The sequence below is a fragment of the Ensifer sp. R-19 genome (assembly GCF_049905105.1).
Taxonomy (GTDB): domain Bacteria; phylum Pseudomonadota; class Alphaproteobacteria; order Rhizobiales; family Rhizobiaceae; genus Ensifer.
This window is the reverse complement of record NZ_CP184569.1, coordinates 2,963,180-3,019,143: the sequence shown is the minus strand read 5'-3', so window position 1 is coordinate 3,019,143 and position 55,964 is coordinate 2,963,180. Positions and strand designations below refer to the sequence as shown.

The following is a 55,964-nucleotide window of genomic DNA, read 5'->3' as shown; positions in this document are numbered from 1 at the left end:
GGCTTCCGATGTGAGCGATGCGCAGGCAGCGATCGTCCCGACGTCGATTTCCGGGCCGGCCGTCAAGCCGCGCGGCACGACGATACTGGCGCCTGTGACTTCGCCTTTCTCCCGCGACACAGTCGCCTCGACGAGGCCCGCTTTTTCCTCGAAGCGCAGGATATTGCCGGGTACACGGCCGAAGATTTCCTTCTGTCGGCCGAGCACGAAGGCGGTGCCGACGTTCGGGTGACCTGCAAAGGGGATCTCCATCGTTGGCGTGAAGATCCGGACCTCGGCGGTGTTGGCGGGGTCGCGCGGCGGCAGCACGAAGGTGACCTCCGAATAGCCGAACTCGGTCGCGATCGCCTGCATCTGCTGGTCGCTCAGGCCCCGGGCATCCGGGATGACCGCGAGCTGGTTGCCGGCGAAACGCTCAGTGGTAAAGACGTCGACAGTGACGTAGGCGATGGATTGTGGCGAGGCGGCTGAGGTCATGACACCGGCTTTCACTGGAGTTGGCTGCGAGGCCAAGACTTAAGCCAGCGTTCGCACGCGTCAAAGGCGCCAACTTGTTCCGGTGACAAGTTCCATCCGGCACGGGCAGCCGGGTTCTGGCTGGCCCCGCTGTCCAGGCGCTCCGCGATGTTGACGACGCATTCCTGCTGCGGATGTAGCCGAAACAAAGAGGGGCCGACTTGCAGCCCCTCGGTTCTCATCTCTCGACCATGCCTTATGCGACCTTCTCGAGATCCTTCTTCCATGTGCCCTTGGCCGCAAGGCTGCACATCTCAGCGCGATGCGAGAAGGCACGCTGGCCGGCACCGATGTTGTCGGCCTTGCCGTGCCAGGCGTTGAGCGCCTCCTGCTGCAGCGCGCGGCCATAGGAGAAGGTGAGCTTCCACGGCAGGTCGTGGGTGGCGTTCATCGCCGAAAGATGGGCCGTCGCCTCTTCGGTCGACTGACCGCCGGAAAGGAAAGCGATGCCAGGCACGGCCGAAGGCACCGTCCGTTTCAGCACCCTTATCGTGCGCTCGGCCACCTCGGCGACGGAAGCCTTGCGGGCCTTCTTGCCGTCGATGACCATGCTCGGTTTCAGGATCATGCCTTCGAGCCTGACGCGCATGGCGGCCAGTTCCTCGAAAGTGGTGCGCAGCGCCCACTCCGTCACTTCCTCCGCGCGGTCGATCGAATGGTCGCCTGGCGCTCCATCCATCAGCACCTCCGGCTCGACGATCGGCACGATGCCGGCTTCCTGGCAAAGGGCGGCATAGCGGGCGAGCGCATGGGCGTTGGCACGAACGGCGCCTGCGCTCGGCAGCGTGTCGGAGACAGAGATCACGCCGCGCCACTTTGCAAAGCGCGCACCCGCCTCGTAATATTTCGCCAGCCGCTGCGCGAGGCCATCGAGGCCTTCGGTGATCGTCTCTGCCGGGAAATTGGTCATCGGCTTGGCGCCGGCGTCGACCTTGATGCCGGGGATCGCGCCGGCGGCACGGATGATTTCGACCAGCGGCGTGCCGTCGACGGCATGCTGAAACAGGGTTTCCTCATAGAGGATGACACCGGAGATGTACTTGCGCATCGCCTTGTCGGCGCGCAGCAGCATTTCGCGGTAATCGCGCCTGGAGGTCTCGGTGGATTCGAGGCCGATCGTATCGAAACGCTTCTTGATCGTGGCCGTAGACTCGTCGGCGGCGAGCAGCCCCCGGCCGTTGGCGACCATGGCAATTGCGATGTCTTCCAGTCTTTCGCTCATGTTTTTCTCCCTAGACAGCGCTGATCACCAGGGACCAGGCAGGTACTGAAACAAACAGTTTCGGACCGACGGCGCACAGGGCAGCCGCCACGCTCCAAACGAGGGCGCGAGTAACAGGCGAAATTGTCCAGGAAAATGGCGAGAAAAGCGACTAAAACGATTTAAAATTTTTTAATCGATTGAACAATCAAGATTTTTTCTTGGTTGACCGGCGCGCGGCGGTTGTGTCCGCGCGCCGATTGGATGCGTTACTTCTGCTTGAGGATGTCGACGCCCGGGAGCGGCTTACCTTCCATCCACTCGAGGAATGCGCCGCCGGCGGTCGAGACATAGCTGAAATCGTCGGCGACTTCGGCATGGTTCAGTGCTGCGACGGTATCACCACCGCCGGCAACCGAGACCAGCGATCCCTGGCGGGTGCGGGCGGCCGCGTGCTTGGCAACGGCAACCGTCGCCCTGTCAAAGGGGGCGATCTCGAAGGCGCCGAGCGGACCGTTCCAGACGAGCGTTTCGGCCTTGGAGATCCAGTCGTTGACGGCGGCGATCGACTTCGGACCGACGTCGAGAACCATGGCATCGGCGGGAATGGCGTTGATATCGACCACTTCGTTGTCGGCGCCGGCCTTGAACTCGCGGGCGATGACGCCGTCGTCCGGCAGAACGATGGCGCAGCCGGCCTTGTCGGCGGCAGCAATGATCGCCTTGGCGGTGTCGGCGAGGTCATGCTCGCAGAGCGACTTGCCGACATTGATGCCCTTGGCGGCGATGAAGGTGTTGGCCATGCCGCCGCCGATGACGAGCGCGTCGACCTTGGTCACGAGGTTCTGGAGGAGGTCGATCTTGGTCGAGACCTTGGCGCCGCCGACGATCGCGACGACCGGCCGTTTCGGCTGGCCGAGGCCCTGTTCGAGTGCTTCGAGTTCGGCCTGCATGGTGCGGCCGGCATAGGCGGGCAGGTGATGGGCAAGGCCCTCGGTCGAGGCATGGGCGCGGTGGGCGGCGGAGAAGGCATCGTTGACGTAGATGTCGCCGTTGGCGGCAAGCGCTTCGACGAAGGCCGGCTCGTTCTTTTCCTCGCCCTTGTGGAAGCGGGTGTTTTCAAGCAGCAGCACATCGCCGTCGCTCATTTCGGCAATGGCGTTCTTCGCCTTGTCGCCGATGCAGTCGGCGGCGAAGTGGACGCGCTGGTCGAGCACGTCCTCGACCGCCGGCGCAATCGTCTTCAGCGACATGTCGGCGACCGGTTCACCCTTCGGGCGACCGAAATGGGCGAGCAGGATGACCTTGGCGCCCTTTTCGGCCAGTTCGCGGATGGTCGGCGCCACACGCTCGATGCGGGTCGCGTCCGTCACCACGCCGTCCTTGACCGGCACGTTGAGATCGACGCGCACCAGCACGCGCTTGCCGGCGATGTCGGTCAGATCGTCGAGGGTCTTGAAAGTCATCAGATAGTCTCCGGTGATAGTCTTTGGAAAAGGGTGGGATAGTCGATGACGAGGCCGTCCTCGTCCACGGGCAGCTCCGCAGCAAAGCTGCGATCCTCGGCCTCGTAGCGATAGAGCCTGAAATCATCGAGGCAGGTGTAGTGCTGGCCGTCCACAACGGGCTCGAACGTGTCGAACGGCACGTAGAGCATCTTGAGCTTTACAGTGCCGGACTGGCGATCGAGGCCGAGCCGGCGGATCGGCAGCGTGTTGGTGAAGGGTGTACCGGCGAGGTCGATATCGATGCAACCATCGAACTCGGGGAGGGGAGCGCCTCGCGCCGTCATCCATTGGCCCGGGACGTCCGAGCGCAGATGAAGGCTCCGGCCGTCCGTCGTGTCGACCATGAGCTTGCGAACGTGCCAGGTGTCGTCGCAATCGATCCGGTAGCGCACGCCATAGGGCGTGCCGCCGCGGTTGCCGATGAGAACGCCGACGGCGCGGATGACCGCGCCGTCGGTTGTTTCGGTTTGCGTCAGCGTCAGGTGTTCGAGCCCTTCCCCTTCCAGCGGACGCCAGCGGACCGTCTTTGGAGAAAGGGCGCGAAACATCTGACTTAGATGAGCTTGGCGAAGGCGACTGCCGTGTCGGCCATGCGGTTCGAGAAGCCCCACTCGTTGTCGTACCAGGTGAGGATACGCACGAAGTTGCCTTCGACGACCTTGGTCTGGTCGATCGCGAAGATCGAGGAGTGGCTGTCGTGGTTGAAGTCGCGCGAAACGAGCGGCTCTTCCGTGTAGCCGAGAACGCCCTTCAGCGCGCCGTTCGACGCAGCCTTGATGGCGTTGGTGATTTCCTCGACCGAGGTGTTGCGCTTGGCGACGAACTTGAAGTCGACGACCGAGACGTTCGGGGTCGGAACGCGGATCGACGTGCCGTCGAGCTTGCCCTTCAGTTCCGGCAGAACCAGGCCAACGGCCTTGGCAGCACCGGTCGAGGTCGGGATCATCGACAGAGCGGCAGCGCGGGCGCGGTAGAGGTCCTTGTGCATCTGGTCGAGCGACGGCTGGTCGTTCGTGTAGGAGTGGATCGTGGTCATGAAGCCGTGGTTGATGCCGATGGCATCGTTCAGGACCTTGACGACCGGAACCAGGCAGTTCGTGGTGCACGATGCGTTGGAGATGACCAGGTGGTCCTTGGTCAGCTGGTCGTGGTTGACGCCGTAGACGACCGTCAGGTCAGCGCCGTCGGCCGGAGCCGAAACGATGACGCGCTTGGCGCCGGCGGTCAGGTGCGCTGCAGCCTTGTCGCGGGCGGTGAAGATGCCGGTGCACTCCATCGCGATGTCGACGCCGAGTTCCTTGTGCGGAAGCGTTGCCGGATCCTTGATCGCCGTGACCTTGATCGGCTTGCGGCCGCCGACGGTGATCGTATCGCCTTCGACCTTCACCTCGGCCGGGAAACGACCGTGGATGGAGTCATAGCGCAGCAGGTGGGCGTTGGTTTCAACGGGGCCGAGATCGTTGATGGCAACGACTTCGATGTCGGTGCGGCCGGATTCGACGATCGCGCGGAGCACGTTGCGGCCGATGCGGCCAAAACCGTTGATGGCGACTTTTACTGTCATATCGGGTCTCTCCCTGTCTGGATGACGTAGTACGAAAAAATCGGGGCGCGCCTTTCGGCGCGCCCCGCAACTTGATCAGGAAAGCTTTGCTTCCGCAGCGGCGACCACCGCCTCGGGCGTGATGCCGAAGTGCTTGTAAAGGTCCTTGTAGGGACCGGAGGCACCGAAGGACGACATGCCGATGAAGGCGCCGTCGCTGCCGATGAAATGATCCCAGCCCTGGCGGATGCCGGCTTCGACGGCGATCTTGACCGGCGAGTTGCCGATGATCGCCTGCTGGTAGTCTTCGCTCTGTTCGGCAAAGAGCTCGAAGCAGGGAACGGAGACGACGCGCGTCGAGATGCCCTTGGCGGTCAGTGCCTGGCAGGCCTTGACGGCGATTTCGATTTCCGAGCCGGTGGCGAAGATCGTCACCGTGGCGTCGGCGGCCGAGATCAGGTCATAGGCGCCGCGAGCGCAGAGGTTTTCTTCCTCATACTCGATGCGAACGGCCATCAGGTTCTGGCGGGTGAGCGCAATGCCGGACGGCCGGTTGTGGCTTTCGAGCGCCAGCTGCCAGCATTCCGCCGTTTCCGTGGCGTCCGCCGGGCGGAACATCAGGAGGTTCGGAATGGCGCGAAGTGCTGCCATGTGCTCGACCGGCTGGTGCGTCGGGCCGTCTTCGCCGAGGCCGATGGAATCGTGCGTCAGCACGTGGATGACGCGGATGCCCATCAGCGCGGCGAGGCGGATCGACGGACGGCAATAGTCCGAGAAGATCAGGAAGCCGCCGGAATAGGGAATGACGCCGCCATGCAGCGCCATGCCGTTCATGGCAGCGGCCATGCCGTGCTCGCGCACACCCCAGTGGATGTAGCGGCCGGAGAAATCGTCAGGCGTGATCGACTTGGTCTGGCTCGTCTTGGTGTTGTTCGAGCCGGTCAGGTCGGCCGAGCCGCCAATGGTTTCGGCGAGAACGCCGTTGATGACTTCGAGCGCGTCTTCGGAAGCCTTGCGGGTTGCCGGCGACGGCTTGGTTTCAGCGAGCTTCTTCTTGTAGTCGTCGATGGCGGAGGACAGACGGCCTTCGAGCTCGCCGGAGAAGCGGCGAACGAACTGGGCCTTCTTCTCGGCATCGCTCTTTTCGAGGCGCTCTTCCCATTCCTTGCGCGTCTTGGTCGAGCGCAGGCCGGCCAGACGCCAGGCGTCGAGCACGTCGGAGGGAACGACGAAGGCTTCGGCTTCCCAGCCGAGTGCCTTGCGGGTGGCGGCGATTTCCTCGGCGCCGAGCGGCGAGCCGTGGACCTTGTGGGTGCCGGCCTTGTTCGGCGCACCGAAGCCGATCGTCGTCTTGCAGGCGATCATCGTCGGCTTGTCGGACTTCTGGGCCTCATCGATCGCGGCGGCGATCGCTTCCGGGTCATGGCCGTCGACGGCGATGGTGTTCCAGTGGCAGGCGCGGAAGCGGGCGTGCTGGTCGGTCGAGTCGGCGATCGAGATCGGGCCGTCGATCGAGATGTTGTTGTCGTCCCAGAAGACGATCAGCTTGTTGAGCTTCAGGTGGCCGGCGAGCGAAATCGCTTCCTGGCTGATGCCTTCCATCAGGCAGCCGTCACCGGCGAGCACATAGGTATAGTGCTCCATCAGGTCGGAACCGAATTCGTCGCGCAGCTTGCGCTCGGCGATCGCCATGCCGACGGAATTGGCAAGGCCCTGGCCGAGCGGACCGGTGGTCGTCTCGATGCCGGCGGCGTGGCCGTATTCCGGGTGGCCGGCGGTGCGGGCGCCAAGCTGGCGGAAGTTCTTGATCTCGTCGATGGTGATGTCTTCGTAGCCGGTCAAATAGAGCAGCGAATAGAGCAGCATCGAGCCATGGCCGGCCGACAGCACGAAGCGGTCGCGGTTCGGCCAGGAGGGGTTCTTGGGGTCAAAGCTCAGATAGCGCGTGAAGAGGACTGTCGCTATGTCGGCTGCACCCATGGGCAGGCCTGGGTGGCCGGAATTTGCCTTCTCGACGGCATCCATGGAAAGGAAACGGATCGCATTTGCCATCCGGTCGTGTTTTTCGCGAGAGATCATGACTGTTCCGTTTTGCGTTCGGTGGTCAGGGAACGGTCTCTATCCTCCAAAGACCGCGCAAGAAGCGGCTGACACATAGCAGGTGCGCCGTGCGAGTCAATAAATACGGGCCTTCCGCGGCCATTTGACGGCAGGCCGTTCCGGTCCTTGTCTCGCAATGCAACAGAGCTTTCGCACTGCCGTTGAAGAAAGCCGGCTACGCAATCCATCCACAGCTTCCGTAGTTGTTTGCGGAGCTTGGCATTGTTGAGACTTACGTAATAGGTTTAAAAAAGATCGAGCCGAAGCGGCGGACGGGATTCGGGCGATTCGGCCTCACGGGCGAGGTATTCGGAACACATGCCGGCAAAGACTGTCAAAGCGGCGATCGATGAACTGCGGAACGCAGTGCAATCCCTGGAGAATGCGATCGACGGTCGGTTTGACAGGGAACGGGATTTCGGCGAGTTCGAAGGCGAGGTTCGGCGTGTCAACACCGACCGGTCGCGACTGGCACAGGAACTCGACCAGTCGCAGTTCCGGGCGAACCGGCTCGAGGAGGTTAACCGCGAGGTTTCCCGCCGCCTCGTGACGGCGATGGAAACCATTCGGGCGGTGCTCGACCGCTAGGATAAAGCGACATGGCGCAGGTCACAGTATCGATCGACGGCAAGGCCTACCGGATGGCCTGCGAGGAAGGGCAGGAAGGTCACCTGACCGAGCTTGCCACGAAATTCGATCAGTATGTCGGACATCTCAAGAGCCAGTTTGGCGAGATCGGCGATCTGCGCCTCACCGTCATGGCCGGCATCATGGTCATGGACGAGCTCAGCGAGGTCAACCGCCGGCTGAAGAGCCTCGAGGCCGAGGTCGGTAATCTGACTGATGGTCGCGATGCCGCACTTTCCGACCAGATGAAGAGCGAGGAGGCGCTGGCCTCTGCGCTCAGCGAAGTCACCGCGCAGATCCACAGCATTGCCGCCAAGCTGAACGGCCGCACCACGACACCAGCAAGCTAAAGGTTTCGGTGGCGAGCCTCTGGCGCGAAGCACCGAGACACTTTATATATCGACTGCGGTCTGCGCTTCCCGACAGGAACCACAATCCCCGGGGCCATACTCGATCTCAAGGGAGCCGTCCCTGTCCGGGCTCGTGGGTCTGGACACATGGCGCCCACCTACTTTGTAGGTACCCGGGATCGTAAACTATCCATCGGTTGTGTGGATCGCACCTTCTCCCCCCCTTCAGGCAGCCGTTCAATCTCCGGCAAAGGCCCGGCGAATGGCGTCGGCCATGGCCTCGACGATCCGGTCCTTGCCGTTCCCCGCTTTCGATACCCGCAACACGACGTTGGAGTGGTCGATCACTTCATAGCCGTCATCGGCCGTCAGTTCGCGGCACCCGGCCGGAATGCTGCTGCGGGCGAGCGGCGCAATGGCAAGGCCCGACACCACTGCAGCCATCAAGCCGCCGCTCGTGCGGCTGACATAGGCCACGCGGCTTTCCAGGCGGCATTTCCTGAGATTGCGCTGGGCGAGGTCGTCGCACCAACCGCCTTCCAGATAGGTATAGGTGGCGATCGGGAGCGGTCGCCGCTCGTCGGTGCGGTGCTGCTCCGAGGTCACCCAGACGGTCGGGTCCATCATGAGCACTTCGTTCTTCGTGCGCCCGCCGGGTTCAAAGACGACAGCGAGATCGAGCTCGCCGGCTTCCAGTGCCGCGATGTTGGTCATCGAAGCGCCCTGCTGAACGGTCACTTCGACGCCGGGGTGGATGGCGGCGAAGGTTCCGAGCGCTTTCGGCAGGGTAGAGTTGATGTATTCCTCGGGTATGCCGATCCGGACCGCGCCGTCGAGAGCGGGCTGGCGCATCGCGGTGGCCGTGTCGTCGAGCAGCGTGACGATGCGTCTGGCATTGTCGAGCAGCCGCAATCCCTGCGGCGTCAGCACGACGCCACGCGAGTGGCGCTCGAACAGCGCGTCGCCGAGCATGTCCTCGAGCTTCTTGATCTGCATGCTGACGGCGGATTGCGTGCGCCCGACAATATTGGCGGCGCGTGTGACATTGCCGGTGTCGACGACCGCAAGAAAGGTTCTGAGCAATTCGCTGTCGAGGGGGAGGGACATGGTTGTATCCATCAGAAATTCTGATAGCAGCCATGCTCGCAATTCGTTTGTCAGATGTCAACGCGAGGACGAAGATTGGCTGGTCCGATCATCTTGCGCAGGGTCATTCTCCATGAGCGTGCTTGCCCTCTTCGCGTTTTCCGAAGCCTCCATCGCGCTCCGGCGTCGAGCGATGCAATGGTCTTGCGACGTCCTGTTTCCCGAGGTGCCGGTGGACGTGCCATCAGGCAAGCCGGCGCTCCTGCGCGATGCGGGGATCTATCATGAGGCAGCCGACATGATGCAGCGGGAAAAGCTGGCGATCGCCTACCGGTCGCACTGGCTGTTGTGAGCGTATCTGCCGGCAGATACGGGACTAGAGCGCGGTGCGTTCCGATAAACGCACAAAGACGCTCTAGCACTTTGATTCTAGAGCATCTTTCCGCCTCCAGTGATTCCACTTGAGAGCGGGATGCTCTAGGAGATGAGGTCCAGCCTGGCGGCGCGAAACACCGCTTCGGCGAGATTGCCCGCCTGCAACTTACGCATGGCATCCGTTAGTGCCCGATCGATCCGATCGAGCGGAATGTCGGTCTCGCGCACCATGTCCTGGCGCGTGCGGCCGCGTGCGGCAAGCGTCAGGCAACGCAGTTCCAACGGGTCGAGTTCGTTCATCTGGTCCTTCATGGACGTCGGCTTTTCCACTGCTGCCTGCAGGAGCGCGTCCATACATCGAACACGGGCATTAGTTCCTGCTAATTATTTGAAATCGTGTCCTTATTTGCACGCGGCTCCTGTTTCGCGAAAGCGGAACCCTTGCCCATGATGAATGGAAAGCTAATGCTGTGCCGAACCGGGAAGGGGGTGGCATGATTGTCGCAATCTGCTGCAAATGCGGCGATGTCGGTGGGTGGGCGAAAGATACCATTGCGTAAACAGGCTGGTGGCCGGCCCGGGAATCGGCGAGAGATGGGGAACTTGTGCCATTTCGGGAAGTGATTTTTCTCCGGCGACGATGGCGGGCGGCGGGTTGGCAGGAGAGGATGCGATGTCACCGAGGGATTTGAAGGCAGCACTGCGCAAGGAGAGGCTGGCATTGCGCGATGCAATGTCGGCGGAGATGCGGATCGAAGCGAGCCTGACCATGGCCGATCACGCTGGCGACGTCATCGCGCTCGATCCCGGACATATCGTCTCCGGCTTCTGGCCGATCCGCTCCGAGGTCGACATCCGGCCGCTGATGGCGCGGCTGAAGCAGCGTGGTGCCAGGCTCTGCCTTCCCGTGATCATGGACAAGCAGACGATCATCTTCCGCGAATTGCTCGATGGCATCGACGTCATCGCCACCGGATTCGGAACGACAGGTCCGGGACCGGACGCACCGGAACTCGATCCGGATATCATGCTCGTACCGCTTTCCGCGTTCGATTCGACCGGCCACCGGATCGGCTATGGCGCCGGCTATTACGACCGCGCCATCGACCGGCTGCGCAACAAGGGCCACCTGCCAAAGCTGATCGGCATCGCCTTCGATTGCCAGGAAGTGACATCCGTGCCGGCCGAACCGCACGATGTCGCGCTCGACGCCGTGCTCACCGAGAGCGGGTTTCGGCATTTCTGAGTTCATTTCGCCGAGACGGTGGAGTGGGCTAAAGCCTTGAGATCGCAAAGGTCGGGGCGGCAGGTCGTTGCGCGGTTTTCGCTGATTTCATCTAAGGCGTTTCCTGCGCGGCCGGGATCGTGTAGACGCTCTAACTCTTTGTTTTATGCAGTTCCGGACGCAACAACCGCTGACGCGCTTCCGCCGGGGCTGCCCTGGTGGGATTTGAGCGAGCATGAGGCTTCTGTTTCTGGGAGATATGGTGGGCAAGACGGGCCGTACGGCGGTCTGGGAGCGGCTTCCAGGGCTGGTTGGTGACCTCAAGCTCGATTTCGTCATCGTCAACGGCGAGAATGCCGCCGGCGGTTTCGGCATCACCGAAGACATCTTTCTCGAGACGATCAATGCCGGCGCCGATGTGGTGACGACCGGCAATCACGTCTGGGACCAGAAGGAAGCGGTCGTCTTCTGCGAGCGGCACGACCAGTTCCTGCGCCCTGCCAACTATCCGGCCGGCACGCCCGGCCGCGGCTCCAACCTGTATTTCGCCCGCAACGGCGCCCGCGTGCTGGTCGCCAACGTCATGGGCCGCGTCTTCATGCATCCGGAGCTCGACGATCCCTTCAAGACGGCGGAAGCCATCCTCGACGCTTGCCCGCTCGGCGAGCAGGCGGATGCGATTGTCTTCGACTTCCATGCGGAAGCCACCAGCGAGAAGCAGTGCTTCGGCCATTTCGTCGATGGCCGTGCCAGCCTCGTCGTCGGCACCCATACGCACGTGCCGACCGCCGACCACCAGATCCTCAATGGCGGTACGGCCTATATGAGCGACGCCGGCATGTGCGGCGACTACGATTCTTCGCTCGGCATGGACAAGGAAGAGCCGCTCAACCGGTTCATTTCGAAGATGCCGAAGGGGCGTTTCGAGGCCGCCTCCGGTCCCGCGACCATCTGCGGGCTTGGCGTCGAGATCTCCGACCGCACCGGGCTTGCCGAAAAGATCGCGCCGCTGCGGCTCGGCCCGAGGCTGGCCGAGACGATCCCGGATTTCTGGTCCTAAAAAACGAAGCCAGCAGCACCGCCTGCTTGTCGAACGCGCTTCCGGTTGAAGCGCGCGCTGCCACGTATCGCCTTCCGGGAATTGATTTTTTTCAAGGTGACAACCCCATCAAATGATGGCAGGTTATCGCGAAATCACGCCGGGCCGGGGCGTGATGTATTCGAGTGTTTTCCAGTAATGAATACCGTCCGCAGTCCTGAATTGCGGGCTTGTGCTGCCGTCACCGGACAATAGGGAGCAGGCGCTCTCTGCCCGGCGATCTCGATCCAACAGTGTTCGCCGGCCCAGAGCGGGGACCGCTGTATCATTTAATTGCTTGTGTGACTTTGCCTCTTGGGTCGCTGCCGATCCGAGTATTTGTGCGGAGCGGGAGAGTGATGCGGCGATTTTCCGCTCATGTCCTGTTCTGAAGTATTCAAAGCGATTGCGGTGGTTGGTCGGTCGGGCTGCCCATCGTCGTCCCGAGTGCATTCGGAGGGCATGCATGTTGTCTAAATGGCATTTGCCGATGATCGTCGGCGCTTCTCTTTCCCTTCTTTCCGCTGTTGGTGCCCAATCACAGGACGCGCAATTGCCTGTCGTGACCGTCGCCAAGCCGGTCGTGCGTGACGTGATCGACAGCGACGAGTTCATCGGCCGCTTCGAGCCGGTCGACGAGGTGCAGGTTCGCGCCCGCATCGGCGGCTATCTCGACGAGGTCAATTTCACTGACGGCGCCCTGGTGAAGAAGGGCGACAAGCTTTTCGTCATCGACCAGCGTCCCTACCGCACGGCCCTCTCCCAGGCCGAGTCGACCCTGGAATCGGCGCGCTCAACGCTGGAATTCGCCGAGTCCCAGTTCAAGCGCACGCAATCGCTGACGGGCACCGGCACGCTGTCGGTTTCGACGCTTGACGATCATCGTCGTGCGCTGCTTTCGGCGCAGGCGCTGGTGCGCGGTTCGGAAGCGGCGGTCGAGCGCGCCAAGCTCGACCTCGACTACACGACCATAACCGCGCCGCTCAGCGGCCGCGTCGACCGGCGCTTGCTGTCGACGGGCAACCTGGTGCAGGCGGACCAGACCGTCCTGACGACGATCGTCTCGCTCGATCCGATCGACTTCTACTTCGACGTCGACGAACGGCGGCTCTTGTCCTATGCGCGGGTCGCGCGCGAACGCGGCAGTGCGTTGCAGGAAGGCGGCGGTGCGCTCGAGGTACTCGTCACAATCGCCGACTCGCAGGAGGAACCGTTCAAGGGCAAGCTCGACTTCGCCGAAAACCGTGTGGACCCGCAGAGCGGCACCATGCGCGTGCGCGCCCGTCTCGACAACCCGAAGCTGGTGCTGCAGCCTGGTCTCTTCGGCCGTGTGCAGATCGAAGGCTCGAACACCTACAAGGCCGTGCTCATTCCGGATGAGGCGATCGGCGCCGACCAGAACGAGCGGATCGTCTATGAGGTGACAGCCGATGGATCGGTGGTGACCAAGCCCGTGCGGCTCGGACCGAAACTGCATGGCTATCGGGTCATCCGCAGCGGCATGACGGGCGACGAGACCATTGTCGTCAACGGCCTGATGCGGGCGCGCCCCGGCACCAAGGTAAAGCCCGAGATGATTCAGCTTCCCCCTGAGGCGCAAGCGGCGGGGACGACGCAATGAGGTTCGCTCACTTCTTCGTCGATCGACCGATCTTCGCTTCGGTGCTTTCGATCGTCCTTTTGATCGTCGGCAGCATTGCCTATTTCCAGCTTCCGGTGGCGCAGTACCCGGAAATCGCGCCGCCGACCATTGTCGTGCGGGCGGCCTATCCCGGCGCCGACGCCAATACGGTCGCCAACACCGTGGCGACGCCGCTCGAACAGGAAATCAACGGCGTCGAGAACATGCTCTACATGTCCTCCTATTCGACCGCTGACGGCTCGATGGCGCTGACGATTACCTTCAAGCTCGGCACCGATCTCGACCAGGCACAGGTGCTGGTGCAGAACCGCGTGTCGATCGCCGAACCGCGCCTGCCGGAAGAGGTCCGACGCATCGGCATCACCACGGCCAAGAGCTCGCCCGACCTGATGATGGTCGTGCATCTGCTCTCGCCGACCGAACGTTATGACCAGCTCTACGTCTCGAACTATGCCCGCACGCGCATCCGCGATCTGTTGGTGCGGCTCGACGGCGTCGGCGACGTCATCCTGTTCGGCGAGCGCGAATATGCGCTGCGCGTCTGGCTCGATCCGGAAAAACTGTCCGCCTATGGCATGACGGCCGGTGACGTGGTGCAAGCGTTGCGCGAGCAGAACGTGCAGGTCTCCGGCGGTTCGATCGGCGGTCCGCCGGCGCCGGGCGACAGCGCCTTCCAGTATACCGTCACCACCGACGGCCGCTTCAGCGATGCGCGGCAGTTTCGCTACGTCATCGTCAAGGCGACGGAAACCGGTCGCCTCGTGCAGTTGCAGGATGTCGCCCGCGTCGAGCTCGGTGCCCGCGAATACGTCAACAACAGCTATCTCGACGGCAGCCCGGCGGTGGCGCTCGGCATCTTCTCGCGGCCGGGCACCAATGCGCTCGACGCTGCCGAGCAGATCCAGAAGGTGATGACCGACGTCGCGCGTGATTTCCCGGAAGGGCTCGAATACCGGATCGTCTACAATCCGACCGAGTTCATTTCGGAATCGATCAACGAGGTCTACAAGACAATCGGCGAAGCGGCGTTGCTCGTTGCCATCGTCGTTCTCGTCTTCCTGCAGTCCTGGCGCACGGCGATCATCCCGATCGTCGCCATCCCCGTGTCGCTGGTCGGCACCTTCGCCTTCCTCTACGCCTTCGGCTTCTCGCTGAACATGCTGACGCTGTTCGGCCTGGTGCTGGCGATCGGTATCGTCGTCGACGATGCGATCGTGGTGGTGGAGAACGTCGAGCGAAATCTCGCGCGCGGCATGACCCCGCGCGAAGCCTCGCATGTGACCATGGACGAAGTGGGTGCCGCTGTTATCGCGATCTCGCTGGTATTGACCGCCGTCTTCGTGCCCACGGCCTTCATCCCCGGCATCGCCGGCCAGTTCTATCTGCAGTTCGCCGTGACGATCTCGGTTGCGACGGTCATTTCCGCCTTCAACTCGCTGACGCTGTCGCCGGCACTGGCGGCGATCCTCTTGAAGTCGCACGAAAACGGCCATCACGAGAGCCGCAACCCGCTGACGCGCTTCGGCCGGGCACTGGCCAACGGCTTCAATAACGGTTTCGACCGAATGGCCGAAGGCTATGCCTGGATCGTGCGCAAGCTGGTGTCGACGAAGACGGCAGTGGCCGCGGCGCTCCTCGTCTTTGTGGGCCTGCTCGGCGCCACATGGTACATGGCGCAGATCGTGCCGAGCGGCTTCGTGCCGACCATGGACCAGGGTTACGCAATCGTCGTCATCCAGCTTCCAGACGGTGCCTCGCTCGACCGCACCGACGCGGTGGTCAAGCGGGCGTCGAAGATCATCCAGGATGTCCCTGGAGTGAAGAGCGCCGTCGCCTTTGCCGGCTTCAACGGTGCGACGTTCACCAACGCGTCCAATTCGGGCGTGGTCTTCGCCCCCTTCGAGAGTTTCGAAGAGCGGTTGAAGCACGGCCAGAGTGCCAACCAGATCATCGGCCAGCTCTATGGCAGCCTGCAGAGCATCCAGGAAGCCTTCATCATTGCCGTACCGCCACCGTCGGTGCGCGGCATCGGCAACTCCGGCGGCTTCAAGATGCAGATCATGGATCGGCAGGGCGCCGACATGCGGCGCGCGCTGGGGCTTGCCTATCAGATGATGGGTACGGCCAACCAGACGGAAGGGCTGACCGGGGTGTTCACCACCTTCTCAGCCTCCAGCCCGCAATACTTCCTGGCGATCGACCGCGACAAGGCGCGCACGCTCAACGTGCCGATCCCCAACATCTTCGAGGCGCTGTCGATCAACCTCGGCACCTCCTACGTCAACGACTTCAACGCCTTCGGCCGTGTCTACCAGGTGCGGGCGCAGGCCGATCAGCAGTACCGTATCGAGCGCGACGATATTCTGGCGCTGAAGGTTCGCTCCGCAACTGGGGCGCTGGTGCCGATGGGCACGCTCGTCGAAATCCGCGACACCGCCGGTCCGACGCTCGTGCAGCGTTACAACATGTACGTATCGGTTCCGGTGCAGGGCAACCCTGCGCCGGGAGTCTCGACCGGCACAGCCCTCGACAAGATGGAGGCGCTCGCCGCCCAGATCCTGCCGCAAGGCACGACCTTTGAGTGGACGGAACTCGCTTTCCAGGAGCGCCAGACCGGCAATACCGCGGTGTTCATTTTCGCGCTGTCGGTGGTCTTCGTGTTCCTGGCGCTGGCGGCCCAGTATGAAAGCTGGGTGCTGCCGCTCGCGATCATCCTGATCGTGCCGCTCGGCGTGCTCTCGGCGCTGGTCGGCGTGTCCGTCCGCGGTCTCGACAACAACGTGCTGACGCAGATCGGGTTGATCGTTCTGATCGGCCTTGCGGCCAAGAACGCGATCCTGATTGTCGAGTTCGCACGCCAAGGTGAGGACGAGGGCAAGACCCCGATCGAGGCGGCGGTGGAGGCAAGCCAGCTGCGCCTCAGGCCCATCCTGATGACCGCCTTCGCCTTCATCCTCGGCGTGGTGCCCCTGATGATCGCCACCGGGCCGGGTGCGGAAATGCGCCAGTCGCTCGGCACGGCCGTGTTCTCGGGCATGCTGGGCGTCACCTTCCTCGGCCTGTTCCTGACGCCGGTCTTCTACGTCGCGCTCAGGTCATTCCGGCGGCGTAAGCCGGTGGTGACGGCGGAGCCTACGGCCCATCCCGCCGAGTAGGGGTACGGGTCTGTACATTACGGCGCCCCGGCAGAAATGCCGGGGCGTTTGCCGTAGGAGCGGGACATGTTTGCTTCCTCGCTCTTGAAGTGCGGTGACACAAACGTGAGCAGGACCAGCCGTTTGTAACTGGACGTGGTCAGGCGCTTGAACAATTCTCTCCCTGCCCGTGACGCCATCATCAGGCCGAGCGAAGGCAAAGGCTTCCATTCGCTGTGCAACGGCTATCTGCCACGTGCCCTTCGGGCCGAGGTCAGAAAGCAAGTGAGAGAGGTGAAGGCTGATGCTCCGGTACCTTGTCTACACGTTCGCCGCCATCTGGCTCATTCACGCGTTCTGGCCGTCGGTCGCGCATGCGCAGCAACCGCCCCGCCATGTCAGTCAGTGCCAGGCGATTGCAGAGGCCATACCGCAGGCGACCTTCGCCAGCTTCACGCCCGTTGCTGCCACCAAGGGAAAGGCCGTGGTCGGTGAGGTAACGATCACCTATCTCGGCCATTCCACCTTTCGGATCGAGACGCCAGACGGCGTGTCGATCGCGACCGATTACAATGGCTGGTTCGCGCCCTCGTCGCCTCCGACTGTCGCGACGATGAACAAGGCGCATTCGAGCCACTATACGCTGGCGCCTGACCCGGCGATCAAGAATGTGCTGCATGGCTGGGGCGAGAACGGCGTACCCGCCCGTCACGACCTTGTGGTGGGCGACACCTATATCCGTAACGTCACGACGGATATCCGTGCGGGTGGCGCGATGGAGCACGATGGCAACTCGATCTTCATCTTCGAGGTAGCGGATCTTTGCATTGGTCACCTCGGCCATCTTCATCACGAGCTCGACGACAGCCATTACCGCCAGATCGGCCGGCTCGATGTGCTCATGGTGCCTGTCGATGGCGGCCTGACCATGGGTGCCGAGAGCATGAGCCGGGTGGTCAGCCGGCTGCGCGCCTCGCTGATCCTGCCGATGCACCGCCGTGGCCCGCCGATCGACGCCTTTCTGGACATGTTCGGCGACGACTACGACAAACGCTTCGCTGACAGCGCCAGCATCAAAGTATCGTTGCGTTCCTTGCCAAGCAAACCATTGATTTATATTCTCAAGGGCGTCTGAACACTCAGGATCGCCCAATGAAGTTGCTTGTGGTCGGCGTTTCGATTTTTCTCTCCCTTTCGACCCTTGCCGCGGCGGGCGGCGCACCGCCACCGCGCATGCCCTCTCCCGAAGGACAACAGCAGCAAAGCCTACCCGAGACGGCAGCACAGCCCGTGGGCGAACAGGAGGTGTTCATGATGCCGTCGGGCAATATCGGCTGCGTCTACACGCCGGCCGGCGGCACCGCGGTGTACCAGCCTCAGGACGGCGGACCTGAGCTTGCCTGCGATATCGTCGCGCCGCGCTATGTGCGCGCCACACTCGGTCGCTCAGGGGCCGCCACACTCAATCACGCCGTTGGCGATCCGAGCTGCTGCTCGGCAGCTCAGGTGCTCGACTATGGGCAAAGCTGGACACGGGGGCCGTTCGCGTGTGCTTCCGAACGCACCGGCCTTTCCTGTCGCCGCGACGACGGGCACAGCTTCCTGCTCAGCCGTGCGCAGGTCTCTGCCGACTGAAAAGCCGCGCCCCGGCTGGACGGAAAGCGGCAATAAAACTATAAGGCGCCCCATTCCATTCAAATTCATGCATGCAGAGGGTGCCATGGCTGGCCATTCACAGTTCAAGAACATCATGCACCGCAAGGGCCGTCAGGATGCGGTGCGCTCGAAAATGTTTTCCAAGCTCGCGCGCGAAATCACGGTTGCCGCCAAGTCCGGCATGGCCGATCCGGCCATGAACGCGCGTCTGCGTCTGGCGATCCAGAACGCCAAGGCACAGTCGATGCCGAAGGACAACATCGAACGGGCGATCAAGAAGGCCTCCGGCGGCGACGCGGAAAACTACGAAGAAGTCCGCTACGAGGGCTACGGCCCGGGCGGCGTTGCCGTTATCGTCGAGGCGCTGACCGACAACCGCAACCGTACCGCCTCCAACGTGCGCTCGACCTTCACCAAGGCCGGCGGCGCGCTTGGCGAAACCGGTTCGGTTTCGTTCTCCTTCGATCGTGTCGGCGAAATCACCTACAAGCTCTCCGCCGGTGACGCCGACAAGGTGATGGAAGCGGCGATCGAGGCCGGTGCCGACGACGTGACCACCGACGAGGACGGCCACACCATCATCTGCGGTTTCGAAGCGATCGGCGACGTTTCCAAGGCGCTCGAAGACACGCTCGGCGAAGCCGAGACCGTCAATGCGATCTGGAAGGCGCAGAACACCGTGCCGGTCGATGAAGAAAAGGCGCAGTCGCTGATGAAGCTCATCGACACGCTCGAAGACGACGACGACGTCCAGAACGTCTATTCGAACTTCGAAGTGTCGGACGAGATCCTGGCGAAGCTGTCGGCCTGATCGGACGGCCTATCGTTACCGGAATATGCACCCGTGTCCGAAAGGGCACGGGTTTTTCTTGGGATGGCCCGATGACCTATGACTTCGCGATCTTCGATTTCGATGGCACGCTTGCCGACACGGCGGCGAGCTTCATGGCCGCGTGCAACAGTGCTGCACGGCGCTACGGCTTCCGCGAGCTTTCCGTCGAGGAATTCCAGTCACTGAGGACGATGGGCAATCGCGAGATCATCGCGCATCTCGGCGTGCCAATGTGGAAGCTGCCGCAGATTGCCGGCTTCATGCGCCGGGCCATGGCGTCCGAGGCCGCGTCCGTGCGGCTGTTTCCAGGTGCGGCCGATCTGCTTTTGCGATTGAAGGCGGCAGGCATCGGCATTGCGATTGTCAGTTCGAACGCGGAGGAGGGCATTCGCGCCGCGCTCGGCGACGTGGCGGCGACCGTCGATCTCTATGAGTGTGGCGCGGCGCTTTTCGGCAAGGCGCAGCACTTCAAGCGGGCGATCCGTCACTCCGGTCTTGATCCGGCGCGCGTGCTGGCGATCGGCGACGAGGCGCGCGACATCGAGGCTGCGCGCAAGGTTGGCGTGGCGGCTGGCGCCGTTTCTTGGGGCTATGCCGATCCGAACTTTCTGCAGGGGCTCGGACCGGATCGGTTCTTTTCACGCATGGATGAAATCGCACCGGCCTTCGGAGCGATCTGATTGCGGCTTCATGCGGCCTTGACGAGTTCCTTCTGCGCGTCGGCGAAGAGGCGAAGCGAATGCAGGCGCGCCTCCATGTCGAAGATCGGCATGGAAATGATCAGTTCATCGGCCTTCGTCTGATCGAGGAAGGTTCCGATTTTCCGGCGGATCGTCTCGGGCCCGCCGACGACGGCATACATCATCGAATGGTCGACGAAGATCTTTTCGTCATAGCTCCAGAGCCCATCCATCGATTGAACCGGCGGCGGGAACTGTCCGCGCGCATTGCGCCGCAGCGCCACGAAGGATTGCTGCATCGAGGTGAAGAGATAGTTGGCCTCTTCGTCCGTATCGGCGGCGACGCCCATGACACCGACCATGACATGCGGCTTGTCGAGCGTCTCGGACGGCGTGAAGCGCTCGCGATAGATCTCCAGCGCCGAAAGCAGCATGTCTGGCGCGAAATGCGATGCGAAGGCGAAGGGAAGGCCGAGCATGCCGGCGAGGTGAGCGCTGAAATGGCTTGAGCCCAACAGCCAGATCGGCACGTTGGTATCGGCGCCCGGAACGGCGATGATCTTCTGATCCTCTGCGACAGGGCCGAGCAGGGCCTGCAGTTCCACGACGTCGTTCGGGAAGTTGTTGCCGCTTGCTTCCATGTTGCGCCGCAGCGCCTGGGCGGTGCGCATGTCGGTGCCGGGTGCGCGGCCGAGGCCGAGGTCGATGCGGCCGGGATAGAGTGCGGCCAGCGTGCCGAACTGTTCTGCGATCACCAGCGGCGAATGGTTAGGCAGCATGATGCCGCCGGAGCCGACGCGGATCGTCTTCGTGGCTGCGGCCACATGCGAGATCACCAGCGAGGTCGCCGCACTGGCAATGCCTTTCATGCCGTGATGCTCAGCGAGCCAGAAGCGCTGGTAGCCGTTTTCCTCGGCAGCCTGGGCCAGACGGCGCGAGTTTTCGAGTGATTGGGCGATGCTGCCTCCTTGCGTGATCGGGGAAAGATCGAGGACGGAGAAAGTCGCCATGGCATGGAGCCCTTTATTGAGGGAAATTGATGAAAGGCTATGTAAGCTCAATTTTCCTCAATCCAAGGGCAGTGGCGAAGAAATCCTGAAGCCCGTCTCACCTGTGCGTATGTTTTTGTTTTGTTCACTTTTTGCTGGCAGCGTCCGGGCGAGCATCATAGGGTGAATTTCATGCAGAACACGATTCGCATCATCGGCATCGATCCGGGCCTCCGCCGTACCGGCTGGGGCATCATCGAGACGCTCGGCAACTCGCTGCGCTTCGTGGCCTCCGGCACGGTGACCTCCGATGGCGAGATGGATCTCGCCTCGCGACTCTGCCAGCTGCACGACGGGCTTGCCGAGGTGGTGCACAGCTACCAGCCGCACGAGGCGGCGGTCGAACAGACCTTCGTCAACAAGGATGCAACCGCGACGCTGAAACTCGGCCAGGCGCGTGGCATTGCGATGCTTGTGCCGGCGCGCGCGGGCCTCAGGGTCGCCGAATATGCACCGAACGCGGTCAAGAAGGCTGTGATCGGCGTCGGCCACGGCGAGAAGCAGCAGATCCACATGATGATCAAGGTTCTGATGCCGAAGGTCGAATTCAAGGGCAACGATGCGGCGGACGCATTGGCCATCGCCATTTGTCATGCTCACAACCGTCAATCGGTGACAAGCCGGCTCGCCGCATTGATGGCGTAGTTGCAGCAGATCTAAAGTGTTAAAGCGACCTTAGCGAGTCTTGTAGACGCGCGGCACTGTAGACAAGAAATTTTCCGATGGTCTGAGCGACCATCCCAGCCCACCGCGAGAGACGCCATATGATCGGCAAATTGAAGGGTACCATCGACGAGATCGGCGAGGATCATGTCGTGCTCGACGTGCATGGCGTCGGCTATGTCGCCTTTTGTTCGGCGCGCACGCTGTCCAAGCTCGGATCGGCCGGCGAGGCGGCGATGCTCTTCATCGAGACCTATGTGCGCGAGGACCAGTTGAAGCTCTTCGGCTTTCTGACTGCGCTGGAGCGGGAATGGTTCCGCCTCCTGCAAAGCGTGCAGGGCGTCGGCTCGAAAGTGGCACTCGCGGTACTTTCGACCTTGACGCCGGGCGAACTGGCAAATGCAATTGCGTTGCAGGACAAGACCTCGGTCTCGCGTGCGCCGGGCGTCGGGCCCAAGGTGGCGGTTCGTATCGTCACCGAGCTCAAGAACAAGGCACCGTCCTTTGCCGGCGAGATGTCGGGCTCGATCGGCCTCAAGCAGGAACTCGGCGAAGGGGTCGCGTCCGCGCCGGTATCGGATGCGGTTTCGGCGCTCACCAATCTCGGCTATTCACGCGACCAGGCGGCCAATGCGGTGGCCGCCGCGTTGAAGAATGGCGGTGAGGGGGGCGACAGTGCCAAGCTCATTCGCCTCGGCCTCAAGGAACTGGCGCGATGATCGCTTGCCTTGGCGGGGCGCTCAAGGCAGAACGGAAGAGGGCCGGACGCAGGTGAGTACCTGCGCCATGACGACTGACCAATTGGAACGAATGCATGACTGACGCGGCACGTCTGATAACGCCGGAAAAGCGCGGTGAAGATCTCGATGCGACCATGCGCCCGCAGTCGCTGGACGAATTCACCGGCCAGGCGGAAGCGCGCGCCAACCTGAAGATTTTCATCGAAGCGGCCAAGAACCGCGGCGAGGCGCTGGACCATGTGCTCTTCGTTGGCCCGCCCGGCCTCGGCAAGACGACGCTTGCGCAGATCATGGCCAAGGAACTCGGCGTCAACTTTCGCTCGACCTCCGGTCCGGTTATCGCCAAGGCTGGCGACCTTGCGGCTTTGCTTACCAATCTCGAAGAACGCGACGTGCTCTTCATCGACGAGATCCACCGGCTCAATCCGGCGGTCGAGGAAATTCTTTATCCTGCGATGGAAGATTTCCAGCTCGACCTGATCATCGGCGAAGGCCCGGCGGCGCGTTCGGTAAAGATCGATCTGTCGAAGTTCACGCTGGTCGCGGCGACGACCCGCCTCGGCCTCTTGACCACGCCGCTGCGTGACCGTTTCGGCATTCCCGTGCGCCTCAACTTCTACACGGTCGAGGAACTGGAATCGATCGTGCGCCGAGGTTCCCGGCTGATGGGCCTCGGCATGACAGACGATGGCGCGCGCGAGATCGCCCGCCGCGCCCGCGGTACGCCGCGTATTGCCGGCCGGCTGTTGCGGCGGGTGCGCGATTTCGCCGAAGTGGCGCGCGCCGAAGCCGTGACCAGGAAGATCGCCGACGAGGCGCTGACGCGGCTGCTGGTCGACAATATGGGGCTCGACCAGCTCGACCGCCGCTATCTCTTCATGATCGCACAGAATTTCGCCGGCGGGCCTGTCGGCATCGAAACCATCGCCGCCGGTCTCTCGGAACCGCGTGATGCGATCGAAGACATCATCGAGCCCTACCTGATCCAGCAGGGCTTCATACAGCGTACGCCGCGCGGTCGTATCTTGACCGCAAATGCCTGGAAACATATCGGCCTCAACCCGCCGAAAGAGGTCGAGGCGACGCAGTTCCGGCTGACACTCGAGGACGAATAGATGATTACCCGCCGCGGATTATTGAAAGTGATCGGCGGCGGTATCGCCAGCATGGCGGCGCTCGGCGGTTACGCCTTCGCCGTCGAGCCGTTGGCCCGGCTGAACGTGACCCGCTACACCCTGACGCCGCCCGGCTGGACGCCCGGGTTGAAGCTGCGCGTCGTCGCGCTCGCCGATATCCATGCCTGCGAGCCCTGGATGCCGGCAGGTCGCATCGCTTCGATCTGCCGTCAGGCCAACGCGCTGGGCGGCGACGTGACGGTGCTGCTCGGCGATTATGCGGCCGGCATGAACTTCGTGACCCGCTACGTGCATTCCAGCGAATGGGCGAAGGCGCTTGCGACCCTCTCGGCGCCGCTCGGCGTGCATGCCGTCATGGGCAATCACGACTGGTGGGAGGACAAGACCGCGCAGAAAAATGGCGGCGGTCCGACCTTCGGGCACAAGGCGCTGCAGGATGTCGGCATCAACGTTTACAGCAACCGGGCAATCCGGCTGGAAAAGGACGGGCAGGGCTTCTGGATCGCCGGTCTCGAAGACCAGCTTGCATTGGTGCCGGGCAAGAAGTGGCAGCGCCAGCGCATGGCGGGTCTCGACGATCTCGACGGCACGCTCGCACAGGTGAATGACGGTGATCCGGTCGTTCTGCTGGCACATGAGCCGGACATCTTCCCGAGCGTTCCCCCACGGGTCGCATTGACACTGTCGGGTCATACCCATGGCGGGCAGGTGCGGCTTCTCGGCTTCGCGCCCGTGGTGCCTTCGCGTTTCGGCGATCGCTATGCCTATGGGCACATGGTCGAGGACGACCGCAACCTGATCGTCTCCGGCGGTCTCGGCTGCTCGCTTGCACCGGTCCGTTTCGGCGTGCCGCCGGAGATCGTCGTCATCGACCTCGGTTAGCCCGGTCAGGCGTCGGGGGTTTTACGCCGACTTGCTGTCTGTGACCAACTCCCTGATCGTCGTCGCCAACAGCTCGGATCCGCCGGGTTGCCAGCCAAGCCGGCGCAACTTTTCGGTCGACATGACGAGATAGCCATCCGCTGAAGCGGCCTCCGGCAATGGGTGCCGAGACCCGGTCAGCGTCTGCACCACCGACAGGATTTGCCTGACATCGAGCAGCAGGTCCGAAACGTTGAAGACCTCACCGCGCACGGTGTCGCTATCCGCTTCCAGCATGAGCCGTACTGCGGCGCCGACGTCGTCGCCGTGAACTTCGGTGCCGATCCGAGGCTGGATCGGTTTTCCATCAAGATAGTTCGCAAACAGCTCGGCCCATTTGTGCTGCCTGCCAGGAGCGGCCGCGCCGTAAACGCCGGTGACGCGCAGGCTTGCCACGCTGAAATCCTCGGTCGCAAGCAGGCGTAGGTGATCTTCCACGGCGACCTTCACCGCGCCATAGAGCGTGTCCGGATCGGGTGCGAATGTCTCGTCGATGGGGCCTGGGCGCCTGCTGCCGTAGACGGCGCGGCTCGACAGGAAGACGCAGCGTTTGACGCCGGCAGCGCGAGCGGTCTCGAACAGGCGGATCGAGCCATCGATGTTCGCACGGCGAAAGCCCTCCGGATCATCGCCTTCACCGCCGCGATATTTGCCCTCGACATGGTCGAAGGCGGCATGAACAAAGCCGTCAATGCCATCGAACGCGGCGGACTGATCGCGATCCAGATCGAGGACGAGCGGAACGAAGGGGAGGTTGCGCGAGAAAAAGCTGTTATCGGGGGGATGGCGGCCGCTAACGAGCACCTCGTAGCGATGGGCGATCAAATGCTCGACGATGAAGCGGCCGACGAAGCCGGTGCCGCCGGAGACCAGCACCCTGCTCATCGGTGCGCCGGATTGGGGAGGGAGGCGATCTCCGGAATGTCGTCCCCGGTCAGGTAGGCGAACCAGAGGTCGATCAGTGGCCGCAGGGCCCCGGCACGCGGATGGTCTTTTTCCCAGGGCTTTTCATACTGGTAGTGCAGCACGCCGATCGAGCGCCAGTCCCAGAGCGCGGGCATGTTGAACCAGACATATTGCAGCATGTTCATCGTCACCGGCAGGCCGTGCCAATCCGGGAAGAAGCTTTGTAGGAAGGTCTGGTCGGTGCGTGGCCAGAAGGCATCGGGTGCGTCGAGCCGGTCGAGCATCCTGTCGAATGTCGCCAACGACGGTTCGGCGACGAAGACGCCGGAATTCAGCCGGTGAAAGTCGGCGAGGCTTTCATAGACATTCGGGGCCGCGGAGAATTCCGGATAGGCAAACAGCCGGTCGATGTTGCGGAGCACAACCGCGTCGGCATCAATGAAGACGCAGCGGCAGTATTCGGTTAATTGCCAGAGCCTGAGCTTGCAGAAGTTGTCGAGCGGCGAGTGGAAGGCCGGTTTGCGGCCCTTGGTGAAGGGTGCCTTCTCATGCACGTTCCGGCGCTGATGACGCTCGTTGAAGGCATCGGAAAGCGGCAAGAGATCGGTCTCGATCAGGCGACAGCCGAACTCGGCCAGCGGCGCCAGTGCTTCGAGCGCTACGCCGCCCGTATGGAGCACGACGATATCCGCCTTGGTGCTCGTGAGCCGGATGGAGCGTGCGAGCGCGCGGGCACCGAGCGCATAGTCGGCATTAGTGACGAGCGTCACGAAGGCATGATCGGCCAAGGGTGGCGAGGAGGGGCGCAGCCCCTCCGAAGGGTCGTTTGATGTCATGAAACGGATTTCAGCCGCTTGCCCTCTGGGTCGTGGTTGATCAGCGGCGCGATGTCCTTGGTCCAGGCGGAGACGGCAGGCACGCGCGTTCTATCGACACGATAGGCGAATTTCTTCGCGACATCGACGATTTCCGACAGCAGCCCGTCCTGCAGCCGCGTCGGGTTGAGGCCGAGGCCTAAGAACTTCTCATTGTGCACGACGAGTTCGTTCTCGGCCGCTTCCTTGCGCGGGTTCGGCAGCCAGGCGATCTGCGATCCTGAAATCGCTGCGATCATCTCGGCGAGGTCGCGCACCCGGTGGGTCTCGGTCATCTGGTTGAATATCTCGACGCGGCTGCCGCGGGCGGGCGGGTTCTTCAGCGCCAGCTCGATGCAGCGGACAGAATCCTGGATGTGGATGAAGGCGCGCGTCTGGCCGCCGGTGCCATGTACCGTCAGCGGATATCCGATCGCCGCCTGAATGAGGAAACGGTTCAAGACGGTGCCATAGTCGCCGTCATAGTCGAAGCGGTTGATGAGCTGGGCGTGGCGGCGCGTCTGCTCGGTATGGGTGCCCCAGACGATGCCCTGGTGCAGGTCGGTAATCCTGAGGCCGTCGTTCTTGGCGTAGAACTGGAAGAGCAACTGATCCAGGCACTTGGTCATGTGGTAGATCGAGCCGGGATTGGACGGATAGAGAATTTCCTGGCTGACGGTCTCGCCGCCCATCGTCTCGATACCGACAGGCAGATAGCCCTCGGGGATCGCAGCACCAATGGTCGAATAGCCATAGACGCCCATGGTGCCGAGATGCACGAGATGGGCGTCGAGCCCGAGTTCGACCAGCGCGTTCAGGAGATTGTGCGTGGCGTTGACGTTGTTGTTGACCGTGTAGTTCTTGTGGCGGTCGCTCTTCATCGAATAGGGCGCGGCGCGCTGCTCGGCCAAATGCACGATGGCATCAGGGCGATGCTCGGCGAGCCAGTTCTTGAGGAGCTCGTAGTCGCGGGCAAGATCGATGAGATTGAAATGGATGCGCCGGCCGGTTTCTGCATGCCAGATGCGGGTGCGTTCCTGGATCGAATCCATCGGCGTCAGCGATTGCACGCCGAGTTCCGTATCGATCCAGCGGCGGGAGAGATTGTCGAGGATATGGACGTCGTGGCCCGTATCGGACAGGTGAAGAGCCGTAGGCCAGCCGACGAAACCGTCGCCACCGAGAATCGCAATCTTCATGCACGTTCTCCTGATCGAGGGAAGGAAGTCCGTCACGTGATAGGATAGGATTGTGACAACGCTGCAATGCTTGCAAATGGCTTTTTGTTCCTGCACAGGAAACGGGATGTACTTGCGGAGAAAAGCATGTCCCTGATTTCGCTTGCAGGCGAACTGACCGAAAACGGCCATCGGCTGATCCAGCGCGTCTATTACGAAGACACCGATTTTTCCGGCGTCGTCTATCACGCCCGCTACCTGCACTTCATGGAGCGCGCCCGCACCGATTTCCTGCGCCTGCTCGGCGTCGAACAGGCGACGCTCGCGATCGAAGGTGACAGCGAAGGTCTGGTCTTCGTCGTCCACCGCATGGAAATCGACTTCAAGCTGCCTGCGCGTATGGACGATATCCTGACGATCACCACGGTCACGGAGAAGGCCGGCGGCGCCAAGATGGTGCTGCTGCAGGAAATCCGTCGCGGCGAGCAACTGCTGATCGCCTCCAAGGTGATCATCGCCGTCATCAACGGCCAGGGCCGGCCGCGGCGGCTGCCGGAGGCGCTAGCCTACAAGTTCCATCACGCCAAGGAGAGCGCCGGCCAGCCCGGCACGTCCTCGACAAACACGGTTTAGTCGACGTCCTCGACTCCGAGCTTGTCCAGAATCTTCCTGGTCAGGGATTGCCTGACCTTCGCCAGGTCCCGCCAGGGATCTATGCCGCTTTCAATCCGTTCGAGAATGTCGGGGATCCGGAAGCCGTTGGCGGCTTCAAGCGCGGAAAGCTCGTCCCAGCTGATGGGTGTTGCCACCGGTCCGCCGGATCGTGCTCTCGTGGAATAGGGGGCGATCGCGGTCGCGCCGCGCTCGTTCCTCAGCCAGTCGATGAAGATGCGGCCCTTGCGCTTCTCCTTCGACATGGTGGCGACGAAATTGTCCGGTTCGCGCTCGGCAAAACCCTGGGCAAAGGTCTTGGCGAAGCCCTTGGCTTCTGGCCAGGTGGCCCGCGCTACCAATGGCACGATGACATGGACGCCCTTGCCGCCCGTGACCATCGGTATCGATTTCAGCCCGATCTCGTCGAGCGCGTCGTGCAGCGCCACGGCCGCCGTCTTGACCACCGCGAAGTCGAGGCCCTCGTCGGGGTCGAGGTCGAAGATCAGCCGATCGGGGGTCTCAAGCTTGTCGAAGCGCGAGCCCCAGATGTGGAACTCCAGCGTGCCCATCTGCACGGCAGCGACCACTCCTTTGGCGTCGCGCACATACATGTAGTTCTCGGTCTCGCCGGAGCTCTCCGTGACGGGAACTTCCTTGATCTCGTCCGGGAAGCCTTCACTCGCATGCTTCTGGTAAAAACGTGGTCCCTTGACGCCTTGCGGGGCGCGGACAAGCGACAGCAGATGCTCGGCGGCGTATGGCAACATCCGATCCGCGACGACGGCATAGTAGCGGGCGAGATCGAGTTTGCTGATGCTCTGACCTTCGAACAGGATCCGCTCCGGATGGGTGATCCGCACGCCGAGGACCGTTTCCTCTGCTGCGCTCGAGCTATCTTTCGTGCTCGACGCCTTCGCGGCTTTCACCTGGGATTTGCCCCGGGACTTCGTTGCCGGTTTCGGCGTTTCGGGTGTCACGGCACTTGCCTCCTTGCGCTTCCGTTGCCCCTCGGAAATCGTCCTGGTCGAGAGTGTGGGCGATTTGCTCTGTTTCGTCGACGGCGGATCGACTGCGCCGGCCCTGAGGTTCTCTGATGTGCTCCTGTTGGAAGCCCAGACATGTTTCTTCCGTTCGCCTTCTCCCGCGGCGATCTCGTCCATGGTCCGGCCGGTGGTGACGCTCGTCTGATGATCCTCCAAGAGAATTTCGCCATCTTCGGTGGCGATGTCGTCACTTTCCTTGATGAGCAGCCAGTTTTCGCGCTTCTCGCCAGGGCGTGGCCGCATGCGGACCAGCGCCCAGCCACCTTGCAGGCGCTCACCGTGCAGATGAAACGTCAGCTTGCCTTCGCGCAATCCTTCATCCGGATCGTTTTCCGGCTCCCACCAGCCGGTGTCCCACAACATGACGGTGCCGCCGCCATATTGCTTCTCGGGGATTGTTCCTTCGAAATCGCCATAGGCAAGCGGGTGGTCTTCGGTGCGAACGGCGAGACGTTTGTCCTGCGGGTTGAGGCTCGGTCCCCGGGTCACGGCCCAGCTTTTCAGCACCCCGTCCCATTCCAGCCGGAAATCGTAATGCAGGCGCGTCGCGTCATGTTTCTGCACCAGGAAGCGCTTGCGCTTCCACCGGCTGTGGCTGCGGCTGCCTCTGGGCTCGCGGGTCTCCTTGAAATCGCGGCGCTTGTTGTATTCGGCGAGCGGATCACGGCGTGCAGCCATTACCCGCCTCCACTCAATCGTCGGAGGGTTGGCGTCCCATCATTGGATTCAGTCGGTCGGGTCTCGTGGGCGAGGGCCCGTTCGATGTGGGCGATATCCTCGCTTGTGACAACCGGAACTGGATCGGAGATGATTGCCTGAAGGACATCGGACGACAGAACGCCGTGGGCAAGCGCGTCCTCCAACGCCGCGCGGGTTTCGCGCTCGGCCTTGAGTTGGGCGTAAAGCGCCAGGATCAGCCGGTCCCGTGGATCAAAATGCGGTGAGGAGGGCCGTTTGTCGCGCTGTCGTGTCGTCTGCTGAGCCATGGCGAAGAAACGTGCCCGGCGAACGTAAGTTCCGGCGGCCAGATGATACTGCAAAGACACAGTTCGGTAACGGTTGCTTAACCATAATGGTGTCTTAATCACTGCATCAGGATTTGTGCAGTGCACGTCATCCTTTGACCAAAATTGACGGCAAGAAGGCAACCTAAAGCTAATAAAGGTCGCGATGGTGCGATCTACGGCGGTGCCGGGCATTCTTGCAAACAGGACGTTTGGGCTACCCGGTCACGAGCATGAGCAGCTCTTGCCGGGTGTTTGGATTCGGGGACTGAAGACGATGGAACAGGTTGGATTGGCCGCTGCGACGCACGATGTGACCCTCTGGTCGCTGTTCATGCAGGCGGGCTTTGTCGTGAAGCTGGTCATGCTGGGGCTGATTGCCGCCTCGGTCTGGACCTGGGCGATCGTCGTCGACAAGACGCTGAACTACGGCCGTGTGCGCCGTCAGCTCGATAGCTTCGAGCAGGTGTTCTGGTCCGGACAGTCGCTGGAAGAGCTCTACCGCACGCTTGCCGACCGGCAGACCGCCGGCATGGGGGCGATCTTCGTTTCCGCCATGCGCGAATGGAAGAAGAGCTTCGAACGCGGCGCCCGCTCGCCGATCGGCCTGCAGATGCGTATCGACCGCGCCATGGACGTGACGCTTTCACGGGAATCGGAATCGCTCGAAGCCCGCCTCGGCTCGCTCGCGACGATCGGTTCGGCCGCACCCTTCATCGGCCTCTTCGGTACGGTCGTCGGTATCATGACCTCGTTCCAGGCGATCGCCGGTTCGAAGTCGACCAACCTTGCGGTCGTGGCGCCCGGTATTGCCGAAGCGCTGCTCGCCACGGCGATTGGCCTTCTCGCCGCTATCCCGGCAGTTATCGCCTACAACAAGTTTTCGGCCGACGCCGGCAAGCTCTCGGCGCGCATGGAAGCTTTCGCCGACGAGTTCTCGGCCATCCTGTCGCGGCAGATCGACGAGAAGCTGCAGAGCCCGCGTCAGGCCGCGCAATAATCGCCAGAGAATACGGAGACCACGCTGATGGGTATGTCGGTTGGCGGAGCCAAGGGTTCGGGCGGCGGTCGTCGTCGCCGCGGCGGCAGGAAAGCGATCATGAGCGAAATCAACGTCACGCCCTTCGTGGACGTGATGCTGGTGCTGCTCATCATCTTCATGGTGGCAGCACCGATGATGACGGTCGGCGTGCCGATCGACCTGCCGGAAACGCAGGCGAAGGCGCTCAACTCCGATACGCAGCCGATCACCGTTTCGGTCAATCCGGCCGGCGAGATCTTCCTGCAGGAAACGCCGATCGCGATCGAAGAGGTTGTGCCGAAGCTCGAGGCGATTGCCACCACCGGTTACAACGAACGCATCTATGTTCGTGGCGACACCAATGCCGACTACGGCACGGTGATGAAGGTCATGGCACGCATCTCGGCCGCCGGGTTCAAGAACCTCGGCCTCGTGACGCTGCAAGAACAGGAAAAGTGATCGTCCACGATGAAGGGCAGTCTCGCTACATCTGCTGTCCTCCACGCCATGGTCTTGACCTGGGCGCTGGTGTCGCTTGGCAGCCCGGCTGACTTTCAGGTCGCCGACGTCGAGGCTCTGCCTGTCGACATCGTTCCCTACTCGGAAATGACGCAGGTTCAGCAGGGCGACAAGAAGGCGCCGAAGAAGGAGACGTCGTCGCCGGTTCCGACCAAGCGTCCGGAAACGAACCAGCCTGCCGAGAATGTCGGCGACAACGACACGGACCTGAAGACGCCGCCGACCCCGAACGCCAAGCCGTCGAAGAGCGAAGCCACGGCCTCTCCGGAAAAGAACGAAAAGCCCGAGCCGACGCCCGATCCGGTCGAACAGGAAATCAAGAAGGTCGAGGAGACGAAGCCCGCCTCCGAGCCTGCGACCGAAGTTGCGGCATTGCCGGAACCGAAGCAGGAAGTGAAACCGGAAACCAAGCCGGAACCGGCGCCAGCCGAAGAAAAGCCGGCGGAGAACCCGGAAGCCGAAGCGTTGCCCGAAAAGGTGCCGACGCCGGCCGCAAAGCCCAAGGTCGAAAAGCCGGCCCAGAGCGCCAAAACGCCTGAGCGCAAGAACGAGGCAACGCCGAAGGAACAGAAGAAGGCAGCCTCCACCGAGGAAAGCAAGTTCAACGCCGACGAGATTGCAGCGCTGCTCAACCGGCAGGATCCGTCCGCCGGTGGCGCCAAGCGCTCGACGCAAGAGGCGGCGCTCGGCGGCAAGAAGACCGTCGGCGTGGGCCTCAGCGCCAACGAGATCGACGGCGTGAAGGGCCAGATCCAGAGCAATTGGGCGCTGACCGCCGGCTTGACTGGTGTCGCGGAGGTTCGCGTCACGATCCGCGTACAGCTGGATCCGGCCGGCAACATCGTCGGCGAGCCTGAGGTCACCGCAACCGGCGGGCCTGAGGGTACGCGCCGCGCTGTTGAAAGCAGCACCATGCGCGCGCTCCGCCGCTCAGCTCCGCTACAAAACCTGCCGCCCGAAAAATATGAAGGCGAAAAAGGATGGAATACCCTCGTGCTGAATTTCGACCCCTCGGAATTCGCGCTTTAACGCTGCCGGTATTGGAACCCATGCCGGATAGCAAACCAACCCTGCAAACCCTTCATACTAAGCTGAAAGGCTTGTCTCTATGATCAAGGTCTCTCTTTTCCGTGCCCTGATGGTGGCTGCGGGCATGTTGGTCGCCGTCGTGGCGGCAGCGCCCGCAAACGCGGAAGTTGTCATCGACATCAATAAAGGCAAGGTCGAGCCCTTGCCGATCGCGGTTACCGACTTCCTCCAGGGTGAACTCGGCCAGAAGATCTCCGACGTTGTCGCAGCCGACCTCAAGCGGTCCGGCCTATTCGCACCGATCAACAAGGGCGCCTTCATCGAGAAGATCAGCAATCCTGACGCCACGCCGCGCTTCGAGGACTGGAAGGTCATCAATGCGCAGGCGCTTGTCACCGGCCGCGTGACGCAGGAAGGCGACGGCAGGCTGAAGGCTGAGTTCCGCCTGTGGGATACGTTCGGTAGCAAGCAGATGACCGGCCAGCAGTTCTTCACCCAGCCGGAAAACTGGCGCCGCGTCGCCCACATCATCGCCGACGCCATCTATGAGAGCGTCACCGGTGAAAAGGGCTATTTCGACACGCGCATCGTCTATGTCGCCGAAAGCGGCCCGAAGACGGCGCGCAAGCGTCAGCTGGCCATCATGGACCAGGACGGGTTCAACGCCCGTGCGCTCACCAATTCCAACGACATCGTGCTCACGCCGCGCTTCTCGCCGAACCGCCAGGAAGTCACCTACATGTCGTTCGAAAACCAGCAGCCGCGCGTCTACCTGCTGCAGCTCGAGACCGGACAGCGCGAAGTCGTCGGCAACTTCCCCGGCATGACGTTTTCGCCGCGCTTCTCGCCTGATGGCCAGCGCGTGATCATGAGCCTGCAGCAGGACGGTAACGCCAACATCTATACGATGGACCTGCGCTCGCGCACGACGACACGCCTCACCAACACGGCCGCGATCGACACGGCACCGTCCTATTCGCCTGACGGCAGCCAGATCGCCTTTGAAAGCGACCGTGGCGGCGGCCAGCAGATTTACGTCATGGGTGCCGACGGCTCCGGCCAGCGTCGCATCTCCTTCGGAGACGGTCGCTATTCGACGCCGGTCTGGTCGCCGCGCGGGGACCTCATCGCCTTCACCAAGCAGTCGGGCGGCAAGTTCTCGATCGGCGTGATGAAGCCCGACGGTTCGGGCGAACGCATCCTGACCACCGGCTTCCACAACGAGGGGCCGACCTGGGCGCCGAACGGCCGCGTGCTGATGTTCTTCCGTCAGGGCGCCGGTGCCGGCGGACCGCAGCTCTATTCGATCGATATTTCCGGCTACAACGAGCAGCCGATCCAGACGCAGGGCTTCGCATCCGACCCGGCCTGGTCGCCGCTGCTCGAGTAGATCACGATGAGGAGCGGGATGCGGGCGGAAAACCGCACACAGTTTTCCTCATCCCGCTCTGGCCTGACCCGATTTGCGGCGGGAAAATGTGGCAGCGATGCCGCTTTCTCGCCGCAAAGTGCTGGTCTAGCAGGCCCCGAGCTAAAATTATCGATTTGTTAACCATAACTGTTGAAAAGCGATTAACCGCTTCCGGTTACAGTCTGGCAACCGTGAATTCAGACACTTCCCAAGGAGACCGGCGCATGAGCCGAATTGACACCCCGGCCGTAGGCCGCATGCAGACCATCGCTCGCAACCCGGTCATGATCGCCCTGGTCATGACGCTTGCTATCGCTGGCTGTGCATCGAAGAAGAACATGCCGAACAATGCCAACGAGCTCGGCCTCGGCGGCGCGGGCGCCGCAACGCCGGGTTCGCAGCAGGACTTCACCGTCAACGTCGGCGACCGCATCTTCTTCGACACCGACTCCACCTCGATCCGCGCCGACGCGCAGCAGACGCTCGCCCGCCAGGCCCAGTGGCTCGCCAAGTACCCGAACTACGCAATCACGATCGAAGGCCATGCCGACGAACGCGGCACGCGCGAATACAACCTTGCGCTCGGCGCCCGCCGTGCGGCCTCCACGCGCGACTACCTCGTCAGCCAGGGTGTTCCGGCAAACCGCATGAAGACGATCTCCTACGGCAAGGAAAAGCCGGTTGCCGTCTGCGACGATATCTCGTGCTGGTCGCAGAACCGCCGCGCGGTTACCGTCCTCGGTGGCGCTGGCATGTAATCTCACGGCCGAGCCTGGCTCGGTCGGGTAGCATGACGTGTTCGGGGGAATGCCCGTGTTCCAGGGAACACACCGTGTTCCTAAGATCACAGACTTCTAAATTAAAAGGGCGGCTCTCAGCCGCCCTTTGCTTTTTTACCACACTTTGGCCGAACTCCGTTGCTTTTTCAGGGCAATTGGAAAACTGTGCGGCAATCACCCAGTTGACTCGGCGAGATGTATTGCGGGCCCCTGGTCAAGGGTGGGACAACCGGTATTCGAACAGGACAAATGAAATGAAGAAATTTGTCGTGGCGGGGCTGATCGGTCTTGCGGCCCTTGCGGGCCTGGGCCAGACGGCGAACGCCATGCCGCTTTCAGGGCTGCTGGCCCGAACGACTGAAACTCAAGCCGGCGCGCAGAACCTGCCCGTGGTGAAGGTGCAGTCGGCCGAGACCGCACGGCTTGGCCAGCTTGAGGAACAGATCCGCTCGCTCAACGGGCGTATCGAGGAAATGAGCTTCCAGCTGCTGCAGATGCAGGAGCAGATCCGGAAGTTCCAGGAGGACAACGAGTTCCGCTTCCAGGACCTGGAAAGCGGCAAGGCCTCCCCGAAGAAGAGCGGCGCATTGCAGACGCCGAAGACCAGCGATCAGGCGTCCGTCACCCCCGGGGTGACGGATAGCCAGACGATGGCACCGGCAGGCGGCGGCAGCGACATGGCTGCCTCCGGTCTTCCTTCGGCTGGTAGCCAGGGTTCCAATGGCGCGGCTGCGCCGACCACGCTTGGCCAGATCGTCTTCGACCAGAGCGGCAATCCGGTCTCGGCGACAACCGATGCTCAACCTGGCGCGAACGCTACGCCTCCGGGTGTCGAAGCCGGCGCGGGTCTGCCCGCCGACGATGGTGGCCTGAACGCTAACCCGGGCAATCAGCAGACCGCCTCGCTCGACAATCCCGGCGATCTCTACCAGTCGGCCTACGGCCACGTTCTTTCCGGCGATTACAGCACGGCGGAACAGGAATTCGGCGACTATCTGGCCGCGTTCCCGCAGGGCGACAAGGCGGCCGATGCCAGCTTCTGGCTGGGCGAGGCGCAATATTCGCAGGGCAAATACAGTGACGCGGCCAAGACCTTCCTGAACGCGCACCAGGCCCACGGCAAGTCGCCGAAGGCGCCGGAGATGCTGCTGAAGCTCGGCATGTCGCTCGGTGCGCTCGACAACAAGGAAACGGCCTGCGCGACGCTGCGCGAGGTCAACAAGCGCTACCCGAAGGCTTCGCCGGCGGTAAAGGCAAAGGTGACGAGCGAGCAGAGCCGTTTTGGCTGCTGAGGCCCACCCGCCACTGGCCGTTGTCGAAACGGCAAAACGATTTTTTGCCTCCTTCGATAGACCAGCACGTATTCTCGTGGCCGTCTCCGGCGGCAGCGACTCGAAAGGACTGCTTCTCGCTCTCAACGAGGCGATCGAGGCAACCAAGCCCACACAGTTTTCCCTGGCCGCCTGCACGGTCGATCATGCGCTGCGGCCGGAATCGGCCGATGAGGCGCGCGGTGTCGCGGCCTTTTGCGAGAGCCTGGGCGTACCGCATATCATCACCCGATGGGACGGGCCGAAGCCCAGTACCGGCATTCAGGCGGCGGCGCGCGAGGCGCGCTATGCATTGCTGGCCGACGCTGCGCAGTGCTTCGAAACGTCCTCAATCGTCACCGGTCACACGCTCGACGACCAGCGAGAGACGATCCTGATGCGCGCACAGCGCGGGGAGGGACCCGGTGCCGCGGGCATGGCGGAGGCCACGCTCTATGACCGGCGCATCTGGGTGCTGCGACCGTTCCTCACGCTCGACCGCACAGCCATTCGCGCCTTTCTCACCGACCGCAAAGTCGGCTGGTTCGATGATCCGAGCAACCTGAACACGCGCTTCGAGCGGGTACGTGCGCGGACCGCGTTGGCATCTTCGCTGGAGACCGGTGCCGGCGCCTGGGACGCCCGGTCCCGGGCGCGATCGTCGGCAGCTGCCGCCGCCCTGCTCGAACGGCACGTGCGGGTGCATGCGGGGTTGGTCGCGGAAATCCCTTCTTCGATGGCCGGCCAATGCCGCGACATCGATTGGCAACGGGCGCTGCTTGCGCTGGCGACCGTCCTCGGCGGCCGTGCACATCTGCCTGCGGCCGAGACGGTGGAACGGCTGGTAAATTTCCTGGAGCAAGGGACACCGGGGCGGCTGACCGCGGGACGCGTCGTCTTCGACCGGCGCTCGACTGGGCTCTATCTCTATCGCGAGGCGCGCGGTATCGAGGATCTGACGGTGCAGGCTGGGCAAACCGGCGTCTGGGATGACCGCTTTCTGATCCGCAATGCTGGCGACGGTCCTCTTGCGCTGACCGTGGAAGGCGGTCGCGGACCACAACAGCAGAGACTTATTGCCGCAGGCCTGCCACCGGGCGTTGCCGGTCGTGTGTCGTTGTCGGCGCCCCGCATCGTGTCCGACGACGTCAAAAATGTCGCATCTGCCACAATCGAGCCGAGGATCGGCCTCTACGACACCTTTTTGCCGAGTTTCGACAGGATCATGGCGGACAGGATCGCGGGATTGTTCGGACGAGAGCGTTATCTTCCGCCACCGGTTCACGATCTATTGACAGAAATGGAACGGTAGAAGCCGGTTTGCCTTGGCAATGCGTCGCCAGAACCCTATGTTAGGGAGCAAGACAGCGGCCCGGCGAAATGCGCGGGCCGTGACAGGTTCCGGGGAGTTCGATGAACCCTAATTTTCGTAATCTTGCCCTTTGGGCAATCATAGCGCTTCTGCTGATCGCGTTGTTCAGCATGTTCCAGCAGCCGACGGAGCGCACCGGCTCGCGCGAGATTCCGTTCTCGCAATTCCTCAAGGACGTGGATGCGAGCCGCGTCAAAGAAGTCGTGATCACCGGCTCGAAAGTGATCGGCAGCTATTCCGAAAGCGGCGCAACGTTCCAGACCTACGCGCCTTCAGTCGATACGGCGCTGACCGAGCGCCTCGAAGCCAAGGACGTGACGGTCACGGTTCGCCCGGAAACCGACGGCTCGTCCGGCTTCCTGAGCTACATCGGCACGCTTCTTCCGATGCTTCTGATCCTCGGCGTCTGGCTGTTCTTCATGCGCCAGATGCAGGGCGGGTCGCGCGGCGCCATGGGCTTTGGCAAGTCCAAGGCCAAGCTTCTGACCGAAGCGCATGGCCGCGTCACCTTTGACGACGTTGCCGGCGTAGACGAAGCCAAGCAGGATCTGGAAGAAATCGTCGAATTCCTGCGCGATCCGCAGAAGTTCCAGCGCCTCGGCGGACGCATTCCGCGCGGCGTGCTGCTCGTCGGCCCTCCCGGTACCGGTAAGACGCTGCTTGCCCGCTCCGTCGCAGGCGAAGCCAACGTGCCGTTCTTCACGATCTCCGGTTCCGACTTCGTCGAAATGTTCGTCGGCGTCGGCGCCAGCCGTGTGCGCGACATGTTCGAGCAGGCAAAGAAGAATGCGCCCTGCATCATCTTCATCGACGAAATCGACGCTGTCGGTCGCCATCGTGGCGCCGGTCTCGGCGGCGGCAATGACGAGCGCGAACAGACGCTCAACCAGTTGCTGGTCGAAATGGACGGCTTCGAGGCAAACGAAGGCATCATCCTGATCGCGGCGACCAACCGTCCTGATGTTCTCGATCCGGCACTGCTGCGTCCGGGCCGTTTCGACCGCCAGGTCGTCGTGCCGAACCCGGATATCAACGGCCGCGAACGCATCCTCAAGGTGCATGTGCGCAACGTGCCGCTGGCGCCGAACGTCGACCTCAAGGTGCTTGCACGCGGTACGCCCGGCTTCTCCGGTGCTGACCTCATGAACCTCGTCAACGAGGCGGCGCTGATGGCCGCCCGCCGAAACAAGCGTCTTGTCACCATGCTCGAATTCGAGGATGCCAAGGACAAGATCATGATGGGTGCGGAGCGTCGCTCGTCGGCCATGACCGAAGCCGAGAAGAAGCTGACCGCCTATCACGAAGCCGGTCACGCGATCCTGGCGCTCAACGTTCCCTCGGCCGATCCGCTGCACAAGGCGACGATCATTCCGCGTGGACGGGCGCTTGGCATGGTCATGCAGCTGCCGGAAGGCGACCGCTATTCGATGAGCTACAAGTGGATGGTCTCGCGCCTTGCCATCATGATGGGCGGACGCGTTGCTGAGGAACTGACCTTCGGCAAGGAGAACATCACCTCGGGCGCATCGTCGGATATCGAGCAGGCAACCAAGCTTGCCCGTGCGATGGTGACGCAGTGGGGCTTCTCCGACCAGCTCGGCCAGGTTTCCTATGGTGAGAACCAGCAGGAAGTCTTCCTTGGCCACTCCGTTGCGCAGCAGAAGAACGTTTCTGAGGCGACCGCGCAGAAGATCGACAACGAAATCCGTCGTCTGATCGATGAGGCCTACGAGACCGCCCGCAAAATCCTCACCGACAAGAACCACGAATTCGTGGCGCTGGCGGAAGGGCTGCTGGAATACGAAACCTTGACGGGCGAAGAGATCAAGGCGCTGATCCGCGGCGAAAAGCCGGCGCGCGACCTTGGCGACGACACGCCGCCGCATCGCGGCTCGGCCGTTCCTTCGGCAGGTTCCAAGAAGGAAGGTCCGGCGGGCAAGGGCGAAGAATCCGAAGGTGGGTTCGAGCCGCAGCCGCAATAATTGCCACAGTTGGCAGTATATCCGAGCCGCCGCTCCTCAAGTGGAGTGGCGGCTTTTCGTTGCCACGCGGCCTCTGGCATTTGGTAACGGGATGTAACGATTTCTGATGTCAGGCTCGCTGCCGTTTGCTGCGCTTTTGTGTCAAAGAAGACATGACGTGTTTGCGATGGCTGTCCTTGAACGGAATGCTGATCGCCAAGCAGACGGCATCCAAGAAGTATGAATGAGGTCCGGTCAATGAAACCCAGTCGCGGAAAACGCAGACAGGCGGAGGTGGCCAAGCCAGCCCTGACCCGGCAGAACGATGGAGTTCTTATGAAGCGAAAGTATTTCGGCACCGACGGTATCCGCGGCCAGTCCAACTTGTTTCCGATGACACCGGATCTGGCGATGCGGGTCGGCATTGCGGTCGGTACGATCTTTCGCAACGGCGCTCATCGCCACCGTGTGGTGATCGGCAAGGATACGCGGCTTTCGGGCTATATGCTCGAGAACGCCATGGTGGCGGGCTTCACGGCCGCTGGTCTTGACGTTTTCCTGCTCGGGCCGATCCCGACGCCGGGCGTCGCCATGCTTACCCGCTCGCTGCGCGCCGATATCGGCGTGATGATCTCTGCCTCGCACAATCCCTTCCAGGACAACGGCATCAAGCTTTTCGGCCCAGACGGCTACAAGCTTTCCGACGATATCGAGGCGAAGATCGAGGCGTTGCTCGACCAGGATCTCTCGGGGCAGCTGGCGAAGTCGGAAGACATCGGTCGCGCGAAGCGCGTCGATGGCGACATCTATCGCTATCTGGAACACGCAAAGCGCACGCTGCCACGCGACGTCACGCTTCAAGGTCTCAGGATCGCCGTCGATTGCGCCAATGGTGCCGCCTACAAGGTAGCGCCGACGGCGCTTTGGGAGCTTGGCGCGGAAGTCGTCACCATCGGCACCGAACCGAACGGCCTCAACATCAACCTCGATTGCGGCTCCACCCATCCCGCCACGCTGTCGAAAAAGGTCCACGAAGTGCGCGCCGACATCGGCATCGCGCTTGATGGCGATGCCGACCGTGTGCTGATCGTCGATGAGAACGGCACTGTCATCGATGGCGACCAGCTGATGGCTGTGATCGCCGATAGCTGGGCCGAAGACGGCATGCTGCGCGGGGGTGCTGTTGCGGCCACCGTCATGTCGAACCTTGGCCTCGAGCGCTATCTTAAGGGACGCGGTATCGATCTGCGACGCACGAAGGTCGGCGACCGCTATGTCGTCGAGCAGATGCGCCAGGACGGACTGAACGTCGGCGGCGAACAGTCCGGCCATATCGTACTCTCCGATTTCGGCACGACGGGTGATGGTCTTGTTGCTGCTCTGCAGATCCTCGCGGTGATCAAGCGCCAGGGCAAGACGGTGAGCGAGGTGTGCCACCGCTTCGAGCCGGTGCCGCAGGTGCTGAAGAACGTTCGTGTTTCCGCCGGCAAGCCGCTCGAAGACGCCACTGTGCGCCAGGCGATCGCCGATGCCGAAGCGGAGCTCGCCAAGTCCGGCCGCCTGCTGATCCGGCCTTCCGGCACCGAGCCCCTCATTCGCGTGATGGCGGAAGGCGACGATCGTGGCCAGGTCGAGCGCATCGTCGACGAACTGGTCAACGTCATCGGCAGCGTTCGCAACGCCGCCTGAGACATTCAGCGACTGACTTCCCTCCAGGGCCGGTGCGACGCATCGGCCTCTTTTTTTATCCTCCCGTGGCTTGAAAGCGGTGCCCGGGGCGAGGTCGTTCCATCATTGGAATTCCGATCTGAAAGCGTTGCTGGCTTTGAGAGCGCGTTGTCCTGACGATTATTTAGCTGCACCTTAAGGGAACAGTATCGCCGGCAGTAAAGCGGCACAACAACCGCAAGAATAGGCTGCTTTTTTAACAATCTCGGTAAACGTTTGTAGTTAATCGGAACTTAACCTTTCCTCCCCATTATCCATAACCAACATCGGGATTTGGGCACCGGTTTCATGGTGAACCAAGCAACGGAATGTATTGGAGTGGGCCATGAAGAGAATTTTGAGTGGCGTTGTTGCTATGTTGCTCAGCGGCACGGCAGCTTTTGCTGCGGATGTCTACCAACCGCCTATGGAGCCGGTGCCGGAGCAGCCCGTCGAGGTCATCCAGACCAGCGGCTGGTACCTGCGCGGCGACGTCGGTTACGCTTGGAACCATCTGCGGGGCGCGAATTTTTACCAGGGTGGGCCGAGCGGCTCGATCGCGGATTTCGATTCCGCTGATATCGATGATTCCTGGGTCATTGGCGGCGGTGTCGGTTACCAGTTCAACAATTACCTGCGCGCCGACATCACGGCCGACTACTGGGGCAACGGCGACTTTGCCGGCTCGACCAGCGGCGGTTGCGGGCTCTTCCCGGGCGAGCCTTGCGTTTCGCGTGACATAAGCTCGGTTTCCGCCTGGAGCCTCATGGCCAACGCCTATGTGGACATCGGCACGTACGGCGCTTTCACCCCTTACGTCGGCGCCGGTGTCGGTGCGACGCGTGTGAGCTGGGACGGACTGCGCAATACGAGCTGCGTAGATGGCGACCCCACCAGATGCGACCCGACGACCAATCATGGCGGCAAAGACAGCTGGCGCTTCACCTACGCCCTGATGGCCGGCACCGCGATCGACCTGACCTGCAACTTGAAGGCCGACATCGGCTATCGCTTCCGCCAGGTCGATGATGGCGACATGTTCGGCTACGCCAACGGTGGCGGACCGGGCTTCGACGATGGCTTCTACATCCATGAAGCGCGCGCCGGTCTTCGTTACTCCTTCGGCAATGTCTGCGAAGTTCCTTACGAACCGCCGCCGATCGTCTACAAGTAATCGGAAAGTATCCGACACGTACCAAGGCCACCTTCGGGTGGCCTTTTTTGTTGCCGCCAATCTTTGCCCGTTTGCTAACAGGCATGGTTAACCGTGGGTTAACCAGTCGCTGCAATAGTTAACGCTGAACGAAGCGGCGACGGCATGGCTCCATCCCGCACGGATAGCAGCGGTGAAAGGGCATGGCATGGATTGGCGAAACGGGTTCTGCGGAGCCGCTTTTGGTGCCGGCCTGCTTCTCTCTGGCGCCGCGCTGGCGGCCGACGAGGATCTCCTGAATGCCCCGGAGATCACCATCGAGAAAGAAACTGTCGGCACAAGCGCGATCTATTTGCGCGGCGATATCGGTTATGCGCCTTGGCGCGGTGAGGGCGATCCCTATTACCGGACCTTTGATGCGGGAACGCTGACCTATGACAGCGTTCCCTTCGACAATGCCCGCTTTGACAAGCCCTTCTCCGGTTCGCTCGGCGTCGGTTATCAGTTTACCGATACATTCCGCGCCGATCTGACGGCCGACTACTTTGAGGGTCGGTTCAGCGGGTCGTCCTCGTCTGCTAGTCCTTGCGTCGGGCAAGGGGCGGGCACGTCCTGCGCCTTCTCGACCGGAGCCGATTACTCGGCCCTTGGACTGATGGCGAACGCCTATGTGGATTTCGGTACGCTTGCCGGCTTCACGCCCTATGTCGGCGGCGGCATCGGCGCGACGCGCCTCAACTGGGACACGGCAATCGAACGCGCCACTTGCGTGGCCGGCGGCGGTGCTTGTGGCGGTTCGCCCACCTCGACCTCCTATGAGGGGCGCGACAGCTGGCGTTTCACCTATGCGCTGATGGCGGGCATCTCCTATGACCTTAGCGAGCAGCTGAAGCTCGATGTCGGCTATCGCTATTCCCATATCGCCGATGGCGAGATGTTCGGCTTCGGCGCCGAGGCGCTGGTGGGGGCTGCCGGCGACAAGGGCTTCGACGACGGACTGTCCCGTCACGAGATCCGCGCAGGCCTGCGCTTCTCCTTCTAATGCCTTGAAGCGCCACAGTTTCGGCGACAACCGGGTCATATCGTTCCGCCGATCGCCTCAGCCTATTGCCAGGACGAAAGTGCCAGCCGGCAACAATCAGTCGGCAGGCATTGTTCTGCTTTTGCAGATATTGCCCGCGGCGCCATAAATTTTCTCGATTGCGACAAAGCGCTTGACTTCCGGTCCCGTCCACAATATCGACGACGGCGGGACACCCTTCCCCAACGAAGGGCTATCTATCTGGAAGGATAGCACATGGCAAAGCCTGCACAGCCGGACCTCCGTCCGAACAATACCCATTTCTCTTCTGGTCCTTGCTCGAAGCGCCCCGGTTGGACGCTCGACGCTCTCTCCGATGCTCCGCTCGGTCGTTCGCACCGCGCCAAGATCGGCAAGACGAAGCTGAAGCAGGCCATCGATCTTACCCGTGACATTCTTGAAGTGCCGGCCGATTATCGCATCGGTATCGTGCCCGCTTCCGATACCGGCGCCGTCGAAATGGCGCTGTGGTCGCTGCTCGGTCAGCGTGGCGTCGACATGGTCGCCTGGGAAAGCTTTGGCGCCGGCTGGGTGACCGATGTGGTCAAGCAGCTGAAGCTTGCCGACGTGCGCAAGTTCGAAGCCGGCTACGGCGAACTGCCTGATCTTGCCAAGGTCGATTTCGACCGTGACGTCGTCTTCACCTGGAACGGCACGACCTCCGGCGTACGGGTGCCGAACGCCGACTTCATCCCGGCCGACCGCAAGGGCCTGACCATCTGCGACGCGACCTCTGCCGCCTTTGCGCAGAACCTCGATTTCGCCAAGCTCGACGTCGTCACCTTCTCCTGGCAGAAGGTTCTGGGCGGCGAGGGCGCCCATGGCGTCATCATCCTGTCGCCGCGTGCGGTCGAGCGTCTCTTGACCTACGTTCCGGCCTGGCCGCTGCCGAAGATCTTCCGCATGACCTCGGGCGGCAAACTGATCGAGGGCATCTTTACCGGCGAGACGATCAACACGCCGTCGATGCTCTGCGTCGAGGACTATATCGATGCGCTCCTCTGGGCGCAGCAGGTCGGCGGGCTCAAGGGCCTGATGGCCCGTGCCGACGCCAATGCGCAGGCGATCTTCGATTTCGTCGCCGCCAATGACTGGATTGCCAACCTGGCGGTCAAGGACGAGACCCGCTCCAACACCTCGGTCTGCCTGAAGATCGTCGACAGGGACGTCCTGGCGCTCGACGCCGACGGACAGGCGGCCTTCGCCAAGGGCGTGGTTGCGCTTCTCGAAAAGGAAGGCGTTGCCTTCGACATCGGCCACTACCGCGATGCACCATCGGGTCTTCGCATCTGGGCCGGCGCCACGATCGAGACCGCCGACATGAAGGCGCTGATGCCGTGGCTGACCTGGGCCTTCGAGACCCAGAAGGCAACGCTGACGCAGGCCGCGGCCTGATCAGACAAGGGGTGAGGAACAATGGACTTCGCCCGCATCTCACACCGATTTGAGTGATCCGCTTCGCTCCCCATGGGAGCGAGGCTTGGCTAACCGCATTCCCATTCAGACCTGATCTTTAAGGAGGCCTCTCATGGCACCTCGCGTTCTCGTATCCGACGAACTGTCGGAAACCGCCGTCCAGATCTTCCGCGACCGCGGCGTCGAAGTCGATTTCCAGCCGAAGCTCGGCAAGGACAAGGACAAGCTCGCCGAGATCATCGGCAACTATGACGGCCTTGCCATCCGCTCGGCCACCAAGGCGACGGAAAAGCTGATTGCAGCTGCGACCAATCTCAAGGTCATCGGCCGCGCCGGCATCGGCGTCGACAATGTCGATATCCCGGCTGCGTCGCGCCGCGGTATCATCGTGATGAACACGCCCTTCGGCAACTCGATCACGACCGCCGAACACGCGATCGCGCTGCTCTTCGCCGTTGCCCGCCAGCTTCCGGCCGCCGATAACTCGACGCAGGCCGGCAAGTGGGAGAAGTCGCGCTTCATGGGTGTCGAGATCACCGGCAAGACGCTCGGCGTCATCGGTGCCGGCAACATCGGCTCGATCGTCTGCTCGCGCGCCATCGGCCTGAAGATGCACGTTCTCGCCTACGACCCGTTCCTCTCCAAGGAGCGCGCCGAGGAAATGGGCGTCACCAAGGTCGAACTCGACGAACTGCTCGCGCAGGCCGACTTCATCACCCTGCACGTGCCGCTGACCGACAAGACCCGCAACATCCTGAGTGCCGAAGCGCTGGCCAAGACGAAGCCGGGCGTGCGCATCGTCAACTGCGCTCGTGGCGGCCTCGTCGACGAGAAAGCGCTCGCCGAAGCGATCAAGTCCGGCCATGTTGCCGGCGCCGGCTTCGACGTCTTCGAGGTCGAGCCCGCCACCGAAAGCCCGCTCTTCGGCCTGCCGAATGTCGTCTGCACGCCGCATCTCGGCGCGTCGACCACGGAAGCCCAGGAGAACGTCGCGCTGCAAGTGGCCGAGCAGATGTCGGACTACCTGGTCAAGGGTGCCGTCTCCAACGCCATCAACATGCCGTCGATCACTGCTGAGGAAGCGCCGATCCTGAAGCCGTTCATCCGGCTTGCCGACGTTCTCGGCGCCTTTGTCGGCCAGGTGACCGAAAGCGCGATCAAGGAAATCGAGATCCTCTATGACGGCTCGACCGCCGGCATGAACACCAAGGCGCTGACAAGCGCGGTTCTCGCCGGTCTGATCCGGCCGCAGGTCGCCGACGTCAACATGGTTTCGGCGCCGGTGATGATCAAGGAAAAGGGCATCATCCTCTCCGAGGTCAAGCGCGACAAGACCGGCGTCTTCGACGGCTACATCAAGCTGACGGTGAAAACCGCCAACCAGACGCGCTCGGTGGCCGGCACGGTGTTTTCGGACGGCAAGCCGCGCTTCATCCAGATCAAGGGCATCAACCTTGATGCGGATGTCGGCAGCCACATGGTCTACATCACCAACACCGACGTTCCCGGCATGATCGGCTTCATCGGCATGACGCTCGGTGACGCCGGCGTCAACATCGCCAACTTCCAGCTCGGCCGCGAGAAGGAAGGCGGCGACGCGATTGCGCTGCTTTACGTTGACGGCGCGGTTTCCGAGGCTGTTCTTGACAAGCTGCGGGCCAATCAGGCTATTCGCCAGGCAAAGCCGCTGGTCTTCAACATCGATTGACGCCGGCACTGCAAGCGGCGGTGTGATCCGCCGCTGTGCCGACCCAATCACGGGACATATCGAAGACGCACCGGTGGCCGCCGGTGCGTTTTCCTGTTTCGAACGCATGTGACGAGAAATGACCGAAATGACATTCCGCTGGCGCGAGGCAAGCCTGCCCGATCTCGCCTCCGTATCGGAGATCCAGCTTGTGGTTCACCAGGCCTTTCCCGAGGACGATGCCGTACTTGCTGACCGCATCGCCTTGAGCCCTGCCGGGTGCTTCATGCTGGACGCGGCCGGGCAGTCGCGTGGCTACGTGTTGAGCCATCCTTGGCTTCGTGGCGCGCCGCCGTCGCTGAACAGCATGCTTGGCGAAATTCCTGATGCCGCCGACACCTGGTACATCCACGATCTCGCCCTTCTGCCCGAGATGCGTGGTTCCGGAGCGGGCGGCGGAATTCTTCCTGTTCTGGAGGATGCCGCCAGAACGGAAGCGTTGCGGTCGATGTCGCTCGTCTCCGTCAACGGATCCCGCAGTTTCTGGGAGAGGCAGGGTTTTGAAGTCCGGATGGACGAGCGGCTGGCACTGAAGCTCTCAAGCTACGGCGAGGAAGCGCTCTATATGGAGCGGCTTCTTGCCTGATAAATGAAAATGGCGCCGGAAACGGCACCATTCAGGCTGCTGACAAACCCTAAAGATGGCTTTCTGCCGCGAGGGGTGTCCCGTTCCCCCTCATCCTCGCCCTTGTGGCGGGAATCCAGCAACCCGACGTCCGTCGGGTCCAAGGACTTGGGCTGATGCCGCAGGTCCAGCGGAACTGCTAGAGATTCCTGTGACGAGCACAGGAATGAGCGAGGTTTTGGGTGGCGCCAAGCCTCCCCAGCGAGCCTTCAATGAAAAGAGATATCATTGCGCGACGCCTGCTCGGCAGACGCGAGGGGTCGTCAGCGCGGACGGCCCCTTTCGGCGATCGCGATGCCGCCAAGCACCAGCAGGAGCGCGACGAGATGGAAGAGATGGAAGGTCTCGCCGATCAGGAGCACCGAAAGGAGCGTCCCGAAGACCGGAATGGCATTGATGAAAAGGCCGGCGCGGTTGGCGCCGATCATCTCGACGCCGCGGACATAGAGCACCTGCGACATCAGCGAGGGGAAGATCGCCGCATAGAGAACGATGATCCAGCCGGTGGGATCCGGCGCGATCGCCGTGCCGGTGCCGATTTCCCAGAAGAGCAGCGGCAGGGCGCTTAGAAGCGCGCCGAAGGCAGGCGCCGCGATGAAGCTTTGCCAGTGCATCGTCGGCTTGTAGCGCAGTGCGACGGTATAGCCGGCATAGACGACGCAGGCGATGATCATCAACGCGTCGCCGAAATTGAACTCGAGCGTCAACAGGCTCGAAATGTCGCCATGGGCTGCAGTCACCAATACGCCGATCAGGGTGACGGTAAAGCCGATCACCTGGGCGATCGACGCCCGCGTGCGAAACAGCACGAAGTTGAACAGGAAGATCAACATCGGAATGCCGGCCTGGAGAATAACGGCGTTGATGGCACTCGTATATTTCAGCGCCGAATAGAGCAGCGCGTTGAAGGTGGTGAAACCGATCGCGCCATAGGCGAGAAGCTGCAGCCAGTGCTTGCGGATCTTGTCCCAGTCGCGTCGGATCTGCGGCGTCATCAGCGCCAGGATGACGACCAGCGCGAAGACCCAGCGCAAGGTCGTCAGCATCATCGGGCTTACGTGTCCGACCGCCATCTTGCCGGCGACGGAATTGCCGCCCCAAAAGAGTGCGGTGACGCAGAGATAGAAGTAGGCCCTGGAATTCACGATGCTCAGACCTGTGCGGGGATGGGCGACCTGTTGCCGCGATGGCGGGAGAGACGAAGATATAGGCGCTAAATCCCGCCCTTGTCATGCAAAAAGGGCGGAACGCCGGATATAACGGGGTCGCTTTCCAGATGACAACACAGTATAGATGCGCGGGTTTGAGAACAGCGCAGCTTCGTTTGCGCGCCTGCACAGGAAGAGAATTATGACGAATGTCGTAGTGGTCGGCTCCCAATGGGGTGACGAAGGCAAAGGCAAGATTGTGGATTGGCTCTCCGAGCGCGCGGATATCGTCGTGCGCTTTCAGGGCGGTCACAATGCCGGCCATACGCTGGTAATCGACGGCGTCAGCTACAAGCTGTCGCTCCTGCCTTCCGGCGTCGTGCGTCCCGGCAAGCTTGCCGTCATCGGCAATGGCGTCGTCATCGACCCGCACGCGCTGATCGCCGAAATCGACAAGCTCGGCAAGCAGGGCATTGCGATCACGCCAGACAATCTGCGCATCGCCGACAATGCCACGCTGATCCTGTCGCTGCACCGCGAGCTCGATGGCATCCGCGAAGATGCGGCCTCCAATAGCGGCACGAAGATCGGCACCACGCGCCGCGGCATTGGCCCGGCCTACGAAGACAAGGTCGGCCGTCGCGCCATCCGTGTGATGGACCTCGCCGATCTCGATACGTTGCCGGCCAAGGTCGATCGCCTGCTGACCCACCACAACGCGCTGCGCCGTGGTCTCGGTGAAGCGGAGATCAGCCACGAGGCGATCATGCAGGAGCTTTCTTCTGTTGCCGCCAAGGTGCTGCCGTTCATGGACACCGTCTGGGTGCTGCTCGACAAGGCCCGCCGCAAGGGCGCGCGAATCCTGTTCGAAGGCGCGCAGGGCACGCTGCTCGACATCGACCACGGCACCTATCCGTTCGTCACCTCGTCGAACACGGTTGCCGGCCAGGCTGCTGCCGGCTCGGGCATGGGCCCGGGTTCTCTCGGCTATATCCTCGGCATCACCAAGGCCTATACGACGCGCGTCGGTGAGGGCCCGTTCCCGACCGAACTCACCGATGAAATCGGCCAGTTCCTCGGCGAAAAGGGCCATGAGTTCGGCACGGTCACGGGCCGCAAGCGCCGCTGCGGCTGGTTCGACGCGGCGCTGGTGCGCCAGTCCGTTGCCGCCAATGGCATCACCGGCATCGCGCTCACCAAGCTCGACGTGCTCGATGGTCTCGACGAACTGAAGATCTGCGTCGGTTATACTCTGGACGGACAGCAGATCGACCATCTGCCGGCAAGCCAAGCGCAGCAAGCTTCGGCAAAGCCAGTCTATATTACACTCGAAGGCTGGAAGGAATCGACGGTCGGCGCACGCAGCTGGGCGGAGCTTCCGGCGCAAGCGATCAAATACGTTCGCCAGGTGGAAGAACTGATCGGTGCGCCGGTTGCTCTTCTTTCGACCAGCCCCGAGCGGGACGACACAATACTTGTGACGGACCCCTTTGAGGACTAGTGTCGGCGAAATGACATTGCGTCGCGATCGCAAAGACATACCTGGGCGTATGAGAAAGTACTAATGGCGGATTTTGTTGCAGTTATTCGCAGGACCGTAGACGGCCTGTCGGAAAACACACCTGAAATGCGGGACAGGGTATACGAGAAGGCGCGCGCGGCCGTGCGCCGCCAACTCGAAAACATGAACCCGCGTCCGTCGGACGACATGATCAATCGCCAGTTGGCGAAACTCGAAAACGCCATCGTCGAGGTTGACAGCGAATACGCCGAAGCCTTGCCCGCGCTCGAAGAGACGGAGGTGGTGGAGGAAGCGACCGAAGCCGTAGCCGCCGAGCCGCCGATCGAGGACGTCGTTTCGGAGCCCGAAGCGCAGCCCGAGCCGGTTGGTGAAAGCCAGCCGGTTGCGGTTGCCGAGGAAGCGGCTCCGGAGGCCGAAAGCATTGCGGCACTCGACCACGACGCCGAGGTTTACGAGGAGCCGGCGCAGCCCGCCGAACACTACGTCGAAGCCGCAGAGGTAGCGCCGGCAGAGCCGGTTGCGGAAGAGCCGGTTGCCGAACATGTCGAAGCGACCGAGGCTCCGGTAGAGGAGCCGAGCGCCCCCGTCGTCGAAGAGCCGCAGGCGGATGCCCCGGTTTACGAGGCTGCGGAATATTCGGAGCCCGCTCCGGTCGAGACCTATGAAGAACCGGTCGTTCCTCCGTCGATAGACGAAGAACCCCGGTCTGTCGAAGAACCGACATGGGATGCTGCTCCCGCGGTGGCCGCCGAAGAAAAGTCGGCTGTCTCGGAGTGGGATCTGCCGGAATGGGAATCCGCCTCTCAAGTAGCAACGCACGCTGCTCCCACGGACCAGCAGGTCGGCGAAGAAGAGCCGGTCCATACCCCCGAGCTTCTTGGCATGCATCCGGTGGAAGAGCTGCAGCAGCATGCGCCGGCGGAGACCCCGAGGGCCGAAGCAGAGCTCCCCAAGACTGATTCCGCGCGCAACTGGTCGTTCGACGATAGTGACCCCTTTGCGCCTTTGGAGGAACGGCGAACCGAAAAGAGCGCGGAGCCGGAGATTGCCGATTGGTCCTGGCCGGTCGAGAAGACCGGACAGACGGCCTCGACCGATACCCCTCAGAGCCAGCAAGATCGTGCAGGCACAGCTTGGGATCACATCGACGACCTGCTCGGTTTCGAAGGTGCCACAGCTGCGGCGACGGCGGGTGCAGCAGCATCGACGGCTGCGCGTGAGCCGGAACGTGGCGCCGAGGCACTGGCGCCCGCGGCATCGCGGCCGGCATCTTACCGGGCCACTCCGAAGCCATCGCGCTTCAGCATCAAGCGCCTCGCCATCGCTGCAGTCACCTTGCTGGCGCTTGGCGGCGGCGGCTTCGCCTACTGGCAGAACCGGGAAGCCGGCAATGCCTGGCTTTCGGGCATCGTGGCATCGGTCACCTCGGCCGTTTCAAACATCGGTGGATCGCCGGCACAAGAGGGCGCTCCGCCGGCGGAAACCCAGGGAGAATCGACGCAGCAGGAACCGGCACAGCACGACGACACGGCGGTCCCGGACAACAGCTCGACCAAGTTCACCCAACGCCTTCTTGGTGATGGCTCGGAAGTCGACAATGGACCTGCCACCGCAAGCGGCGAGAGCGCCGCGCAGGAAGGCAAGTCCGTGGCACAGCAGACAGAGGCGAGCAAGCCCGTCGAAACGGCCACTGCCCAGGGTGGAACGGCCGGACAGGCTGCAGGCACGCCGCCTGCGGGCCAGCAGACCGGTGGTCAGCCGACGACGCCGGAGATTGCGATCGCCAATGGCGAGAAGATGTTCCTCTACGAAGAGCGTCTCGGCCAGTCTTCGCCGACGGCCATTCCAGGAACCGTTGCGTGGTCGGTAAAGGAAGAATCGCCTGGTGGCGACGCCAAGCCTGAACCGGCCATCCAGGCGCAAATCACCATTCCGGACCGGGGTCTGACCGCGTTGATGACGATCAAGCGCAACGCCGACGAGTCCTTGCCGGCCAGCCATGTCGTCGAATTCGTCTTCTCGCTGCCGCCGAATTTCGAAGGCGGCGCGATCGACAGCGTTCAGCGCGTTTCGATGAAGCGTACGGAGCAGGATCGCGGCGATGCGCTGATTGCGGTTCCGGCCAAGATCACCGACGATTTCCATATGATCGCGCTCAACGATTCGAAGGACGCGATCGGCAACAACACCGAACTGCTGCGCAGCCGGAGCTGGATCGACATTCCGCTGACCTACAGGAACGGGCGCCGCGCACTGCTGACGCTGGAGAAGGGGCCGAGCGGAACCGACGCCTTCAACCAGGCGATGCGCGCTTGGACGGCCGCACCGGCAACGGACGCGGCGACCAACAGCCAGTAAGCAAGCGCGATCGGACAGGACAAAGAAAAACCCGGCAGGAGCGATCCGCCGGGTTTTTCATTTGGCTTTTATCGATGACGGGCAGCCGTTAGCGCCCGAAAACCGTGAAGGGTGTTATGCGCCCTCGACGACCCGCAATGCATTGGCGCGCTCGAGAGCGGCCTTGCGCACGGCGTCCTGGACCTTCTCGAAGGCACGGACCTCGATCTGCCGCACGCGTTCGCGGCTGATGTCGAACTCGGCCGAAAGATCCTCGAGCGTCAGCGGCTCTTCGGTCAGGCGGCGCGCCTCGAAGATGCGGCGCTCGCGGTCGTTCAGCACCTTCATCGCATTGGCGAGCAACGCCCTGCGGTTTTCAAGCTCGTCCTGTTCGATCAGGATTTCTTCCTGGTTGTCGTGATCGTCGACAAGCCAATCCTGCCACTGGCCGGAGTCGCCTTCGCTCGCCTTGATGGGCGCGTTGAGGGAAGCGTCGCCGGAGAGGCGGCGGTTCATCGAAACCACTTCATCCTCGCTCACCTTGAGCGTGGTGGCGATTTCCTTGACTTGTTCGGGCTTCAGATCGCCCTCGTCGAGCGCCTGGATCTTGCCCTTGAGGCGACGCAGGTTGAAGAACAGCCGCTTCTGGTTGGCGGTCGTGCCCATTTTCACCAGCGACCACGAGCGCAGGATATATTCCTGGATCGCCGCCTTGATCCACCACATCGCGTAGGTGGCAAGGCGGAAGCCGCGATCGGGCTCGAACTTCTTGACGGCCTGCATCAAGCCGACATTGCCTTCGGATACGACTTCGCCGATCGGCAGGCCGTAGCCGCGATAGCCCATCGCGATCTTGGCGACGAGGCGAAGGTGGCTGGTGACCAGCTTGTGCGCTGCTTTGCGGTCGTCATGCTCCTGGTACCGCTTGGCGAGCATGTACTCTTCCTGCGGTTCCAGCATCGGAAACTTGCGGATTTCGTCGAGATAGCGATTGAGGCCGCCTTCTCCAGCGGCAATGGTCGGCAAATTGTTTCGGGCCATATGAAGCACCCCCCTTTGTCGTCTCCGGCCTCCGGTCGGCAAGCCGGGCATGTGGGTCTTCGTCAAGACCCCACGAGCCTAGAAAATAAGTACGGCGAAAGCATGATTCAAGGAGTCCGGTTTCACCAATCTGTGACGCCGGGCGACAGAAATGTCACGAACAAAGACTGAGCCTTAAATTGGAATCCCGACACCGGAATTCAAGGGCACGATCACTCTTCGCTCCGCAGGGCCTCGATCAGTTGCTCCATGTCGACAGGCACCGGTGATTCGAAATGCATGGTCTCGCCGGTCGCCGGATGTTCGAACTGCAGCATGAAGGCGTGCAGGGCCTGGCGGTGAAATTGATTGACGACGACCCTGGCCGCATCCGGCAACAAGTTCGCCTTGGTGCGGAAGGCGGCGCCGTATTCCGGATCGCCGATCAGCGGATGGCCGATATGGGCCATGTGCACGCGGATCTGGTGCGTGCGCCCCGTTTCGAGGTGGCATTCCACCGTCGACGCCAGGCAGGTGCCATCGGGCTTTTCGAGATAACGCTCGACGACCTCGTAGTGGGTGATGGCTTCGCGGGCGTCGTCGCTGTCTTCGCGCTTGACCGCGCGTTTCGTCCGGTCGACGGCACGCCCGAGTGGGGCGTCGATCGTTCCCTTCAGCTGCCGCGGGCGGCCCCAGACGACGGCCCGATAGGCGCGTTCGAGCGGGCCGGTGCGGCCGTGGTCGGCAAACTGCTCCGAGAGGTGGCGGTGCGCGGCATCGTTCTTGGCGACAACCATGACGCCGCTCGTCTCCTTGTCGAGGCGATGGACGATGCCCGGGCGCTTGACGCCGCCGATGCCCGACAGGCTGCTGCCGCAATGATGGATGAGCGCATTGACCAGCGTACCGGTCCAGTTGCCGGCGCCGGGATGAACGACGAGGCCGGCTGGCTTGCAAAGCACGATCAGGTCGTCGTCTTCGTAGAGCACGTCGAGCGAGATGTCTTCGCCCTTCGGCTCCGGATCTTCCGGTTCGGGCAGGTCGATCTCGAAGACATCGCCGGGATGGACCTTCTTCTTCGCTTCGGTCACCGCCTTGCCGTTGATCGACACCGCTCCCTGTGCGATCAGGCCCTTGATCCGGTTGCGGGAGAATTCACCCGAAAGTGCGTCCGTCAGGAAGGAATCCAGGCGTCCCGCGGCATCCTCGCCCGCCGTCAGGACTTTCCTATTGGCCGTCGCTTGTTTAAAGGGGTCGTTCATTCCGTTCAAATCCGAAAAAAGGCCAACCATGACCGCAATCGAGCCCGATGACCAGGAAGACAAGCCGCTAGATCCGGCCATGGAAAATGTCCGCCGCAAGATGGTGAAGCTTCAGCTCGTCTCGGCCGGCGTCATGTTGGTCATGCTTATGGCCGTCCTTGGGACGATTGTCTACAAGCTGACGCGCACGGACGCGAAGGCGCCCGTTCAGGCCGCCACTGCCGTCGTTCCGAGCGAAGCGCCGGTCAATGCGGTCGCAGCACTGCCCGCCGGCTTCACCGTCACGAACGTGGCGCTCTCCGGCTCCCAGGTGCTCTTCTACGGCAACCTGCCGGGATCGGAGCCGCGCGCCATCGTGTTCGATATCGGCGCCGGCCGCATCGTCGCCGACATCACCGTCAGGACCAACTGACGGCATGGCGAGCGCCCTCCCGCCCGTCCAGCGCATCGACGACGCCGCCGATCCCAGGATTGCCGGCTTCGTTTCGATCAAGGAGCGCGACCTGACGGGACGGCAGGGCCGCTTCATCGCCGAAGGCACGGTCGTGCTGCGCATGCTGGCGGCTGCGCATCAAAGCGGGCGCGGCTTTGCCGCCGAGGCGATCCTGCTGCTCGAAAACCGTCTCGCCGGCGTTCAGGAAATCCTCGAACGATTTCCGTCGACGGTGCCCGTCTATGTGGCGAACGCGCAGGTGTTCGATGCGATCGCCGGCTTCAACATGCACCGGGGCGTGCTTGCGCTCGGTCGCCGCGAAGGCGCGCCCGGCCGCGACGCCTTGATCGCGTCGCTGCCGGCGTCGAGCCTCGTGCTGGCGGCCTGCGGCATCTCCAATCACGACAACATGGGGGCGCTTTTCCGCAACGCTGCGGCCTTCGGGGTCGATGCCGTGCTGATGGACGAGACGAGCTGCGACCCGATGTATCGCAAGGCGATCCGCGTCTCCGTGGGCTCGGTGCTGACGGTGCCCTTTGTGCGCGAAGGCTCGGTGGCCGCGATGCTGGAGCGGCTGCAGCAGACGGGCTTTGCGATCTGGGGGCTCTCTCCCGCCGGAGAAACCGATCTTGGCGCGATCCCCCCGGCGGCGCGTACGGCACTTCTCATGGGGACCGAAGGGGAGGGGTTGCCGCAATCCGTGCTGACCTCGATCCGCACGGCGCGAATCCGCCAGCGTCCGGGCCTCGATAGCCTCAACGTCTCGACGGCGGCCGGCATTGCCCTGCACCAGGTGGCGCTGATCAACGGCCGCATCTGACACTCAAGGTTCCCAGGCTTTCCGGTGACAGCAGGAAATGGCTCGATCCCGTGACCTGGTGACCGGCGCGTGCGCCAAAGGCGTCAATGGTCTGCCCGGCCAACGGCTCTATTCGCGCGGCAGAATGTCCTTCGCCCGCTTCGCCAAACTCTCCCGCTTGGCTGCGCCTTGCTCTTGCTCTTCACCTGCCAGCAGATTGAGGATGGGGGAGGAGGGGCCTTCGTTCGTCGCCGTCAACGCAACCATGCCGGCGGCAATTGCCGCAACCTCGTCGCGCAGAGCGTCGTCATGGGCGGCGGATTTCGAATTGGTCAGGCGTTCCGAAAGCGCGGTGGCGCGGTTGCGCAGATCATCGGCGGCTGCAGAACCAGCAATCTCGCTGGCCGGCTGATCGGGCGGGGATACGGAACCGTTGGCAGCCTGTTCGGTGGCCGGCCGGCGTTCCTTCCTCAGCGGGAAGGCGATGCCCGCGGCGCGCAGGGCCTTGGCTGCATCGCGCATTTCCTGATTGGTATCCTTCACCTTGGTCTTCAACCGTTCGATTTCTCCCGCGCGCCGCTCGAGTGCGCTTTCGCGGTCGGCGCTGGTTG

At 62.6% G+C, this 55,964-nt stretch carries 52 protein-coding genes and 1 other RNA gene (2 of these 53 running past the window's edge); 35 read left to right on the top strand and 18 right to left on the bottom strand.

Annotated features, from left to right (window positions below):
* From ACN9MO_RS14750 to tkt, 6 genes are all read right to left on the bottom strand, one after another.
* On the bottom strand, nt 1-477 hold the 5' portion of the coding sequence (locus ACN9MO_RS14750) for a PhzF family phenazine biosynthesis protein (protein ID WP_112997181.1). Its footprint begins 459 nt before the window's first position; the window shows 477 of its 936 coding nt (coding positions 1-477); it begins with the start codon at nt 475-477; its stop codon lies off the left edge, out of view.
* A 235-nt stretch (nt 478-712) separates the two neighbouring features.
* A complete protein-coding gene (locus tag ACN9MO_RS14745) occupies nt 713-1,738 on the bottom strand; it encodes a class I fructose-bisphosphate aldolase (protein WP_110879119.1) in 1,026 nt (341 codons plus the stop codon).
* Nucleotides 1,739-1,986: 248 nt separating this feature from the next.
* On the bottom strand, nt 1,987-3,183 hold the full coding sequence (locus ACN9MO_RS14740) for a phosphoglycerate kinase (RefSeq protein WP_110879118.1): 1,197 nt from the start codon (nt 3,181-3,183) through the stop codon (nt 1,987-1,989).
* The gene (locus tag ACN9MO_RS14735) at nt 3,183-3,773 is read right to left on the bottom strand and encodes a putative glycolipid-binding domain-containing protein (protein WP_110879117.1); all 591 of its coding nucleotides are present in this window, start codon (nt 3,771-3,773) and stop codon (nt 3,183-3,185) included. The genes ACN9MO_RS14740 and ACN9MO_RS14735 overlap by 1 nt, the downstream gene beginning before the upstream one ends.
* A 5-nt stretch (nt 3,774-3,778) precedes the next feature.
* Entirely contained in the window at nt 3,779-4,789 is a 1,011-nt protein-coding gene (gene gap, locus ACN9MO_RS14730; protein WP_058321029.1) for a type I glyceraldehyde-3-phosphate dehydrogenase, read from the bottom strand.
* Nucleotides 4,790-4,864: 75 nt separating this feature from the next.
* Nucleotides 4,865-6,847: a transketolase gene (tkt, locus tag ACN9MO_RS14725; protein WP_112997180.1), complete on the bottom strand. Its 1,983-nt coding sequence runs from the start codon at nt 6,845-6,847 to the stop codon at nt 4,865-4,867.
* Nucleotides 6,848-7,186: 339 nt separating this feature from the next.
* Here tkt and ACN9MO_RS14720 point away from each other — a divergent pair, with 339 nt between their 5' ends.
* From ACN9MO_RS14720 to ssrS, 3 genes are all read left to right on the top strand, one after another.
* Nucleotides 7,187-7,456, top strand: a complete 270-nt coding sequence (locus tag ACN9MO_RS14720; RefSeq protein ID WP_057254674.1) for a DUF4164 domain-containing protein — start codon at nt 7,187-7,189, stop codon at nt 7,454-7,456.
* Nucleotides 7,457-7,467: 11 nt separating this feature from the next.
* The gene (locus ACN9MO_RS14715) at nt 7,468-7,845 is read left to right on the top strand and encodes a cell division protein ZapA (RefSeq protein WP_057254675.1); all 378 of its coding nucleotides are present in this window, start codon (nt 7,468-7,470) and stop codon (nt 7,843-7,845) included.
* Between the two features lie 54 nt (nt 7,846-7,899).
* Nucleotides 7,900-8,057: non-coding RNA, 6S RNA (gene ssrS / locus ACN9MO_RS14710), on the top strand.
* 25 nt (nt 8,058-8,082) lie between these two features.
* On the opposite strand, the gene ACN9MO_RS14705 is transcribed toward ssrS, so the two are convergent.
* Entirely contained in the window at nt 8,083-8,952 is an 870-nt protein-coding gene (locus tag ACN9MO_RS14705; protein ID WP_058325933.1) for a LysR family transcriptional regulator, read from the bottom strand.
* 112 nt (nt 8,953-9,064) lie between these two features.
* Between ACN9MO_RS14705 and ACN9MO_RS14700 the strand changes: the two genes are divergently transcribed.
* Complete coding sequence (locus tag ACN9MO_RS14700; RefSeq protein ID WP_057254676.1) at nt 9,065-9,283, top strand: hypothetical protein; 219 nt, start codon at nt 9,065-9,067, stop codon at nt 9,281-9,283.
* A 125-nt stretch (nt 9,284-9,408) separates the two neighbouring features.
* Here the strand turns inward: ACN9MO_RS14700 and ACN9MO_RS14695 are convergent, their stop codons facing one another.
* Complete coding sequence (locus ACN9MO_RS14695; RefSeq protein ID WP_244495716.1) at nt 9,409-9,606, bottom strand: transcriptional regulator; 198 nt, start codon at nt 9,604-9,606, stop codon at nt 9,409-9,411.
* A 373-nt stretch (nt 9,607-9,979) separates the two neighbouring features.
* On the opposite strand from ACN9MO_RS14695, the gene ACN9MO_RS14690 reads away from it, so the two are divergent.
* The 8 genes from ACN9MO_RS14690 to ACN9MO_RS14655 all read left to right on the top strand — a co-directional run bounded on the left by ACN9MO_RS14690 (nt 9,980) and on the right by ACN9MO_RS14655 (nt 19,553).
* Nucleotides 9,980-10,552: a 5-formyltetrahydrofolate cyclo-ligase gene (locus ACN9MO_RS14690; protein WP_057254677.1), complete on the top strand. Its 573-nt coding sequence runs from the start codon at nt 9,980-9,982 to the stop codon at nt 10,550-10,552.
* A 214-nt stretch (nt 10,553-10,766) separates the two neighbouring features.
* Entirely contained in the window at nt 10,767-11,591 is an 825-nt protein-coding gene (locus ACN9MO_RS14685; protein ID WP_057254678.1) for a TIGR00282 family metallophosphoesterase, read from the top strand.
* A 484-nt stretch (nt 11,592-12,075) separates the two neighbouring features.
* Complete coding sequence (locus tag ACN9MO_RS14680; RefSeq protein WP_057254679.1) at nt 12,076-13,230, top strand: efflux RND transporter periplasmic adaptor subunit; 1,155 nt, start codon at nt 12,076-12,078, stop codon at nt 13,228-13,230.
* Nucleotides 13,227-16,406, top strand: a complete 3,180-nt coding sequence (locus ACN9MO_RS14675) for an efflux RND transporter permease subunit (RefSeq protein ID WP_112997179.1) — start codon at nt 13,227-13,229, stop codon at nt 16,404-16,406. The genes ACN9MO_RS14680 and ACN9MO_RS14675 overlap by 4 nt, the downstream gene beginning before the upstream one ends.
* 280 nt (nt 16,407-16,686) lie before the next feature.
* Nucleotides 16,687-17,520 carry an MBL fold metallo-hydrolase gene (locus ACN9MO_RS14670; RefSeq protein WP_112997178.1) on the top strand — a complete coding sequence of 278 codons (834 nt, stop codon included), beginning with the start codon at nt 16,687-16,689 and terminating at the stop codon, nt 17,518-17,520.
* Between the two features lie 17 nt (nt 17,521-17,537).
* Nucleotides 17,538-18,020 (top strand): hypothetical protein, encoded by a 483-nt coding sequence (locus tag ACN9MO_RS14665; protein WP_425985409.1) that lies wholly within the window; start codon nt 17,538-17,540, stop codon nt 18,018-18,020.
* A gap of 85 nt (nt 18,021-18,105) precedes the next feature.
* Nucleotides 18,106-18,852, top strand: coding sequence for a YebC/PmpR family DNA-binding transcriptional regulator (locus tag ACN9MO_RS14660; RefSeq protein ID WP_057254682.1), 747 nt, complete (start codon nt 18,106-18,108; stop codon nt 18,850-18,852).
* A gap of 71 nt (nt 18,853-18,923) precedes the next feature.
* Nucleotides 18,924-19,553: an HAD hydrolase-like protein gene (locus tag ACN9MO_RS14655; RefSeq protein ID WP_057254683.1), complete on the top strand. Its 630-nt coding sequence runs from the start codon at nt 18,924-18,926 to the stop codon at nt 19,551-19,553.
* 8 nt (nt 19,554-19,561) lie between these two features.
* On the opposite strand, the gene ACN9MO_RS14650 is transcribed toward ACN9MO_RS14655, so the two are convergent.
* On the bottom strand, nt 19,562-20,563 hold the full coding sequence (locus ACN9MO_RS14650) for an LLM class flavin-dependent oxidoreductase (RefSeq protein ID WP_057254684.1): 1,002 nt from the start codon (nt 20,561-20,563) through the stop codon (nt 19,562-19,564).
* A 171-nt stretch (nt 20,564-20,734) separates the two neighbouring features.
* Here ACN9MO_RS14650 and ruvC point away from each other — a divergent pair, with 171 nt between their 5' ends.
* From ruvC to ACN9MO_RS14630, 4 genes are all read left to right on the top strand, one after another.
* On the top strand, nt 20,735-21,247 hold the full coding sequence (ruvC, locus tag ACN9MO_RS14645) for a crossover junction endodeoxyribonuclease RuvC (protein WP_057254837.1): 513 nt from the start codon (nt 20,735-20,737) through the stop codon (nt 21,245-21,247).
* A 119-nt stretch (nt 21,248-21,366) separates the two neighbouring features.
* Nucleotides 21,367-21,984, top strand: a complete 618-nt coding sequence (gene ruvA / locus ACN9MO_RS14640) for a Holliday junction branch migration protein RuvA (RefSeq protein WP_057254685.1) — start codon at nt 21,367-21,369, stop codon at nt 21,982-21,984.
* A gap of 95 nt (nt 21,985-22,079) precedes the next feature.
* On the top strand, nt 22,080-23,120 hold the full coding sequence (ruvB, locus tag ACN9MO_RS14635) for a Holliday junction branch migration DNA helicase RuvB (RefSeq protein ID WP_057254686.1): 1,041 nt from the start codon (nt 22,080-22,082) through the stop codon (nt 23,118-23,120).
* Nucleotides 23,121-24,023, top strand: a complete 903-nt coding sequence (locus ACN9MO_RS14630) for a metallophosphoesterase (RefSeq protein WP_057254687.1) — start codon at nt 23,121-23,123, stop codon at nt 24,021-24,023.
* A gap of 21 nt (nt 24,024-24,044) precedes the next feature.
* On the opposite strand, the gene ACN9MO_RS14625 is transcribed toward ACN9MO_RS14630, so the two are convergent.
* The 3 genes from ACN9MO_RS14625 to ACN9MO_RS14615 are packed head-to-tail and all read right to left on the bottom strand — an operon-like array spanning nt 24,045 to nt 27,021.
* On the bottom strand, nt 24,045-24,947 hold the full coding sequence (locus tag ACN9MO_RS14625) for an NAD-dependent epimerase/dehydratase family protein (protein WP_112997177.1): 903 nt from the start codon (nt 24,945-24,947) through the stop codon (nt 24,045-24,047).
* On the bottom strand, nt 24,944-25,804 hold the full coding sequence (locus ACN9MO_RS14620; protein WP_057254689.1) for a glycosyltransferase: 861 nt from the start codon (nt 25,802-25,804) through the stop codon (nt 24,944-24,946). Before ACN9MO_RS14620 ends, ACN9MO_RS14625 begins: the two co-directional genes overlap by 4 nt.
* The gene (locus ACN9MO_RS14615; RefSeq protein WP_112997176.1) at nt 25,801-27,021 is read right to left on the bottom strand and encodes an NAD-dependent epimerase/dehydratase family protein; all 1,221 of its coding nucleotides are present in this window, start codon (nt 27,019-27,021) and stop codon (nt 25,801-25,803) included. The genes ACN9MO_RS14620 and ACN9MO_RS14615 overlap by 4 nt, the downstream gene beginning before the upstream one ends.
* Nucleotides 27,022-27,147: 126 nt before the next feature.
* On the opposite strand from ACN9MO_RS14615, the gene ybgC reads away from it, so the two are divergent.
* Nucleotides 27,148-27,633, top strand: a complete 486-nt coding sequence (gene ybgC / locus ACN9MO_RS14610; RefSeq protein ID WP_058321040.1) for a tol-pal system-associated acyl-CoA thioesterase — start codon at nt 27,148-27,150, stop codon at nt 27,631-27,633.
* On the opposite strand, the gene ligD is transcribed toward ybgC, so the two are convergent.
* Nucleotides 27,630-29,375, bottom strand: a complete 1,746-nt coding sequence (gene ligD / locus ACN9MO_RS14605; protein ID WP_112997174.1) for a non-homologous end-joining DNA ligase — start codon at nt 29,373-29,375, stop codon at nt 27,630-27,632. The two genes, ybgC and ligD, sit on opposite strands and share 4 nt — an antisense overlap.
* Nucleotides 29,375-29,683 (bottom strand): hypothetical protein, encoded by a 309-nt coding sequence (locus tag ACN9MO_RS14600; protein WP_113132260.1) that lies wholly within the window; start codon nt 29,681-29,683, stop codon nt 29,375-29,377. The genes ligD and ACN9MO_RS14600 overlap by 1 nt, the downstream gene beginning before the upstream one ends.
* Nucleotides 29,684-29,978: 295 nt before the next feature.
* Between ACN9MO_RS14600 and tolQ the strand changes: the two genes are divergently transcribed.
* The 14 genes from tolQ to ACN9MO_RS14530 all read left to right on the top strand — a co-directional run bounded on the left by tolQ (nt 29,979) and on the right by ACN9MO_RS14530 (nt 46,793).
* The gene (gene tolQ / locus ACN9MO_RS14595) at nt 29,979-30,701 is read left to right on the top strand and encodes a protein TolQ (RefSeq protein WP_057254694.1); all 723 of its coding nucleotides are present in this window, start codon (nt 29,979-29,981) and stop codon (nt 30,699-30,701) included.
* A 27-nt stretch (nt 30,702-30,728) separates the two neighbouring features.
* The gene (tolR, locus tag ACN9MO_RS14590; protein ID WP_110879104.1) at nt 30,729-31,181 is read left to right on the top strand and encodes a protein TolR; all 453 of its coding nucleotides are present in this window, start codon (nt 30,729-30,731) and stop codon (nt 31,179-31,181) included.
* 9 nt (nt 31,182-31,190) lie between these two features.
* Nucleotides 31,191-32,270 (top strand): hypothetical protein, encoded by a 1,080-nt coding sequence (locus ACN9MO_RS14585; RefSeq protein ID WP_112997173.1) that lies wholly within the window; start codon nt 31,191-31,193, stop codon nt 32,268-32,270.
* A gap of 79 nt (nt 32,271-32,349) precedes the next feature.
* Nucleotides 32,350-33,660, top strand: coding sequence for a Tol-Pal system beta propeller repeat protein TolB (tolB, locus tag ACN9MO_RS14580; RefSeq protein WP_057254696.1), 1,311 nt, complete (start codon nt 32,350-32,352; stop codon nt 33,658-33,660).
* Between the two features lie 245 nt (nt 33,661-33,905).
* Nucleotides 33,906-34,439: a peptidoglycan-associated lipoprotein Pal gene (gene pal / locus ACN9MO_RS14575; RefSeq protein WP_057254697.1), complete on the top strand. Its 534-nt coding sequence runs from the start codon at nt 33,906-33,908 to the stop codon at nt 34,437-34,439.
* Nucleotides 34,440-34,714: 275 nt separating this feature from the next.
* Entirely contained in the window at nt 34,715-35,752 is a 1,038-nt protein-coding gene (gene ybgF / locus ACN9MO_RS14570) for a tol-pal system protein YbgF (RefSeq protein WP_058321045.1), read from the top strand.
* Entirely contained in the window at nt 35,742-37,082 is a 1,341-nt protein-coding gene (tilS, locus tag ACN9MO_RS14565; RefSeq protein WP_113132261.1) for a tRNA lysidine(34) synthetase TilS, read from the top strand. The genes ybgF and tilS overlap by 11 nt, the downstream gene beginning before the upstream one ends.
* 101 nt (nt 37,083-37,183) lie before the next feature.
* Nucleotides 37,184-39,124, top strand: a complete 1,941-nt coding sequence (ftsH, locus tag ACN9MO_RS14560; protein WP_112997171.1) for an ATP-dependent zinc metalloprotease FtsH — start codon at nt 37,184-37,186, stop codon at nt 39,122-39,124.
* Nucleotides 39,125-39,439: 315 nt separating this feature from the next.
* Nucleotides 39,440-40,792, top strand: a complete 1,353-nt coding sequence (gene glmM, locus ACN9MO_RS14555) for a phosphoglucosamine mutase (RefSeq protein WP_112997170.1) — start codon at nt 39,440-39,442, stop codon at nt 40,790-40,792.
* 364 nt (nt 40,793-41,156) lie between these two features.
* Complete coding sequence (locus tag ACN9MO_RS14550; protein WP_112997169.1) at nt 41,157-41,984, top strand: outer membrane protein; 828 nt, start codon at nt 41,157-41,159, stop codon at nt 41,982-41,984.
* Between the two features lie 187 nt (nt 41,985-42,171).
* Nucleotides 42,172-43,005: an outer membrane protein gene (locus ACN9MO_RS14545; protein ID WP_058321049.1), complete on the top strand. Its 834-nt coding sequence runs from the start codon at nt 42,172-42,174 to the stop codon at nt 43,003-43,005.
* Nucleotides 43,006-43,260: 255 nt separating this feature from the next.
* Nucleotides 43,261-44,439, top strand: a complete 1,179-nt coding sequence (locus ACN9MO_RS14540; RefSeq protein WP_058321050.1) for a phosphoserine transaminase — start codon at nt 43,261-43,263, stop codon at nt 44,437-44,439.
* Between the two features lie 133 nt (nt 44,440-44,572).
* On the top strand, nt 44,573-46,168 hold the full coding sequence (gene serA / locus ACN9MO_RS14535; protein ID WP_058321051.1) for a phosphoglycerate dehydrogenase: 1,596 nt from the start codon (nt 44,573-44,575) through the stop codon (nt 46,166-46,168).
* A gap of 118 nt (nt 46,169-46,286) precedes the next feature.
* Nucleotides 46,287-46,793: a GNAT family N-acetyltransferase gene (locus ACN9MO_RS14530; RefSeq protein WP_057254706.1), complete on the top strand. Its 507-nt coding sequence runs from the start codon at nt 46,287-46,289 to the stop codon at nt 46,791-46,793.
* A 302-nt stretch (nt 46,794-47,095) separates the two neighbouring features.
* On the opposite strand, the gene ACN9MO_RS14525 is transcribed toward ACN9MO_RS14530, so the two are convergent.
* Nucleotides 47,096-47,977 (bottom strand): DMT family transporter, encoded by an 882-nt coding sequence (locus tag ACN9MO_RS14525; RefSeq protein WP_112997167.1) that lies wholly within the window; start codon nt 47,975-47,977, stop codon nt 47,096-47,098.
* 205 nt (nt 47,978-48,182) lie between these two features.
* Here ACN9MO_RS14525 and ACN9MO_RS14520 point away from each other — a divergent pair, with 205 nt between their 5' ends.
* Both ACN9MO_RS14520 and ACN9MO_RS14515 read left to right on the top strand, forming a co-directional pair.
* Nucleotides 48,183-49,481, top strand: a complete 1,299-nt coding sequence (locus ACN9MO_RS14520) for an adenylosuccinate synthase (RefSeq protein WP_057254708.1) — start codon at nt 48,183-48,185, stop codon at nt 49,479-49,481.
* 63 nt (nt 49,482-49,544) lie between these two features.
* Nucleotides 49,545-51,860, top strand: a complete 2,316-nt coding sequence (locus ACN9MO_RS14515; RefSeq protein ID WP_112997166.1) for a hypothetical protein — start codon at nt 49,545-49,547, stop codon at nt 51,858-51,860.
* 114 nt (nt 51,861-51,974) lie between these two features.
* Here ACN9MO_RS14515 and rpoH read toward each other — a convergent pair whose 3' ends face one another.
* Together rpoH and ACN9MO_RS14505 are read right to left on the bottom strand one after the other, a co-directional pair.
* The gene (gene rpoH / locus ACN9MO_RS14510; protein ID WP_057254710.1) at nt 51,975-52,880 is read right to left on the bottom strand and encodes an RNA polymerase sigma factor RpoH; all 906 of its coding nucleotides are present in this window, start codon (nt 52,878-52,880) and stop codon (nt 51,975-51,977) included.
* A 212-nt stretch (nt 52,881-53,092) separates the two neighbouring features.
* Complete coding sequence (locus ACN9MO_RS14505) at nt 53,093-54,121, bottom strand: RluA family pseudouridine synthase (RefSeq protein ID WP_057254838.1); 1,029 nt, start codon at nt 54,119-54,121, stop codon at nt 53,093-53,095.
* A 28-nt stretch (nt 54,122-54,149) separates the two neighbouring features.
* Here ACN9MO_RS14505 and ACN9MO_RS14500 point away from each other — a divergent pair, with 28 nt between their 5' ends.
* Together ACN9MO_RS14500 and ACN9MO_RS14495 are read left to right on the top strand one after the other, a co-directional pair.
* Nucleotides 54,150-54,533 (top strand): hypothetical protein, encoded by a 384-nt coding sequence (locus ACN9MO_RS14500; RefSeq protein WP_057254711.1) that lies wholly within the window; start codon nt 54,150-54,152, stop codon nt 54,531-54,533.
* Nucleotides 54,534-54,537: 4 nt separating this feature from the next.
* Nucleotides 54,538-55,374, top strand: coding sequence for a TrmH family RNA methyltransferase (locus ACN9MO_RS14495; RefSeq protein WP_057254712.1), 837 nt, complete (start codon nt 54,538-54,540; stop codon nt 55,372-55,374).
* A 108-nt stretch (nt 55,375-55,482) separates the two neighbouring features.
* Here the strand turns inward: ACN9MO_RS14495 and ACN9MO_RS14490 are convergent, their stop codons facing one another.
* A protein-coding gene (locus ACN9MO_RS14490; protein WP_057254713.1) for a hypothetical protein crosses the window boundary here: on the bottom strand, nt 55,483-55,964 show its end. Its footprint extends 688 nt past the window's final position; the window shows 482 of its 1,170 coding nt (coding positions 689-1,170); its start codon lies beyond the right edge, outside the window — the gene reads right to left on this strand; it ends in the stop codon at nt 55,483-55,485.

Excerpts from the sequence above, each read along its gene's own strand:
- pal (WP_057254697.1), top strand. The coding sequence starts at position 33,906 with ATGAGCCGAATTGACACCCCGGCCGTAGGCCGCATGCAGACCATCGCT.
- ACN9MO_RS14585 (WP_112997173.1), top strand. The coding sequence starts at position 31,191 with ATGAAGGGCAGTCTCGCTACATCTGCTGTCCTCCACGCCATGGTCTTG.
- ruvA (WP_057254685.1), top strand. The coding sequence starts at position 21,367 with ATGATCGGCAAATTGAAGGGTACCATCGACGAGATCGGCGAGGATCAT.
- ruvB (WP_057254686.1), top strand. The coding sequence starts at position 22,080 with ATGACTGACGCGGCACGTCTGATAACGCCGGAAAAGCGCGGTGAAGAT.
- ACN9MO_RS14540 (WP_058321050.1), top strand. The coding sequence starts at position 43,261 with ATGGCAAAGCCTGCACAGCCGGACCTCCGTCCGAACAATACCCATTTC.
- tolQ (WP_057254694.1), top strand. The coding sequence starts at position 29,979 with ATGGAACAGGTTGGATTGGCCGCTGCGACGCACGATGTGACCCTCTGG.
- ACN9MO_RS14530 (WP_057254706.1), top strand. The coding sequence starts at position 46,287 with ATGACCGAAATGACATTCCGCTGGCGCGAGGCAAGCCTGCCCGATCTC.
- ACN9MO_RS14665 (WP_425985409.1), top strand. The coding sequence starts at position 17,538 with ATGAAGTTGCTTGTGGTCGGCGTTTCGATTTTTCTCTCCCTTTCGACC.
- ybgF (WP_058321045.1), top strand. The coding sequence starts at position 34,715 with ATGAAGAAATTTGTCGTGGCGGGGCTGATCGGTCTTGCGGCCCTTGCG.
- glmM (WP_112997170.1), top strand. The coding sequence starts at position 39,440 with ATGAAGCGAAAGTATTTCGGCACCGACGGTATCCGCGGCCAGTCCAAC.
- ACN9MO_RS14625 (WP_112997177.1), bottom strand. The coding sequence starts at position 24,947 with ATGAGCAGGGTGCTGGTCTCCGGCGGCACCGGCTTCGTCGGCCGCTTC.
- ACN9MO_RS14685 (WP_057254678.1), top strand. The coding sequence starts at position 10,767 with ATGAGGCTTCTGTTTCTGGGAGATATGGTGGGCAAGACGGGCCGTACG.
- ACN9MO_RS14660 (WP_057254682.1), top strand. The coding sequence starts at position 18,106 with ATGGCTGGCCATTCACAGTTCAAGAACATCATGCACCGCAAGGGCCGT.
- ACN9MO_RS14620 (WP_057254689.1), bottom strand. The coding sequence starts at position 25,804 with ATGACATCAAACGACCCTTCGGAGGGGCTGCGCCCCTCCTCGCCACCC.
- ACN9MO_RS14720 (WP_057254674.1), top strand. The coding sequence starts at position 7,187 with ATGCCGGCAAAGACTGTCAAAGCGGCGATCGATGAACTGCGGAACGCA.
- ACN9MO_RS14545 (WP_058321049.1), top strand. The coding sequence starts at position 42,172 with ATGGATTGGCGAAACGGGTTCTGCGGAGCCGCTTTTGGTGCCGGCCTG.
- tolB (WP_057254696.1), top strand. The coding sequence starts at position 32,350 with ATGATCAAGGTCTCTCTTTTCCGTGCCCTGATGGTGGCTGCGGGCATG.
- ybgC (WP_058321040.1), top strand. The coding sequence starts at position 27,148 with ATGTCCCTGATTTCGCTTGCAGGCGAACTGACCGAAAACGGCCATCGG.
- ACN9MO_RS14600 (WP_113132260.1), bottom strand. The coding sequence starts at position 29,683 with ATGGCTCAGCAGACGACACGACAGCGCGACAAACGGCCCTCCTCACCG.
- ACN9MO_RS14695 (WP_244495716.1), bottom strand. The coding sequence starts at position 9,606 with ATGAACGAACTCGACCCGTTGGAACTGCGTTGCCTGACGCTTGCCGCA.
- rpoH (WP_057254710.1), bottom strand. The coding sequence starts at position 52,880 with ATGGCCCGAAACAATTTGCCGACCATTGCCGCTGGAGAAGGCGGCCTC.
- ACN9MO_RS14515 (WP_112997166.1), top strand. The coding sequence starts at position 49,545 with ATGGCGGATTTTGTTGCAGTTATTCGCAGGACCGTAGACGGCCTGTCG.
- ACN9MO_RS14630 (WP_057254687.1), top strand. The coding sequence starts at position 23,121 with ATGATTACCCGCCGCGGATTATTGAAAGTGATCGGCGGCGGTATCGCC.
- ACN9MO_RS14615 (WP_112997176.1), bottom strand. The coding sequence starts at position 27,021 with ATGAAGATTGCGATTCTCGGTGGCGACGGTTTCGTCGGCTGGCCTACG.
- ftsH (WP_112997171.1), top strand. The coding sequence starts at position 37,184 with ATGAACCCTAATTTTCGTAATCTTGCCCTTTGGGCAATCATAGCGCTT.
- gap (WP_058321029.1), bottom strand. The coding sequence starts at position 4,789 with ATGACAGTAAAAGTCGCCATCAACGGTTTTGGCCGCATCGGCCGCAAC.
- ACN9MO_RS14740 (WP_110879118.1), bottom strand. The coding sequence starts at position 3,183 with ATGACTTTCAAGACCCTCGACGATCTGACCGACATCGCCGGCAAGCGC.
- ACN9MO_RS14550 (WP_112997169.1), top strand. The coding sequence starts at position 41,157 with ATGAAGAGAATTTTGAGTGGCGTTGTTGCTATGTTGCTCAGCGGCACG.
- ACN9MO_RS14505 (WP_057254838.1), bottom strand. The coding sequence starts at position 54,121 with ATGAACGACCCCTTTAAACAAGCGACGGCCAATAGGAAAGTCCTGACG.
- tolR (WP_110879104.1), top strand. The coding sequence starts at position 30,729 with ATGGGTATGTCGGTTGGCGGAGCCAAGGGTTCGGGCGGCGGTCGTCGT.
- ligD (WP_112997174.1), bottom strand. The coding sequence starts at position 29,375 with ATGGCTGCACGCCGTGATCCGCTCGCCGAATACAACAAGCGCCGCGAT.
- serA (WP_058321051.1), top strand. The coding sequence starts at position 44,573 with ATGGCACCTCGCGTTCTCGTATCCGACGAACTGTCGGAAACCGCCGTC.
- ACN9MO_RS14700 (WP_057254676.1), top strand. The coding sequence starts at position 9,065 with ATGAGCGTGCTTGCCCTCTTCGCGTTTTCCGAAGCCTCCATCGCGCTC.
- ACN9MO_RS14680 (WP_057254679.1), top strand. The coding sequence starts at position 12,076 with ATGTTGTCTAAATGGCATTTGCCGATGATCGTCGGCGCTTCTCTTTCC.
- ACN9MO_RS14495 (WP_057254712.1), top strand. The coding sequence starts at position 54,538 with ATGGCGAGCGCCCTCCCGCCCGTCCAGCGCATCGACGACGCCGCCGAT.
- ACN9MO_RS14500 (WP_057254711.1), top strand. The coding sequence starts at position 54,150 with ATGACCGCAATCGAGCCCGATGACCAGGAAGACAAGCCGCTAGATCCG.
- ACN9MO_RS14735 (WP_110879117.1), bottom strand. The coding sequence starts at position 3,773 with ATGTTTCGCGCCCTTTCTCCAAAGACGGTCCGCTGGCGTCCGCTGGAA.
- ACN9MO_RS14705 (WP_058325933.1), bottom strand. The coding sequence starts at position 8,952 with ATGTCCCTCCCCCTCGACAGCGAATTGCTCAGAACCTTTCTTGCGGTC.
- ACN9MO_RS14715 (WP_057254675.1), top strand. The coding sequence starts at position 7,468 with ATGGCGCAGGTCACAGTATCGATCGACGGCAAGGCCTACCGGATGGCC.
- ruvC (WP_057254837.1), top strand. The coding sequence starts at position 20,735 with ATGCAGAACACGATTCGCATCATCGGCATCGATCCGGGCCTCCGCCGT.
- ACN9MO_RS14520 (WP_057254708.1), top strand. The coding sequence starts at position 48,183 with ATGACGAATGTCGTAGTGGTCGGCTCCCAATGGGGTGACGAAGGCAAA.
- ACN9MO_RS14650 (WP_057254684.1), bottom strand. The coding sequence starts at position 20,563 with ATGGCGACTTTCTCCGTCCTCGATCTTTCCCCGATCACGCAAGGAGGC.
- tkt (WP_112997180.1), bottom strand. The coding sequence starts at position 6,847 with ATGATCTCTCGCGAAAAACACGACCGGATGGCAAATGCGATCCGTTTC.
- ACN9MO_RS14745 (WP_110879119.1), bottom strand. The coding sequence starts at position 1,738 with ATGAGCGAAAGACTGGAAGACATCGCAATTGCCATGGTCGCCAACGGC.
- ACN9MO_RS14675 (WP_112997179.1), top strand. The coding sequence starts at position 13,227 with ATGAGGTTCGCTCACTTCTTCGTCGATCGACCGATCTTCGCTTCGGTG.
- ACN9MO_RS14690 (WP_057254677.1), top strand. The coding sequence starts at position 9,980 with ATGTCACCGAGGGATTTGAAGGCAGCACTGCGCAAGGAGAGGCTGGCA.
- ACN9MO_RS14655 (WP_057254683.1), top strand. The coding sequence starts at position 18,924 with ATGACCTATGACTTCGCGATCTTCGATTTCGATGGCACGCTTGCCGAC.